Raw genomic sequence first — 49,821 nt, 5'->3', positions numbered from 1 at the left:
CTTTCGCCGTCCCGCCGCAGTTCCCAGCGCTCCAGGAATTCCGAGGCCAGGCCGGGCAGATCGGTGATCCACTTCCTCCCCTCCTCGCCGCTGCTTCTGGCGTACGACGCGGCCAGGGCGTCGGGGACCTCGACACTTTTTGACGTGCTCATTCAGAATTCCTTCAACGGATCCGCGTTTCCCCCTGCAACGTACGTGCGCTCCACGCCGTGCCGCCGTGTACGAACGATCTGAGCCGACATCACCGACGGACCGACCGACCCGCCCCGGGTGAGGGGGCGAGGCCGACGTCCCGTGCCGCCCGTTCCACGCGAACCGCCCCCCGGCCGATCACGATTGGCCGAAAGGCGAGCCGCGCCGGAACCGGTGTGGCGCCCCGCACAGCACGAGCGATCCGCCCCGAACAGAGGTCGCGGCGCCAGGATGCGTCGTCGAAATTCAGCCAGCGAGATCGGCCGCATTGCACACACTCGGGAATCTGAAATCCAGATTCCCGTACTCCGCGCCCGGGAAGCGCGGCGCGCCAGAGGATTGCAGCTCCAGCGCGATCAAGCCGCCGCCGCAGCAACCCCTCGGCCGGTTCCGCTTTTTGAGAGGCCATCCGGGGCGCAAGCTCCCCGACATCTTGCCGTCATATTCGGCCGCCCCTTTTCGGTCATCACGCACGGCGCCCCCCTGTGAGCGTCGAGTGTCGATCATCACAGGCCAGGAGCGCCAAACCCCCCTGAGCCGTGCGCTAACGTCGTGGAGCGCGCCCGGCGTCCGGGGTCCCGTGGAGCGGGACCAGGCCGGACCGGCGGTGAAACCAGAATGTATTGGGGCCTTCACCGCAGAAGAACACGACGCAGATAGACATCGCCTGACGTCTATTCATCATTCGCTGCGTCAGCGCGCCGCGTGAACGATAAACCACCAGGAGAGGCTTGTGTACAACAGTCGTTTGGAGTCCATCGGGGCGTATCTCCCCTCGGCGGTCATGAGTACTCCGGAACTCCTCGCCCATATGGAGAAAGCCCCGGAATTCGACCTCTTCAAGATTACCGGCATGGCCGAGCGCCGCGTCGCCGACGACACCGCCGAGGTCCCTGAGAACTCCCTCACGATGGCGGTCTCGGCCGCCCGCGACTGCCTGGACCGCTCGCGCTACGCCCCCGAGGAGATCGACATCGTGATCTCCTGCTCCATCAGCCGTACGACGGACGGCCGGCGCCTGCAGTTCGAGCCGTCCTTCGCCTACCGCATCGCCCAGGAGCTCGGCGCGACCAGCGCGATCCACTTCGACGTCTCCAACGCCTGCGCGGGCATGATGACCGGCGTCTATCTGCTGGAGCGAATGATCCGCTCCGGCGAGGTGCGCAACGGCCTCGTGCTCAGCGGGGAGCACATCACCCCGATCGCCTTCACCGCCGCACGCGAGATGGAGGACAGCCGGGACCCCCAGTTCGCGTCCCTCTCCGTCGGGGACTCCGCCGTCGCCGTCGTCGTCGACCGCGCCGTCGACGACGCGGACGTCATCCACGACGTCGAGCTGATGACCTGCTCGGAGTACTCGCATCTGTGCCTGGGCATGCCCAGCGACGACACCGGCGATCTGGCCATGTACACCAACAACAAGGTGATGCACGCCGAGGACCGCCTCTCGCTGTGGCCGACCTTCCACCGCGACAAGCTGGCCGACGACGGCCGCAGCTTCGCCGACGAGGGATACGACTTCGTCGTACAGCACCAAGTCGGCAGCAGGTTCGTCGACTTCATGAACCAGGTGGGCGAGAGCATCTTCGACACTCCGATGCCCGAGTCGCTCTCGGTCGTCGAGAAGTTCGCCAACACCGCGACCACCTCCCACTATCTGGTGCTGCACCAGGCGCTGGCGGAGCGCCGCATACCCAAGGGCTCCAAGATCCTCCTGGTGCCCGCCGCCTCGGGTGTGGTGACCGGCTTCCTGTCCGCGACCGTCTCCTCTCTGGAGGTCTGACATGGCCACCGTCATCACATCCACCGCGCTCTGCCCTGCCGACGACACCGGCAGCGCCATCGCCTACGCCGCGTCGGCCGGCAGCGCCTGCCTCCAGCAGGCCGGGCTCGCGCCCGCGGACGTCGACGTCCTGATCAACGTCGGCGTCTACCGCGACTCCAACATCTCCGAGCCGTCCATCGCCGCGCTCATCCAGAAGCGCATCGGCATCAACCTGGACTATCTGCACGCCGCCGACCGGCGATCCGCGTTCTCGTTCGACCTGATGAACGGCGCCTGCGGGGTGCTCAACGCCGTCCAGGCCGGCGGCGCGCTGCTGGCGGCGGGCAACGCGCACCGGGTGCTGGTGGTCTCCGCCGACACGCACCCCTCGATGAACACGGCGAAGGCGGGCACCGCCGAGTTCCCGTACGCGAGCACCGGCGCGGCGCTGCTGCTGGAGCGCACGGACGACGCCGGCGGCTTCGGCCGGGTCCACCACCGCTCGCTGCCGGGCTCGCCCGGCGTCAACGGCTATGTGCCGCTGGACGAGGTCGGCGCCGAGGGCCGCAACAGCATCGCCGTCGACCGCGACGGGGACGTACTGGAGCGGATGCTCGACCTGGCCGTCGACTCGGTGCGCGACTGCCTGACCGCCGAGCACGGCGCGGACGCCGCCGCGTCGCCGGCGAGCCTGGACCGCACGCTGCTCGTCACCTCCCAGCCGTCGCCGGACTTCGCCTCCCGTCTTGCCAAGCGCCTCGGGCTCGCGTCCGACGCCGCCGTCACCGTCGAGGGCCTCGACGGCGATCCGCACACCTCGGCGCTCGCCTACGGCTTCCGCCAGGCGCAGGACGCGGGCCGGCTCGCGGGCCACGACCGGGTCCTCTTCCTCGCCGTCGGCGCGGGCCTGACCTCGGCGGCCTCGCTCTACCGTCTGACCGGCGAGCAGACCGGGGACATGAGCGGCGCGGCGGCCAGGGCCCTGAGCGGCGACGCGGAAGGGGCCGCTCGCTGATGCCCGCAGCCGCAACCGGACTGCGCCAGGACGCGTTCTTGGCCGAACTGCTCGCCTGGCACGCCATCCGCACACCGGACAGGGCCGCCGTCGTCCACCCCGACGGCCGCCTGGAGCCAGACGGCCGGCCCGCCTACGCCTCGGTCGGCTACGCCGAACTCGCCGCCCAGGTCAGCGTCTGCGCCGCCGCGCTGGAGGCGAAGGGCATCGGCCGCGGCACGCGCACCGCGCTGCTGGTGACCCCGGGCGCGGACCTGTTCACCCTGGTCTTCGCGCTGATGCACCTCGGCGCGGTGCCCGTGGTGGTCGACCCCGGCATGGGGCTCAGCCGCATGCTGGACTGCATCCACCGGGTCGGCGTCCAGGCCTTCATCGGCGTGCCGGCCGCGCACATCGTGCGGCGTCTGCGCCCCCGCGCCTTCGCCGGGGTCAAGAGCGTGATCACGGTGGGCAAGGGCAGGAACGGCGGCGGACTCGCGGAGCTGACCGCCCTCGGCGCCGGTCTGCCGCAGCTTCCGCCGCTGGAGTGCGACCCGGACGATCTCGCGCTGATCGGCTACACGACCGGCAGCACCGGGCCGGCCAAGCCGGTCGAGGTCACGGTCGGCATGCTGCTGGGCATGGCGTACGGAGTCGAGCGCGGCCACTACGACGCCGAGATGACCGCCTCCCTGGTCACCCTGCCGCTGATGGGCGTGTTCGACCTCGCGGCGGGCCGCACGGTGGTGGTGCCGACGATGGACATGGGCCGGGTCGGCGCCGCCGACCCCGCGCTGCTGACCGACGCGATCCAACGCTTCGACGTCAACGCCATGTTCGCCTCCCCCGCGGTCCTCGGCCCGCTCTCGGCGCACCTCGCGCAGGCCCGCGCCCAGGTGCCGTCGCTGCGCATGATCGTCTCCGGCGGCGCACCGGTGAGCCCCGAGCTGATGGGCGCGCTGCGCGCCGTGCTGCCTCGCGAGGCCCGGGTGTTCAGCACCTACGGGTCGACCGAGGCGCTGCCGATGGCGCTCATCGAGAGCCGCGAGGCGCTGGCCGGGCCGGCCGACGGCCCCGCCGAGGGCATGGGCGTGTGCGTCGGCCGGCCCGCGCCCGGCATGACGGTGCGCGCCATCGAGGTCAGCGACGGGCCGGTCCCCCGCTGGACGCCCGGCCTGCCGCTGGCGCCCGGCGAGATGGGCGAGATCGTGGTCAGCGGGCAGGCCGTCAGCCCGCGCTACTTCCAGGCGGCCCAGGCCGACGCCGAGCACAAGATCCAGGACGGCGAGCGCCGTTGGCACCGCACCGGCGACGTCGGATGGATCGACGGCGAGGGCCGGATCTGGTTCTGCGGGCGCAAGAGCCACCGCGTCCGCACCGCCGACGGCGATCTGCACACCGTCCGCTGCGAAGGCGTCTTCAACGCCCATCCTCAGGTCGCGCGCACCGCGCTGGTGGGCTTCGGCCCCGACGGCGGGCAGCGGCCCGTGCTGTGCGTGGAGCTCGCGCCGGGCGTCGAGCGCGAGCAGTGGCCGCGTATCGAGGGCGAGTTGCGCGCGCTGGGCGCGAACAACACGGTGACCAAGACGATCGAGAAGTTCCTGCCGCATCCGGCGTTCCCCGTGGACGTCCGGCACAACGCCAAGATCCGCCGGGAGCTGCTGGCCGGCTGGGCCGAGGACCGGCTCACCGGCAGCCGCCGGCCGTCCGCCGCCGACCAGGCGCTGCGCGCCGTCCCGCTCGCCGGGTGGGCGTATCTGGCGGCCTGGCCGCTGCTGCCCTGGGACCATGCGACGCTGACCTGGCTGTGGTGGATCGACGCGTTCTTGAGCGTCGTCGTCCACGCGGCCCAGATACCGGCCGCGCTCCGCGCGGAGCAGGAGCTCGCCACCGGGCGCAGGCCCTGGGCCACGATCGCGCTCACGATGGTGTTCGGGGCGACGTGGTGGCGTCGACGCAGCAGCAAGCAGAAAGGCGCCGCCGCGTGAGGGCACTGGTGACAGGCGCGTCCGGGTTCCTGGGCAGCCATATCGTCGACGCCTGCGCACGCGCCGGCGACGAGGTGCGCGTCCTGGTGCGCGAGCAGAGCGATCTGAGCTATCTGCGGACCGTTCCCGGCGTCGAGTTCGCGTACGGGGACCTGCGCGACGCCGCCTCGGTCCGCCGCGCGATGGACGGCGTCGACGTCGTGCACCACAGCGCGGCGCGGGTCACCGACAGGGGGACCCGCGCCCAGTTCTGGGACGAGAACGTGGCGGGCACCGAGCGCCTGATGTCGGCGGCCCAGGAGGCCGGCGCGCGTCGCTTCGTGTTCATCAGCAGCCCCAGCGCGCTGATGGGCGTCCGCGGCGGCGACCAGGTCGACATCGACGAGAGCGAGCCCTTCCCGGCCCGCCACCTCAATCTGTACTCGGAGACCAAGGCCGCCGCCGAGCAGCGGGTCCTGGCCGCGAACCGTACGGACTTCACGACCGTGGCGCTGCGCCCGCGGGCGGTCTGGGGGCCGCGCGACCACTCCGGCTTCATGCCGCGGCTGATCGCGAAGATGATGACGGGCAGCCTGCCCGACCTCTCCGGCGGCAGGCGGGTGTACGCCTCGCTGTGCTACTGCGAGAACGCCGCCGACGCCTGTGTGCGGGCGGCGCGCGCCGACGGCGTGGGCGGCCGGGCGTACTTCATAGCCGACGAGCAGCCGGTGGAGACCTGGAGCATGCTCGCCCAGCTCGCGGAGCGGTTCGGCGGCAGGCCGCCGACCCGGCGGGTCAACCAGCGGGTGCTGCGCGCGGTCGCCTTCACGGCGGACATGCTCTGGAAGCTGCCGCCGCTGGCCGAGCGCTCCTCGCCGCCGATCTCCCGGTACACGCTGGCTCTGCTGACGCGTTCGGCGACGTACGACACGTCGGCGGCGCAGCGGGACCTGGCCCCGCCGCGGGTCGGCCACGAGGCCGGGATGGCCCGGCTGGAGGCCTGGATCGACCGCATCGGCGGCGTCGAAGAGTTCGTCAGGAAGGTGAAGTAGCCATGACCGCGCAGGATGCCGCCACGGCGGGCGGCGCAGGGACCGCTCCGCGGGGACCGGCCGCCTTCTACCGTCCCGTCTCGCCGACCGAGTGGTCGTATCTGGCCGCCACCCGGCTGGGCGAGCTGCTGACGCTCCAACTGGTGGTCGAGGGGACCGGGTCGATCGACGCCGCGGCCCTGAGCCGGGCCGTGGCCGAGGCCTCGGCGGCCTGCCCGGGCTCGCGGCTGGTGCGCCGGGGCAGGATGTGGATCGACAGCGGACGTCCGGCGCGGGTCGTGGTCGCCGAGAGCGGGGCCCTCGACCGCTCGACGCTCACCGGTCTGCCGGAGCTCGCCGGCCCGCTGGCCGAGGCGGAGGGCCGCCCGAGCTGCGAAGTGCTCCTGCTCACCGGCTCGCCCGGCGCCGTGGTCTTCCGTGCGTCGCACGCCGTGATGGACCTCAAGGGCGCGGCGATCTGGGCCGCCGAGGTGTTCCGGGCGCTGCGCGGCGAGCCGCTGCACGGCGCCCGCGACGCGCTGGCCGACTACGCGCTGCTGGACGCGGTGGGCCGCACCGGGCAGCGGCCCCGCCTCGGCGTCGACCGGCGCTCTCCGCTGGGGGGCCGCTCGGGGAACGTCACGATATGGCGGCGGCGTACGGTCGCGGGCCGGCACGCGGCGCTGGCCGCGAAGGTCTCGGCGGCGGTCGCCGGGTCCGGCGGCGGCGCGGCGCGCATCATGGTCCCGGTGGACCTGCGGCGCCACGCGAGGGGGGTGACGTCGACGGCGAACCTGGCGCTGCCGGTGTTCCTCGACGTGCCCGCCGGCCAGCGCCCGGACGCGGTCCACCGGCGGCTGCTCGGCGCGCTGGCCTCCCGGCAGGAGCTGGCGGCCGGCGCGGAGGCGACGCTGGCCCGCCTGCCGCTGGCGGCGGCCGCGGCGCTGCTCGGCGCCTCGCGCGCCGCCACCGCGGCACGGCACCGGTATCTGGCGTCGGCGATCGTGTCGAACGCCGGACGCCTCGCGCCGGCGGACTTCAGCGCGGGCGGCTTCACGGCGCAGACCGTGTACGCCCTGCCCGTGCACGCTCCGCTGATCCCGGTCAGCATCGCGCTGCTGGAACTGCCCGAGCACACCGAGGTGGTGGTCTCCGCCCGGGGGACGGCAGACGTCGGCGAGCGCTGTGAGGAGCTGCTGGACCGCGTCGAGTCCGCCTTGGGGGCGCCGGCTCCGCACGCGCGGCCCGCGCTACGGCTTGCGGAGCCCGGCGCGGCCTCGCTGCTGCTCGCCCCCGGGCCCGGCGGGCTTCCCCCGCTGGACGCCACGGTGGTGCAGCTGTTCAGGGAGCAGGTCGCCCGTCGTCCTCACGCGCCCGCCGTGCTCGGCGACGGTCTGCGCTGGTCGTACGCGGAGCTGGACCGCCGGTCGGACGCCGTCGCGGCCGAGCTGCTCGCCCATGGCGTCGGGCGCGGCGAGGTCGTCGGCGTCCTGGCGGACCGCTCGGCGCTGGGCCTGGCCGGGGTGTGGGGCGTCCTGAAGGCCGGCGCGGCCTTCCTGCCGGTCGACGTACGCAATCCGGCGCGCCGGGTCGAGGAGCTGCTGCGCGACGCGGGGGCCCGTCTCTGTCTCGCGGAGAAGGACGCGTCCGTCAAGGCGGAGGACGGCGACTGCACCACGCTCCTGCTCGAAGAGGTCGCGGGCGAGGGGGCGAGCGTCGAGGACGAGGGCCGCCGCACGGCTCTGGCGGCCGCGGCTCCCGGCCCGGACGACCTGGCGTACGTCATCTACACCTCGGGTTCGACCGGCAAGCCCAAGGGTGTGCAGATCGAGCACCGCAGCGTGGTCAACGTCGTCGGTTGGCTGTCCCCCGTCATGCGGTGCGACGAGGAGACCCGGGCGGCGTACTCCTTCTCCCCCGGCTTCGATCTGTCCGTGATGCAGATCTTCCCGCCGCTGCTGCACGGCGGCGCCGTCGTGCCGGTGCCCGGCGAGCTCGACCACGTCAAGCTGCGCGAGATGTTCTCCGGGCGGCAGGCCAACACCCTCGGTCTGACGCCGACTCATCTCGACCTCGCCGCCCGTCTCGGCATCCGCCCGACGGGAATCCGCGCCCTCCAGCTCGGCGGCGAGAACCTCACGGCCACCGCGGCCGACCGGGCGCGCGCGTCCTTCGGGCCCGAGTGTCTGATCGCCAACGTCTACGGCCCCACCGAGGCGACGGTGGCCTGCACGGTCGCCGTCCTCGACCAGGACGTCCAGCGCGGGTCCGCGCCGATCGGAGTGCCGGTGCACCGCACGTCCGTGGCCGTGCTCGACGAGCGGGGCAACGAGGTCCCGGACGGCGAGCTGGGCGAACTCCATGTGACGGGCGTCCAACTGGCCCGCGGCTACCTCGGCCGCCCCGACCTGACGGCCGACCGCTTCGTCTATCTGCCGGACGGCCGGCGCGCCTACCGCACCGGGGACCTGGTGCTCCGGCTGCCCGACGGGCAGTTGGAGTACGCGGGCCGGATCGACTCCCAGGTGAAGATCCGCGGGCACCGGGTCGAGCCGGGCGAGGTGGAGGCGGCGCTCACGGCGCTGCCCTCCGTCGCACAGGCCGCGGTGGTCGCCCGCAGCAGACCGGACACGGGTGCGCTGGCGCTGTGCGCCTTCGTGGTGCCGGCCGAGGGCGCCGCCTCCTTCGACGAGAGCGCCGTACGCGCCGACTTGGAGCGGTCGCTGCCGTCGCATCTGGTGCCGTCGGCGGTGTCTGCCGTGCTCCGGCTTCCGGAGACGTCGAGCGGCAAGACGGACCGCAACGCGCTGCCGAACCCCTTCGCCGACACGGCGGCAGAGGCCCTGGCGGAGGTGACGGCGACCGGTCCCGTGGCCGAGCAGGCATCCGGTCCTGGGCGGGAGCAGAGCGCCGCGGAGGCGACGGCCGAGATATGGGCCCGCGTCCTGCGGTGCGACGCCGCCGACCTCGACGCGTCGTCCGACTTCCTCGCGCTGGGCGGCGACTCGCTCGCGGTCCTGGAGATGCTCTCCGCGCTCGGTGCGGAGCTGCTGGGAGGGGCGGCGGAGCAGCAGTTCCTGGCTCGGCTCGGCTCGTTGAGCGAGAACTTGACGCTCGGCCGGGTCGTCGCGGCCGTCGAGTCGACGAGGAGCGCGTCGTGATCTTCGTGGGAGAGGGCGCGCTGCTCTGGCGCGCCGTCCAGCACACCGTGGACAGCGGCCTGCCGGTCGACCTGGTCTGCGGGCCTGCCCCGGCCGCGCGGGCCGCCCGGCCGGACGTTGACTTCCGGGCCGTCGAGGACATCGACTCCGTCGCCGCCGAGCTGGTCGCCGCCAGCTCGGACGGCGTCGTCTGGTCGATCAACAACCGGATGATCTTCGGCGCTCCGGTGCTCTCCACCGGCCTGCGCGTCCTCAACATCCACCACGGCCCGCTGCCCGGGTACCGGGGTCTGCCCGAAGTGGCCCTGGTCTACGCGATGCTGAACGGCGAGCGCGCGTTCGCCGCCACGCTGCACCAGGTCGACGAGGGCATCGACACGGGCCCGACCCTGACGTCCGACTCCTACCCGATCGGCCCGGACGAGCCGTACCACGTGGTGCTGCGCCGCGGCCTGGCGACCTGCCACGGCCTCTTCGAGCGCTGCCTGCCGATCGTGGCCGCGGACCCGTCCTGGCCCGGAGACCCCACCCAAGCTCCGGCACCCGACGCCGGCGCCTACTTCGGCCGCAAGGCCCTGGCCCGCCTCCCCCAACACCGCGACCACCCCGCCTTCGCCCGCGCGACCGACCTGGGCTTCCTTGCGGGCTACTTCCCGGAACTGGCGGCGGCCTTGGGCTGAGGCGAGGGGGGCGGGGGGCAGCCCGGCGGCCCGGGCTGTCAGCCTTCCGCCTTCGTGCTCACGCCCGCCCGTCCCGACGTCGTCGTCTGGGATCACGAGACCGACAGTCGGCTGTGGGCTGCCCGGGACCTCGAGGACTACCTGCGTCGGTCCCTCGCCGGTGACGGCGACTGGTGGCGCTAGCCACGCGCGGCTTTCGCGCGTGCTCTCAGCAGCGGCGGGCCTGGTAGGGCACGGGGGTGGGCGCCGGTTCCGTCGGGGTCGGGCAGCGGGTCAGGGCGATCAGGAGCGTCAGCGCGATCCCGCCCGCGACGACGAACATGGTCGTGCTGATCCCTTCGGCGGTCGCCGTGCGGAGCTGTTCGCCGGAGAGGTCGTCGAGGCCGGCCGTCGCGACCAGGACCAGGACGGCGAGTCCGACCGCGGCGCCCACGCCCGAGCCCGTGGACGCGATGCCCGAGGCGATCCCCTGTTCGCGGTCGGGGACTCCCGTGGCTGCGGCGATGAACATCGCGGTGAAGACGATGCCGTCGCCGATGCTGAGCGCCACGAGGCCGGGGATCAACTCGGCGTACGCGCCGTGCGGCGAGATCGCAAGGCCGAGCCCCACCGCGCCGAGCGCGCCGACGGCCAGTGCGGCGGCCAGCGTGCGCCGCAGGCCGAACCGGGTCGCCAGCTGGCCCGCCGTCGTCGAGCCGGCGACCACCACCGCCGTGGGGACGAGGAAGCCGGCGCCGGTCTGCAAGGCGTCGTAGCCCAGGATCTCCTGGAAGTAGAGGGACAGGAAGTACAGGACGGAGCCGAAGGTCGCCATGAACATGAACGCGATGGCGACGCCGGTGACGAGGTTGCGGTTGGCGAGGAGCCGGGGCGGCATCAGCGGGTCGTCGCTGCGCCGCTCGACGACGGCGAAGACTCCGATCAGCAGGACGCCCACGACCGCGCTGACGAGGATGCCGGGCGAGAGCCAGCCCCAGCCGGGGCCCTGCACCAGAGCGAAGACGATCAAGGTGACGCCCAACGTGACGCTGAGGGCGCCGGGCAGATCGAAGGCGCGGCCCGGCTCCCGCTCGCCGTCCGGGGGGATCAGCACGAAGGCGAGCAGCAGCGCGGGTCCCGCCAGGACGACGTTGACCAGGAACACCGCCTCCCAGCCGAACGCGCGCGTCAGAACGCCGCCGAGCAGCACGCCGATCACGAGTCCCGCAGCGCCGGCGCCGCCCCAGATCCCCAGAGCGCGATTGCGCATCCGGCCTTCCGCGAAGGTGGTGTTGACGAGCGCCAAGGTGGTGGGGAAGACGAGGGCTCCGCCGAGCCCCTGGACGGCCCGGGCGGCGAGCAGCATCTCGGGCCCGGTCGCGAGTCCGCCCGCGAGCGCCGCGCCCGCGTAGAGGCCGAGGCCGGCGGCCAGGATGCGGCGGCGGCCGAGCAGATCGCCCGCACGGCCGCCGAAGAGCAGGAAGCCGGCGGAGACGACGGCGTAGGCGATGATGACCGACTGGAGCGTCTGCGCCGAGTACCCGAGGTCGCGTGCGATGTCGGGCAGCGCCACGACCACGATGTACTGGTCGAGCGAGACGATCAGCATGGCGAAGGACAGCAGCGCCAGCGTCGCGGTGTCGCGGTTCCACCCCAGACCCTCTGGCGCGGACGACGTCTCGATGGGGCGCAACGGCAGCACTCCTGATGATCGGTCAGATCTGCGCATACGGCCTGCGGGGCGTTCATCCGGGGGAGGTCCTCGCCGGGAGCAGACACTCGCCACGACCCTATACAGCCGCATTTCGCCGCTTCGTGATCGACACCCGGGATTCACGGAGGCCGCATACGCGCCCCGCCTGCGATGAAATCCATTTCCGTCAGAGGCGTTCGGCGCTTTCAGTACTGTCTGAAAACTCTATTGCCCGGCGCTCGCTCGTGTCAGCAGACTCGCACTGTCGCACGACAGCACCGCAGCTCAGCACCGCAGTTGAGCACCACAGCTCGGCACCGCAGTTCAGCACCACAGTTCCTGCCGGACCAGGGCACGAGGAGTAGTTGTTGAGCACTGGCAACACATGGGCGTACGACGGCCGGCGTTACCGGATGTACCGATTCCCTTCCGATGTCCAGCAAGAACTCAACGAACTCAACCGGGCTGACAACTGGCATGTATTCGTCGCCTGGGCCGAGGACGTGTTCTGGATGGCGCTCTGCGTCGTCCTGTGCGTCTACGGCTCCTACTGGCTGTATCCGCTCGCCGTCCTCGTCATCGGGGCGCGGCAGCGAGGGCTGTCCACCCTGCTGCACGACTGCGCGCACGGTGTGGGCGTCGCCGACAAGCGGCTGCAGATGTTCGCCGGGACGCTGCTGACCGCGTATCCGATCTTCCAGCAGCACTACGCGTACAAGGTCTCCCACGTCTTCACCCATCACCCCAAGCTCGGCAGCCCGGACGGCGACCCCGATCTGCGCTTCTTCATCGAGCAGGGGGCCTACCGGAAGTCGGCCACGGCCGACTACGTCCGGCGGGTCGTCGTCTTCCCGCTGCTAGGCACGCAGACCTGGGCCTATCTGCGCTATCTCGTGCGCAACCGCTACCGCGTTCTCAAGGGCGTCGAGAAGCGAGCCGAGGCCTCCTCGCCCGTGCAGCGGCGCAAGCGGGCCCTGGACCGGGCCGGGTTCTGGCTGTTCTGGGGTCTCGTCGTCGGGCTCGCCTGGTACGGCGGGTGGCTGCTGGGGCTCGTGCTGTTCTGGGTCGTTCCGTACCTCACGAGCTTCCAGATCCTCGGCTGGTACATCGAGCTCTCCGAGCACACACCGCTGGTGCGCGACTCGAACATCGATCTGTATATGACGCGCAATCGCAAGAGCCGCAGCTGGGAGAAGTTCCTGACCGGCATCCACAACGACAACTACCACCTGGAGCACCACCTCGACCCCCGCACCCCGTTCTGGAATCTGCACAAGACGCGCAAGATCCGGCTGCGGGACCCGAACTACGCCGCCGTCGACCAGGCGCTCGGCGGGCTGTTCCACCGCGGGCCCGAGGGGCAGCCCAGCACCATGTCGGCGATCGTCCGCTCCATGACGCCCGGCGCCGAACGATCCACGCCCGAGAACCAGATCGAAGAGGGGCGCGATGTCGCAGCCTGACCACAAGGCTCTCGCAGCCAAGGAGTTCACCAGGCCCGAGTCGGCCGCCGTACACGGCGGCTCGCAGTCACGGCTGGGCATCACCCCGCCCATGGTGACCCCGATCTTCCAGACCGCCGCGTACGAACTGCCCAGCACCGCCGTCGCCGCGGGCATCTTCGACCTGATCCAGGACGGGCAGGCCTACACCCGGCTCAACAACCCGACCTGCGACGTGCTCGAAGAGCGCATGGCGGCGGTCGACGGCGCGGCCGCCGCGCTGGCCGTCGCCTCCGGGCAGGCCGCCGTCAGCCTCGCCCTGCTCAACATCTGCCAGGCCGGCGACAACATCGTCAGCTCCAACGAGCTCTACGGCGGCACCTGGAACCTGCTGGCGAACACGTTCGCCCGGTTCGGGATCGAGACGCGGTTCGTCAGCCCCGAGGACCCGGCGAACTTCGCCGCCGCCACCGACGAGCGCACCCGCTGCTACTTCGGCGAGACCCTGCCCAACCCCCGACTGCGGCTCTTCCCCATCGAGGAGGTCGCCCGGGCCGCCGAGTCCCACGGTCTGCCGCTGGTCCTCGACAACACGATGCTGCCGTACGTCCTGCGCCCCATCGAGCTCGGCGCGCACATCCTGGTGTACTCCGCCACCAAGTACATCGGCGGGCACGGCTCCACCCTCGGCGGGCTGATCGTCGACGGCGGAACCTTCGACTGGGAGCGGCACGCCGCGCGCCATCCGCTGATGACCACGCCCGACCCGGCGCACGGCGACGTCGTGTGGACGCGCACCGGCAAGGAGCTCAGCGGGGCGCTCGGCCGCAGCAGCTATCTGCTGAAGGCCCGGGAGACGCTGCTGCGCGACCTCGGGCCCTGTCTGAGCCCGTTCAACGCCTTCCTGCTGCTCCAGGGGCTGGAGACGCTTCCGCTGCGCATGCGGGTGCACGGCGAGAACTCCGCCAAGGTGGCCGCCTTCCTGCACGGCCATCCGCTCGTCGACCAGGTCATCCACCCCGCCCTCGCCGACGGCGAGGAGGGCGAGCGGGTGCGCCGCTATCTGCGCGGCAACACCGGGCCGCTGGTGCAGTTCGAGGTCAAGGGCGGCCGGGAGGCCGGCAGCCGGTTCATCGAGGCGCTCCGGCTGATCTCGCACGTCACCAACATCGGGGACGTGCGGTCCATGGCCACCCACCCCGCCTCCACCACGCACGCCCAGCTCCCCGAGGCGGAGCAGATCGCCGCCGGCGTCACCCAGGGGTCGATCCGGCTCGCGGTCGGCGTCGAGCACATCGACGACCTGCTGGCCGACCTCGACCAGGCGCTGAAGGCGCTATGAGCGCACCGGACACCAGCACGCCCCTGGTCGCGCTCGCCTGTGTGACCGAGGACCTGGACGGCGTGCCGCACGCGGCGGTCCGTCAGGTCTACGTATCGGCGCTGGAGGACGTCGCCGGCTGCGCGGTCGCCCTGGTGCAGGGGCCCGCCGCCTGGCTGCCGTCGGTGCTCGACCGCTTCGACGGGATCGTGCTGGGCGGCCACGAGTCCAATGTGGCGCCGGAGCGGTACGGCGGTACGCCCGCGCCGGGCGCGCGCGTGCCGGAGCGGGACGAGCTGGCCCTGTCGCTGCTCCCCCTGGCGATCGGCGCCGGCCTGCCCGTCCTCGGGATCTGCCGCGGGCTCCAGGAGCTGAACGTGGCGTACGGCGGGACGCTGCGGGACATCGGCGCGCTCCCGATCGGCGCGGGGCACCGCGAGGATCTGAGCCTGCCCCGGGACGAGCAGTACCTCCCGGCGCACGACATCGCGGTGACCGCCGACGGTCTGCTGCGCGAGATCGTCGGACAGGACACCGTACGGGTCAACTCGCTGCACCAGCAGGCGATCGACCGGCTCGCGCCGGGGCTCAGGCTCGAGGCGGCGACCGCCGACGGCGTCGTCGAGGCGGTCTCGGTGGCGGACGCCCCCGCCTTCGCCCTGGCCGTGCAGTGGCATCCCGAGTGGTACGCCTCCAGCGACCCGGTCTCCAAGCCGCTGTTCGCCGCCTTCGGTGCGGCCGCCGCCGAACGCGCCCGGAGGCGCAGGTGACGGACGCAACTCGCCGCCCAGAGCGCCCAGCGCGCCCGGAGCGCCTGGTGCTCTTCGGCGCGGACCGGCCGCTGCGCCTGGCGTCCGGCCGGACGCTCACCGATGTGCCGGTCGCCTTCGAGCGGTACGGCCCGCCCGACCCCACGGGCGCGGACACGGTGTTCGTCTGCCACGCCCTGACCGGCGACGCGCATGTGACCCGCCATCGGCCGGACGACGCTCCGGGCTGGTGGGAGTCGATGGTGGGGCCGGGCCGGCCGATCGACACCGACCGCTTCCAGGTGATCTGCGCCAATGTGCTCGGCGGCTGCTCGGGCACGCTGGGACCGGCGCCGCTCGCCGAGGGCGCCGCCTGGGCGCCGTTCCCGCAGATCACCGTCGCCGACATGGTCGCCGTCCACCGCGAGCTGCTGCGGCGGCTCGGCGTCGGCCGGCTGCACGCGGTCGTCGGCGGCTCGCTGGGCGGCATGCAGGTGCTGGAGTGGCTGCTGCGCCATCCGCGGGACGCGCAGCGGTACGGACTGATCGCGACCTCCGCCCAACTGTCCACGGAGAACCTCGCGTTCAACGCGATCGGACGCGCCGCGATCCGCAGCGACCCTCGGTTCCAGGGGGGCGCCTACCGGGTGGGCGAGGGGCCGGACGCGGGGCTGGGCATCGCCCGGATGATCGGTCATCTCACCTATATGTCCGGGGAGTCCTTACAGGCGAAGTTCGACCGCGACCTCGCGCCGCCGCCGGAGACCACCCGCACGGAGGGAGTTCCCGCGTGGGGCCCGTTCTCCGTGGAGCGCTATCTGGAGCATCAGGCGGACAAGCTCGTCGCGCGCTTCGACGCGAACAGCTACCTCTGTCTGACCAGCGCGATGGACCTGTTCGACGCCTTCGCCACCCCCGACGAGCAAGTCGCCGAGGCGGAGCCGGACGTGCACCTCTTCAGCTTCGCGTCGGACCGGCTGTACGGCGTCGAGCACAGCCGCCACATCATGGAGCAGCTGGCCAAGGCGGGCGTCGACTGCGCGCACTTCCACGAGGAGACCTCCCGGGGAGGCCATGACGCGTTCCTGATGGACGTGCCCGGGTATCTGGACGCGGTGGCACGATGGATCACCGCACCCTCGCGCCGGCGGGCCGCCCGTCCGCTCGCCCAGCGTTCCCCCCGCACCCAGCAGCCCAGGAGCTCCCATGACGTCGATGCGTGACAGCCCCGGCGCCGCGGTAGGCGGCAAGCCCGGCCGGACATCACGCGGGATCGGCGCGATCGTCCAGCGGCCGCTGGTCCCCGACCGGCCCGCGCGCCGGCTGTCGCAGCTGGTCTTCGGACTCGCCCTGTACGGCGTGAGCGACGCGATGGTGATCCAGTCCGGGCTCGGCGTGGAGCCGTGGGACGCGCTGAGCCAGGGCCTGTCCCGGACCGTCGGTCTGGGCATCGGCATGTGGACCAACATCATCGGCGCGCTGGTGCTGCTGCTGTGGATCCCGCTGCGCAACAAGCCCGGTCTGGGCACCGTGCTCAATGTGCTGCTGGTCGGCACGGTCATGGACCTCTTCATGGCCTGGACGCCCGTGCCCGAGGCGATGTGGCTGCGCTGGACCGTATTGATCGCCGGCGTCGTGCTCAACGGCGTCGCCACGGGCATGTACATCGGCGCGGGCCTCGGGCCCGGGCCCCGCGACGGGCTGATGACCGGGTGGGCGGCCCGCGGCCACTCCATCCGGGGCGTCCGCTGGGTCATCGAACTGACCGTGCTGGTCATCGGATTCCTGCTCGGCGCGACGCTCGGCATCGGCACGCTCATCTACGCCGTCGCCATCGGGCCGCTCGCGCAGATCTTCATCCCGATGTTCGACGTGAAGAGCCCGGCGCCGGACGAGGACGCCGCGGGCGAGGACGCCGCAACGTAGTCGCAACGGGCGAGGTGGTCCCCTGGGCCGCGTCAGGCGCCTCGGCCTCTTCCAGGAGTCGACCATGTCAAAGGCCCCCCGTGTGGAGCTCACCCCCGCAGCCGCCGCGATGGTGCGGCGGCTGCGGGAGGTCCACGGCCCGCTGATGTTCCACCAGTCGGGCGGCTGCTGCGACGGCAGCGCGCCCATGTGCTACCAGGACGGCGAGTTCCGTACGGGCGCCTCCGACGTGCTCCTCGCGTCCCTGCGGGTGGCGGGCGTCGAGGAGCCGGTCTCGTTCTGGATGTCGGTCAGCCAGTACGAGGCGTGGTCGCACACCCGGCTGATCGTGGACCTGGTGGAGGGTCGGGGCAGCGGGTTCTCGCTGGAGGCGCCCGAGGGCGTGCGCTTTCTGATCCGGTCCCGGCTGGTCGACGACTCCGGTTGAGCTCGCGGGCTCGTGGGGCGGGCGCCTGCTCAGTCCCGGTCGCGTACCGCGACCAGACCGTTGAAGACGCCCGCGTACGCCGTGCCGTCCGGGCCGATGGTGAGGGGCGCCCAGTTGTTGTCGTACGCCGGTCCTGTGCCGGTCAGCCGGCGCCAGCGGCGCTCGCCGGTGCGGAAGTCGACGGCCGTCAGATACCAGGCGTCGACGCCGAGCCTGTTCGGCTCCTTCTCGTAGAGGTAGAGCAGGCCGTTGGCCGTGGAGAGTTTGGGGACGACGGACGGCGAGCGGACGTCGCTGTGCCAGACGGTGTCGCAGCCGCTGCCGTCCTCGCGTACGTCGATTCTGCTCACGCCGCCGACGACGCTGCGGCCGAAGACGAGCGACGAGGGGTTCTCGTAGCCGTAGTTGTTCTCGACGACGATGCTGTCTCCCCAGGTGATCAGGGAGTTGTCGGTGGTGGAGGCGCCGGAGGCGAAGACCGGGACCTTGCACACCAGTCGGCGGTCGGCGGGCACGTCGGCACCGCGGCGGTAGACGAGCACGTTCATGCGGTCGTCGGCGTTGTCGGTGATGGCGACGTAGTCCTCGCCGAAGAGGTCGGGGGTGGTGCCCGAGCCCTGGTTCACCGAGCCGGGCTTGGCGCCGGTCCCCCGGTCGTACGTCTGGCGCCACTGGATCCTCGGCGTGCCGTCGGCGTCCGCGCGGAAGCTGTAGAGGGCGTGGTCGGAGACGATCGAGACGCCGTCCTGGGCGACGGAGAAGGAGTTCTGGATCTCCTCGCCGGCCAGCCGCACGGCACGGATCTGGGAGGTCCGCGGGTCGAGCGTGCCGACGCGGCCGAGCCGGGTCACCCACCAGACGCGGCCCTGCCAGTCGGGCATCACCGAGGTGACGGGGTCGCAGACGCCGCTGGGGAAGAGGTTCGTCCAGCTCACGCAGTCGTGCGGGACGTGGGCGGTGAGGTCCCAGTCGTCCTCGACGACGAAGCGCCAGTCGCCGTCGGGCTCCTGACGGTGGGCGATGCGCAGAACGTGCTGGCGCGAGTCGGCGAGCACCACGCGGTCCTGGTCGTCGAGGTAGAAGTACGCGCCGCCCGAGGTGTCCTTGAAGATCTTCGAGAAGTCGAGGCGGGTGATGGCCTCGACGGTCGAGGAGCGCTGGGGCAGCCGGTACTCGGCGAGCGTGTCGAGGGTGCGCGGGTCGAGCAGCTTGAGCAGGAAGCCGGTGAAGGTCCCGCAGACGGTGATCAGCCGGCCGGCCGCGTCGAACGTGGCGGTGGCGCACTCTCCGCCGATCGGCGCGATCTTCTCGCTGGTGACCTGCGGATCGCGGCCCAGGGGACCCGAGTAGGGGTGCGTGCCGCTGCCTGCGGCGTCCGCGTGCATGCCGCTGCGCCCGTTGGGCGCGAGGAAGGGATGCTGCGGGGGCGCCTGGCCGGGTACGGGCCGCGCGGCGGCGGGCGCTCCGTCGTACTGGCTGACGAGGCGGTGCCCGGGGGCCTTGGGTATCTCCTCTGCCTGGGCGGCGGGCGGGCCCGTGAACGTGGCGGCTCCGACGGCGAGGGTCAGGACGAGTGCGCGGGTGAGCGCTCTGGGGGACATGCGGCTCCTCGGTTGCGTGCCGTGCGTACGGGGTACGGGTCGCGCCGCCGACCGAGGCTAGAGCCGGGTTCCGGAGGAGTCCATGGAAGGGCCATGGGTTTCATGGGCACTTCATGATCGCGCAATGTCCCGGGGAGGCCCGGGCGGTCGCGGGGCCGGGAGCGTCCACGCAGCCGCGCGACCACGCAGCCGCTCAGCCGCGCGGCCTCATGGCTGGAGGCTGCCGACCACGTTGGCCGTCGCCGCGATGCCCTCCTGGATGGACGGCGCCATGCTCGTGCCCGCGAGGAGGAACCCGAGCAGGCCGCAGACCAGCGCGTGGGAGAACTTCAGCCCTCCGTTCCGTACGAAGATCACCGCGAGAATCACCAGCAGCAGCACGACTGACATCGAAATGGCCATCGCCAACCTCCTCCGCCGCGTCTGAATTGCGGCATTCGGCGGCCAGTGTGGCGTAGCCAGAGGCCCGTACGGCCGACTGGCATGCCCGCCGTACGGGTGATCCAAGGCAACCGGTGGTGACCTCCGGCTATGGGCGGCGGGTGCGCAGGAAGCGCTCCAAGCCGGCCAGGTCGTCGGTGTTGAGGTGGTCCACGCCGGCGGCGAGCAGCTCGCTCCAGACCGCGTCCCGCGCCGGACCTGCGAGGTCGGGGGTGGCCCAGAAGCGGACGCGCTGCCCCCGGCCGTGGGCGGCGGCGACGAGGGAGCGCAGCTTCTCCCGTTCCGCGGCGGGGAACGGGCCGGCGCCGAGCCAGCTGAAGCTCTGCGTCCAGTTGCTGGAGATCAGCGGAATGAAGGAGGCGGGCGCGGCGCTGCCGAGGTCGTCGAGGCGGCCGTCGTAGAAGGCGTGGCGCACTCGCTGCGCCTCCATCGGGGCGCGGGCGGCGCGGTCGCCGGAGACGACCGGGGTGACGGCGCCGAGGCGGACGCGGCCGTGGGCGTAGCCGCTGAGCATCCGGCGGTAGCGGTGGAGCTGGCGGTCGAGTTCGAGGTAGGCGGCGACGCCGTCGGTCTTGATGTCGACGAGAAGCTGCACGGGCCTGCGGTAGCCGCGGTAGACGGAGCCGTGGTTGGCCTTCACACGGGCGAGCAGCGGGTCGAGGTAGAGCGAGCGCAGGGTGCGGGCGGGGTCGAGCTCGGCGGGCTCGTGGGCGACGAGGAGCTCGCCGTCGACGAGGAAGACGTCGGCCTCCACGCTGGTGAAGCCGTGCGACAGGGCGTCGTGGAGGGGGCGTGGGTGGAGATAGTCGTTGTGGGCGTGGGCGTGGCGGAGCGGCTGGGGACCGGTGCGCCGGTCGCCGGCGGGCGTGGCGCCATGGGCGGACGTGGACGCGGGCGCGTCGTCGTGCGCGTAGGCACGCGCGGCGACGGAGCCGGCGAGTGCGGCGGCGAGGGTGGTGACGACTCTGCGACGGGTGGTCAGCACGGCGTGCGCCTCCGGGGTTTGGGATCGGGAGGGACGTCGTGAGTATGGGCGGCCGGGGGCGGGATGGGGAGAGGGGCGCGAAGAGTTCGGCCATCTGTCGTCTGGAGGCCGCGTCTTGGTCGCGATCGGGCTCAACTCGCCCGGCGAGTCGGTGACTTGGGTGGTGAGCGTGGGGTCACCCAGGTGAGGCTCCGCCCAGATCCCGCCCACATCGGACGCCGCGGCTGAAGCCGTCCGCGGGTCTGCTGGCAGCCGGCGGCGCGGTCGTTTCCGTCGGCGCGTGGCCTGAAGCCGCCGCACCGGGGGCGGGCTGCTCGTCCTCGGCACCGCCACGCCCGTCGGCAGACTGCCGACCGGGTGCACGCACCCGCGCTCCCGGTGGCCATCGCTTCCCATGGCGCCTTCGGCGGGCGCGGTCCGGCTCCGCCCCACGTCCCGCCGGGCTGTACGCGCCTCTCGCCTCCGGCGGGTCGGTGCCCGCCTCCCCCGGTTCGCCCCCGCGTCGTATCGACGCGGGGACCGTTCGTCGTTGCGGCGATCAGCGACCGCGAGGTTCTCGCGCAGCGTCCCCGCCGGCACCGGCTTCCCGCACGCCGGCCGCACCCCGAGCCACCCGCTGCGGATCGTGGGGGTGCTGCGCGACCTCGCCCAGCGGAAGCCGTCCCCACAGCCCAGCGGAAGGCTGCGGTAAGGCTGCGGTCCCCTCAGTCGCTGAAGGGGACCTCGACCGTCCGGTCGCACCAGCGGTTCAGCAGGACCGCGTCGTGGCTCACGGCCAGCAGGCCTGCGCTCTCCTGCGCACGGTAGGCCTCGACCACGCCCACCAGGGCCGCTGTGGTCGACGCGTCGAGCATGGCCGTCATCTCGTCGCAGATCAGCCAGCGCGGGCGCAGCACCAGCGCCCGTGCGAGGCAGGCGCGCTGGAGTTGGCCGTCGCTGACCTCGTGGGGGCGGCGGGCGAGGAGGTCGTCGGTGAGGCCGACCGCCGTCGCCAGCTCCTGCGTCCGCTCTGCCGTCTCCGTCCGGCGCCGGCCGTTCGCCCGCAGGGGCTCCGCGATCAGGTCGCGCAGCGACAGGCGCGGGTCGGCGGAGAGCCGGGGCTGCTGGAAGACGACGCCGATCGCGGTGCGCTGGGAGCGCGGCGCGCCGTGGCGCCAGCCGCCGGCCGGCTCGCCGTCGACGAGGACGCGGCCCGCGTCGGGCCGGTGCAGCAGCGCCGCCACCCTCGCGAGGGTGGACTTGCCGCAGCCGCTGGGGCCGAGCAGTCCGACCGCCTCGCCGGGGGCGAGGCTGAGCGAGACGTCCCGTACGACGGGACGTCGGCGGTCGTAGCCCGCGGTGACGGCTTCGAGCTCAAGCACGGGCGGTCTCCTGGGCGCTGGGGTGGTGGCAGGCGAGGGCGTCCTCGAACGCGGGGCGCGTGTCGCACGCGGGCGTGGCGACGGCGCAGCGTGCCGCGAAGGCGCAGCCGTCCGGGAGGGCGCCGAGCTCGGGCGGCAGCCCCGGAATCGGCGTGAAGTCGCGCTCCGGGAGGGCGCTGAGCAGGCCGCGGGCGTACGGGTGGCGGGGCCCCGGCTCGCCGAAGAAGCGCTTCGCGTCGGCGAGTTCGACGATCCGGCCCGCGTACATCACGGCGACGCGGTCGGCGATCCGCTCGGCGGCCGCGAGGTCGTGCGTGATCATCAGCAGCGCCCGGCCCTCGTCGACGTGGCGGCGCAGTTCGTCCGTGGTGCGGCCCACGAGTTCGCGGTCGAGTCCGGTGGTCGGCTCGTCGGCGAGCAGCAGGGGCGCGTCGCCGACGAGGGCGAGCGCGGTCGCGGCGCGCTGGGCGAGACCGCCGGAGAGCTCGTGGGGGTGGCGGTCGAGATGGTCGGCGGGGAACGCGGCCCGCTCGGCGGCGGCGACGGCGCCGTCGCGCAGCTCCCGTCCGCGGGCGGAGGTCAGCTCGCGCAGCGTCTCCTCGAGCTGCGATCTGACGGTCCGTACGGGGGTCAGATGCGCGGCCGGGCTCTGCGGGATCAGCCCGATGCGGCGGCCGCGGACCGTGCGGGCCAGGGTCCGCTCGCTCGCGCCGAGCAGTTCCACGCCGTCGGCGTGCGCGGTCCCGGCGGTCTGCGCGTTGCCGGGCAGCAGCCCGAGCAGGGCGGAGGCGAGGACGGACTTGCCGCAGCCGCTCTCGCCGACGAGGACGAGGCACTCTCCTGCGGCGAGGTCGAAGCTCGCGCCGCTGACGGCGGCGATATGCCTGCCGCCGCGCATCCGGAAGCGGACGGAGAGGTCGCGCACGGACAGGACGGGGGCCGGGGCGAGCTTGCCGGTCGACGTGGTCACAGCATCAGCTCCGATCTGCGGCGCGGGTTGAGCCGTTCCCGCCAGGCGCCTGCCAGGCCCGCTATGGCCAGCGTGGGGACGATCAGGAGGAGGCCGGGGAACAGCGTCGGCCACCAGTCCCCCGCAAGCAGCGAGCCCCGCGCCGTCTGGACCAGGCTGCCGAGGCTGGCCTGGTGGCTCGGCAGACCCAGACCGAGGAAGGAGAGCGCCGACTCGTGCCACATGGCGTGCGGCACCATGAGGACCGCCGCGAGCCCCGCCTGCGGGAGCACCGCGGGCAGCAGGTGGCGCGTCGTGACGCGCCACCGTGAGGCGCCGCCCGAGATCGCCGCGTCGATGTAGGGGCGCGAGCGCAGCGAGAGGACCTCGGAGCGAACGATGCGGGCCGTGGACAGCCAGTGGGTCAGCGCCACGGACACGATGACCGGCCCGACTCCGGGGCGGAACATCGCCACGATGAAGATGCCCAGCAGCAGGTGCGGCACGGACGAGAAGGCGTCGACGAGCCGCATCACGAGCCGGTCGGTCCAGCCGCCGAAGGCGGCCGCCGCCGCGCCCACCGCCGTGCCGACGACCGTGGCCGCCAGCGCCGCGACGAGGCCGACCAGCAGCGAGACGCGCAGCCCGTAGACGCAGCGCAGCAGCAGGTCGCGGCCGACGTCGTCGGTGCCGAAGGGGTGGGCGAGCGACGGCGGCTGGAGCTTCATCGACAAGTCGACGGCCTGCTGGTCGAGTTGGACGATCGGCGGCACGAGCAGCACCGCCGCCGCCACGGCGGCGACGATGACGGCGGAGACCCAGACGCGCACGGCGAAGGTGGAGCGGCGGGCGCGTCCGTGCGAGCGCCAGACGACGTCAGCCATCGAAGCCCACTCTCGGGTCGGCGAGTCCGTACAGCAGGTCCGACAGCAGGTTCCCCAGCAGCACGGCCGCCGTCGCCAGCACGGTGAGCGCGGCGAGCAGCGGGAAGTCCACGGAGGTGGCGGCCTGGACGGTCGCGGCGGCGATGCCGGGCCAGCTGAAGACCGTCTCGACGAGCAGCGCGCCGGTGATCAGCTCGGGCACCCGCGACCCGACGAGGGTGAGCATCGGCAGCATGCCGGAGCGCAGCGCGTGTCCCAGCAGCACGGTCCGCTCGCTCAGTCCGCGGGCGCGGGCCCCGCGCACCGGGTCCTCGTCGAGGGCGTCGGCGACGCCCTGGCGTACGTACAGGAAGAACCAGGGCAGCTGCGAGATCCCCAGGACCGTGGCGGGCAGCACCAGGTGGGCGGCGACCTGGTCGAAGGCGACGGTGTCGCTGGAGGCGTCGGTGAGTCCGCCGGCCGGCAGCACGTCCAGCTTCAGCGCGAAGACCCAGATGGCCAGCAGGCCCAGCCAGAAGGCGGGCGCGGCTTCGAGCGTGTACGCGGCCGAGCTGACGCAGCGGTCGAGCCAGCCGCCGCGGCGGCGGGCCGCGAGCACGCCGAGCGCCGTGCCCAGCAGGACGGCGACGGCGAACGCGGTGGCGGCCAGGAGCGCCGACCAGCCGATGCGCTCGGCGACGACGTCGGCGACGGGCTGGCGCATCACGCTGGAGTCGCCGAAGTCTCCGCGGACGGCGGCGGTCAGCCAGTTCCACCAGCGAGCCGTCAGCGGCTGGTCGACGCCGAGGTTGGCGCGGATCTGGTCGAGGTTCTCCTGCGAGGCGGTCAGGCCGGCGGTGCCGGTGTACGCCTTGACGGGGTCGGACGGCGAGGCCGCGGCGACGGCGAAGACGCCGAAGGTCACCGCGAGCAGGACGGGGGCGGCGAGCAGCGCCCGCCGCCCCGTCATCCGTGCCATCGCCCCCCAGGGGAGGCGGCGGCTCACTTCTTGGGCGTCCAGTCCTCGACGTTCCACCAGGGGCCGGAGGCCAGTCCGTGGTCGTGCGGCTCGATCTGCGTGGAGAGCCCGTCCCAGCGGTCGGATACGACGTAGAGGTGGTCGATGTGGGTGAGGAAGGTGTAGCCGGGGTTCTTCACGAGCTCGCGCTGCACGGTGTCGTAGGCGGCCTTGCGGACCCTCTTGTCGCCGCTCTTGCGGCCCTCTTCCAGGGCCTTGTCGACGGCCTTGTTGTCGTACCAGGCCATGTTGTTGAAGCCGTCGCCGGCGAGGGAGGACTTCAGCAGCAGGTACTGGTCGAAGTCGGGGTCGGCCGGCGCGCCGCCGCCCGCGAGGACGGCGTCGGTCTTCATCCGCGGCTCGATGACCTCCCAAGTGCCCGCCTGGGTCTTGACGTCGATGCCGGCCTTCTTGGCGTCGGAGGCGTAGGCGAGGGCGTGGTCCTGGCGGAGCTTGTCGCCGGAGACGTACCAGAGGGGGAACGCGGCGCGCACGCCGTCCTTCTCGCGGATCCCGTCCTCGCCGGGCTTCCAGCCCGCGTCGTCGAGGATCTTCTTGGCCTTGGCGAGGTCGTGGACGCGCTCGGTGCCCTTGGCGAACCACTCGCTGTCGGTGGGGACGGGCCCGTAGGCGGCCTTGCCGGCGCCTTCGAGGATCTGGTCGACCATGGTGTCGCGGTCGACGGCGACGTCGAGGGCCTGGCGTACGGCGGTGTCGCCGGCGGCCTTGTTGTTCGTCGGCAGGGTCACGGTGCGGTAGTCGTACGTCGTCGCGGCGTACGTCTTCTTCCCCCTCTCGCCCTTGAAGGTCTTGGCGAGGTTCGGCGGCAGGATCGCTCCGTCGAGCTCGCCGGAGCGCAGCCGGGTCGCGCGGACGTCGTCGTCCTTGACGATCGCCATGGTGAACTTCTCCACCTTGGGCGCGCCGCCCCAGTAGTCGGGGTTGGCCTTGAAGCTGATCTTCTCGCCCTTGGACCAGCCGGCGAGCACATAGGGGCCGGTGCCGATCGGCTTGGTGGTGAAGTCGCCGGTGTTGACGTCCTGGCGCGCCGCGACGTGCTCGGGCGCGATGGGCAGGACGGTGCGCTCGGCGAAGGGCGCGTAGGGGTACTTGAGGGTGAAGACGACGGTGTCGTCGCCGGTCGCCTTGACGTCCTCGACGGCGTCCAGCTCGGTCTTGGAGGCGTTGTTGGTCTTCTCGTCCAAGATGGTGCGGTAGGTGAAGACGACGTCCTTGGCGCTGAACGGCTTGCCGTCGCTGAACTTCACGCCCTTGCGGAGCTTGTACGTGTACGTCAGCCCGTCGTCGCTCACCTCGGGCAGCGCGGCGGCGAGCGCGGGCTTGAGGCGCATCTCGGCGTCGAGGGCGAGCAGCCCGTCGAAGATCTTGGAGTTGCCGTCCTTGCCGTACCCGAGCAGCGGGCTGAGGCTCTCGGGCTCGTAGGCGATGCCCACCACCACGGCGGTTCCGTCGGCGCCCTTGCCGCCTGCGGTGCCGCCGCCCGGGTTCGAGCAGGCCGCCGCACTGGCTGTCAGCGCGGCGGCCAGTGTCGCGGCCGCCAGCCCTCGTATCGATCGGGCCGTCATGCTCTGTGCACCCCTATTGAAGATCATCGGTTGTTGCCAAGTGGAGGCAATTAAACCGTATGTAAAGAGTGCAGCGGCCCAGGACCCCCTACGGGGCCTGGAGGTCGACCAGTTCGGCCAGCGCCTCCTTGTGCCGTCCCGCGCTGCCCAGGGCGATCTCGTCGGACTTGGCGCGCTTGAGGTACAGGTGCACGGGGTGCTCCCACGTCATGCCGATGCCGGCGTGCAGCTGGAGGCACTCCTCGGCGGCGTGGACGGCGACCTTGGCGCAGTACGCCTGGGCGACCGCGACGGCGAGCGGGGCCTCCGGGCTGTCCACGGCCAGCGCGTCCGCCGCGTTGCGGGCGGCGGCGCGGGCCGAGACGACCTCCAGCCACAGCTGCGCCATCCGGTGCTTGAGCGCCTGGAAGGAGCCGACCGGCCGGTTGAACTGGTGGCGTTCGCGGGTGTGCCGGACCGTCTCCTCCAGGCACCACTCGGCGAGGCCGAGCTGCTCGGAGGCGAGCAGTCCCGCCCCGGCGAGCAGCCCGCGCCGGACGGCCGCCCGCCCTGCGTCCCCGTCCGCGAGGCGCGTGCCGGCGCCGCCGTCGACGGCGACCTGGGCCAGCGGCCGGGTCAGGTCGAGCGGGGTCTGCGGCTCGACGGTCGCCTCGCCGCGGTCCACGGCGTACAGGCCGTCGGGCCGCAGCGCGAGGAACACGTCGGCGATCGCGGCGTCGGCCACGCCGGCGACCGGTCCCTGCGGGAGCTCGGCGTCCGGGGCGGTCGACAGGGGCACGGCGAGCACGGCGACCCTGCGGCCCGCGGCGAGTTCGGACAGCAGCCCGGCGACCGCGTCCCTCCCGGCGTCGAGCGAGAGCAGCGTCTGGGTCGCGATCACGGAGCTGGTGAGGAACGGAGCGGGGGCGACGGTCCGGCCCAGCTCCTCCAGCACCACGGCGGCCTCGCGATGGCCGGCGCCCTGCCCGCCGAGGCTCTCCGGCACGAGCAGCCCGGCCGCGCCGACCTCCCCGGCGAGCGCCTTCCACAGCTCGGGGTCGTACGGCGTGCCGGACTCGGCGCGCACCAGGACGGAGGCGGTGTCGGTGCGGTCGGCGAGCAGGGAGCGCACGGCGGCCCGCAGGTCGTCCTCGGCCTCGGAGTACAGCAGATCGGGCGTCGTGCTCATCGGGTCAGGTCCTTCCAGGCGACGTCCTTGTCGTTGCGCGGCTCGGAGGGCAGTCCGAGGACGCGCTCGGCGACGATGTTCAGCAGCACCTCGCTGGTGCCGCCCTCGATGGAGTTGCCCTTGGAGCGCAGGTAGCGGTAGCCGGCGTCGCGCCCGGTGAAGTCCACCAGGTCGGGGCGGCGCATGGTCCAGTCGTCGTACAGCAGCCCTTCCTCGCCGCGGAGTTCGACCTCGAGGCCGCTGATCTCCTGGTTGAGGCGGGCGAAGGCGAGCTTCATCCCGCTGCCCTCGGGGCCGGGCTGGCCCGCGACGAGCTGCTGGCGCAGCCGTTCGCCGGCGAGGCGGGCGACCTCCGACTCCACCCAGAGGGTCAGCATCCGCTGGTGCAGATCGTGGGTGCGCAGCTCGGGGCGCTCGCGCCAGGTCTGCGCGAGGGGGCCGATCATGCCGCCCTCGCGCGGCAGGCGCATGCCGCCGATGGACACGCGCTCGTTCATCAGGGTGGTCTGGGCGACCTTCCACCCCTCGCCGACCTCGCCGAGGCGGTGGGCGTCGGGGATGCGCACATCGGTCAGGAAGACCTCGTTGAACTCCGCCTCGCCCGTGATCTGGCGCAGCGGCCGCACCTCGACGCCCGGGTCGCTCATATCGCAGACGAAGTAGGTGATGCCCTGGTGCTTGGGCAGCTCCGGGTCGGTGCGGGCGATGAGGATGGCCCAGCGGGCCGCATGGGCGCTGGAGGTCCACACCTTCTGCCCGTTGACCACCCACGCGTCGCCGTCGCGGACCGCGCGGGTGCCGAGCGCGGCGAGGTCGGAGCCCGCGCCGGGCTCGCTGAAGAGCTGGCACCAGACCTCCTCGCCGACCCACAGGGGCCTCAGGAAGCGCTGCTTCAGCTCCTCGGAGCCGTATTTCAGGATCGTCGGCGCCGCCATGCCGAGGCCGATGCCGATGCGGCGGGGGTCGTTGTCGGGCGCGCCGGCGGCGGCGAGCTCGGCGTCGACGACGGCCTGCAGCGAGCGCGGCGCGTCCAGACCGCCGAGGCCCTTGGGGTAGTGCACCCAGGCGAGCCCCGCGTCGAAGCGGGCCTTGAGGAAGTCGGTGCGCTCGGTGGCGGCCGGGGGGTGGGCGGCCAGCAGCTTCTGGGCGAGGTCGCGCAGTTCGTCGGCCCGCGTCATCGGCCCTCCCCCTCCGGGACGACGACCAGACGGCCGGTGGTGGCGCCGTCGGCGACCCGCTGGACCGCGCCGGCGGCGTCCTTCATGGCGACGCGTCCGCTGATCAGCGGGCGTACGACGCCCTGTTCGGCGAGCTTGGTCAGCTCTTCGTGGCAGCCGCGGACGGCGGCCGGGTCCAGCTGGTTGTACAGGCCCCAGTGGAGTCCGACGATCGAGTAGTTCTTCACCAGGGCGTGGTTGAGGGCGGGGCTGGGGATCGAGCCGCTGGCGAAGCCGACGATCACGATCCGGCCCTCGAAGGCGACGCACTTGGCGGACTTCGCGTACGCGTCGCCGCCGACGGGGTCGTAGACCACGTCCGCGCCTCGGCCTCCGGTCGCCTCCTTCACCGCGGCCACGATGTCGTCCTCGCGCCGGTCGACGACGAGGTCGCAGCCGAGCTCCTGCGCGGTGCGGACCTTGTCGGCGCCGCCGACGACTCCGATGACGCGCGCGCCGGCCGCCTTGCCGAGCTGGACGGCCGCGCTGCCGACGCCGCCGGCCGCCGCGTGGACCAGGAGCGTCTCGCCCGCCTGGAGGCGCGCACGGCGGTGCAGCCCGAACCAGCCCGTCTGATAGCCGATGTGCAGTGCGGCCGCCTCGGCGTCGTCCAGGGCTTCGGGAGCGGGCAGCACCGCCGCGGCGTCGGCGACGACGTACTCGGCGAGTCCGCCGTGGGGCAGTGCGGGGTTGGCGATGACGCGGCGGCCGTCCTCGGTCTCGCCGCAGATCTCCACGCCCGGGGTGAAGGGCAGCGGCGGCCGGATCTGGTAGTGGCCGCGGCAGAGCAGGGCGTCGGGGAAGTTGATGTTCGCGGCGCGGACCTTCAGCAGCAGCTGCCCCTCGCCCGGCGTGGGCCGGTCCACCTCTTCGAGCCGCATCACCTCGCCCGGCTCGCCGTTCTGGTGCACTCGCCATGCCTGCATCTCGGGGCCTCCACAAACCGTAGGCAGTACCACGCTCCCGACGCATACTAAGCGGTCGCTTGCCTCGACGGAAGAGCCCCTCGGCCCTTTCAGCCGCGCTTGGGCCTGGCCCGGACGTGCATCCGCTCCCCCTGCGGACCGAACAGGCTCAAGAACTCCACCGGCCCGTCCTCCGTCGGCCCGAACCAGTGCGGCACCCGGGTGTCGAACTCCGCCGCCTCCCCCGCGCCCAGCACCACATCGTGCTCGCCCAGCACCAGCCGCAGCCGACCGGACAGGACGTACAGCCACTCGTATCCCTCGTGCGTCCGCGGATCGGGCGCGGCGCCCCCGGACTCCTGCACCACCTTGTACGCCTGGAGCCCGCCCGGCTGGCGGGTCAGCGGGAACATCGTCCTGCCGTGCCGGACGATGGGCTTCGAACGCACCCGGGGATCGCCGACCGGCGGCGCGCCGACCAGCTCGTCCAGCGGGACCTGGTGGGCGCGGGCGATCGGGAGCAGCAGCTCGAGGCTGGGCTTGCGCCCCCCGGACTCCAGCCGCGACAGGGTGCTCACCGAGATCCCGGTCGCGGCGGAGAGCGCCCCGAGGGTGGCGCCGCGCTCCTGTCGGAGCTTGCGCAGCCGGGGGCCCACCTCGCTCAGTACGGCGTCGAGCTGGGTGTCGTCGTCCATGTGCGGATCCTGTTCCATGCCCCCTATTGCAAAAACAGCAACGGCGTTTGTCAATCCGGTGGATCGAGGAGACCGTGGAGACATGAACATGGACATGGACATCGACGAGAGCGCGCGGAGCGCGTACGACGCAGTGGTCGTCGGCGGGGGAGCGGCGGGCCTGAGCGCCGCCCTGGCCCTGGGGCGGGCGCGCAGAAGCGTCCTGGTGGTCGACGCGGGCGAGCCCCGCAACGCCCCGGCGGCGCATATGCACGGCTATCTGTCGCGGGACGGGATGAGCCCGGCCGACTTCCTGGCGACGGGACGGCGCGAGGTGGCGGCGTACGGAGTGGAGCTGGCCGAGGACCGGGTGACGGAGGCGGTCGCGGACGCGTCGGAGGGCTTCGGCGTACGGCTGGCGAGCGGCCGGGCCGTCCACGCGCGCCGCCTGATCGTGACGACCGGGCTCGTGGACGAGCTGCCCGCCGTCGAGGGGGTCGCCGAGCGCTGGGGCCGCGATGTGCTGCACTGCCCGTACTGCCACGGCTGGGAGGTGCGGGACCAGCCCTTCGGGGTGATCGCCACGTCGGCGCTGAGCACGCACCAGGCGCTGATGGTGTCGCAGTGGTCGAACGACGTGACGTTCTTCCTGCACACCGTGGACACGCTCCCCGACGAGGACTGGCGCCGGCTGGCCGCCGCGGGAGTCTCGGTGGTCGTCGGCGAGGTGGCGGGCGTCGTCGTCGAGGACGACCGACTGACGGGCGTACGGCTGACGGACGGTCGGGTCCACCCGAGATCGGCGGTATTCGTCGCACCGCGCTTCAGGCCGCGGGACGGGCTGTTGACGGCGCTCGGGGCGCGGACGGACGAGACGCCCTACGGCCCCTTCGTGGCGGTGGACGAGACGGGCCGCACGAGCGTGCCCGGCGTCTGGGCGGCGGGCAACGCGACAGGACCGGCGGAGCAGGTCGTCAACGCGGCGAGCGCTGGGTACCGCGCGGGAGTGACGGTCAACGCCGACCTGCTCTTCGCGGACGTAGACGCCAAGGCGACCGCTTGATGGTCCGCGTGGAGTGACGGTCCGCGCGATGCGCCGCCAGGGCCGGGGCCGGGGCCGTACGATCGGACGACGGCAGACCGCCGGACGGGGAGGGGCGGGGTGGGGGCAGTCGGATGGTTCCGGCCGGAGGCGAGCACTCCCCCGCGGGACGTCGACGGTGTGTTCGTGCAGGTTCTGGCCCAGGACGGATCGGTCGTGGGCGCCGGTACCCATCTATCCTCGGGACGCGTGCTGACGTGCGCACACGTAGTCAAGCGGGCGCTGGGGCGACCGGACTGGGTGGGGCCGGGCGGGGACACCGTGGACGTGACGTTCCCTCTGCTGCCCTCCTCCCCGCGGCGCCTCACAGCGCAGGTCACGGCCTGGGCAGCGATCCGCAATGTGCGACAGTACAGCGCTCAGCAGCCGAGAGCCCGGGGATGGGACGGCGACCTCGCCGTACTGCAGCTGACGGAAGATCCGCCGCTCGGGGCGGTTCGGGCGCGCTGGAGAGACCTGCCGTCCCCGTCCCAGGCGCCGGAGCCCTTGGACGGCCCTGGCGGGAGCCGTCTCATCCCCGAGATGAGCGGTGCGCCCGCGTGGTGGGCAGTCGACGGGTCGGTCGTCGGCATCATCGTGGCGCCGCCATCCGACGCCTTCGCGGGTCGCTCATGGATCGCCGACACCCAGAGCGTGCGGGCGGAGTTCGAGCGGCACGGCATCGGAGGGTGGCTGTGGTCCGGCGACGAGGAGCCTCTCATCGAGCTGACCCGTCGGCTCAGCTCCCTCCTGTACGACGACTTAACCCGGAGGGCCGCCGCGCGCAATCTTGCAGCGCAGTTCAACGTGGCTCATCCCGACGACGATTCAGCTCCCGGCTGCGCCGAGCTGGCCGTCTTCATCATGATGGAGCAGCGCGCGCTGGCGACGCTGACCCAATGGGCAGCGGCAGGAGAGCTCAAGGGGCATTTCGAGGAATCGCTGCGTCAGCTGATCGATCTGGGCCGGTCGTCCGGCTCGCACCGGCTGCTCGCACTCTCCGAGCATCGGCGACTGCTCGCCCAGTTGAGCCCCCTGGCAGACAAGGACCCGACGCTCCTGCCCAGGGCGGCTCGGTCGGCCCTTCCCCACACGCTGCTGCCTCCCCCGCTGAGCGGGGACGAGGTGCCAGACAGGGCGCTCGACGCCGCGGTGCAGGCACTGGAGGATCTCGACATCTCCTCCCTCCCCGGCGTTCCCGCCCTGCTGCGCGTCGTCGAAGGCGTGGCAGCGCGCAGCGACGCCCAGTCGCGTGAATCGCTGCGCGAATGGAACGACCAAGTGTCTCGACGGCTCGGCCTGCCCTATTCAGCACTCGCCGAGCGGCGTGCGGACGCCGACGCTCAGCAGAATGCCATGGCTCGCTCCCAGGCCCCGGCGCGTGATCCGCGCCCCTCCCGGCGGCTCCGCGTCTACACCTGGGACGCGGACTCGGGACTGACGGAGACCGAAGCAGGGGTCGCAGAGGTCACGACACCCGCCGCCCTGGCCGCGCTGGAAGGCGACGCCGACGTGCACGAGCTCGCCTGCCGCGGATCGCTGCCGGACCTGCGACCGCTCAAGGCGCTCCCCGCGCTGCGGACGCTGGCCATCGAGGACAACACCACCCTGGAGGACCTCGACGCCCTGGTCGGATGCGAGCGGCTGCGATCGCTCAGAGTGCACCGGTGTCCGCGGGTCACGGACCTGGCCGCGCTCGCGCGGACAGGTGTGGTGTTCCTGGAGGTGTCGCCGTCGATCAACGTACGCGTCCTGGAGACGCTCGCTCCCGCCCGCTGGCTGCGGGTGCTGCGCGTCGGCGGGCTGCCCGCCGACGCGGATCCGGCCGACCTGAGCGCGAAGCTGCCCCAAGTGAGCATCGAGATCTGGGACTGAGTCCCGTCGGACACAGCCAGAGGCCGGGCCCGCCCGGCCTCACCTGCGGAACTTGCGGTGTGTCATCACCATGTCGGCTTCCTGCTCCGACGTCAGCGTCTCCAGGCAGGTCGCCGAGCCGACCAGCTGGGGCACGGCCGTCGCCTGCTGGTGCGCGAAGATGTACAGCAGACGCGGGAACACCGCCAGAAGGCGGTGGACCAGGTCGGTGTCGGGCAGCTCGTGGAGCACGACGGTGAACGGCCCGGACTCCGCCTCGTGCCGGACGAGCAGCCCCCGCAGCTGCTCGTCGTCGTACGCGAATCCCATGCCGACCTCCTCGACGAGGAGGGCGCGGACCTCCTCGACCACGCCGTCGATGTAGCTCGACCCGTCGTTCCGGGGAACCGCCTTGCGGAGCACCCATGACGCGGGCGTCTCGCTCGCCCGGCGGACGTACATCTCCGGGGTCTCGCTCTGCCCCGACTGCAACAGGGCCAACCGCGTCCCCTCCCCCTGCCCGAGGTCGCGGAGCTGGTCGGCCGCCTTCTTCGGGACCCGGGCGAACGGGACCACGAGGTCGACGATCTCGTCCCGGTGCTCCTTGCTCTTCACCTGCGGGAGGAAGTGCTGCAGCGCCTGCCTCATGGCGCAGCTGCCGCCGAGTTCTTGCACCGGCCGTTCCGCCAGCAGGCCCTGGGCGACGACATAGCGCGAGTGGTCGCACGCGTAGGCGATCGTCGCGACTCCGAGGATCTGGGCCGTCTCCTCCAGCGCGGCATCGGAGACGTCGGATATGCGGCCTGCGATGAAGTCGGTCACGGCGGGGTACGGCAGCGATCCCATCCGCTCGATCAGGGGGCGCAGGCTTCTGGCGATCTTCTCGGGAGGCTCGCCCGGGCCGGCTCCCTCCGGCCAGTCCACCATGTCCAACCGGCCCAGATTCAGCTTCTTGAGCGTGCTGTCGGGCAGGCTACTGCGGCGTACCCCCGGCAGTGTGATGGGCAGGATCAGAAAGACGCCGTCGCTCGCCGCGTGCTCCGCGGAGGCGACGATCCCCTCTTCCATCACGGGGTACGACTTCAGCGCGTGCGGCGACAGCAGCATCACCATACCGTGGCAGGTCTTGATCTCGCGCAGGATCTTCCTGTTCCACTCGTTGCCGCCGCTGAGCACACCCTTGTCGACGACCGGATCGCATCCGAGGTCGTCGAGGTGCTGATCCAAGGCGAGCAGATAGTCCCTGCACCGGCAGCCCTCTTCGGGCGTGCACTGGGAGCTGTGACTGACGAAGATCCGCGGACGTACCATGGCCGCTACTCCTCGGGGCCGAAGGTACTCGGCGCCGGCAGCACCCGGAGCCAACGGACGCCGCCGCCTGCGACCGTGAGCGTCGCGGGGGCGTCCATCGCGCAGATGACCGCCGTGCCGTCGAACAGGTCCAGCAGGCGCACGGACTGCTGCCCTGCCACGAGGGACTCCGGGTGCACGGCCACAGACTCTGTGCCCGTACCCGAGTTCACCAGGCACAGGACCGTCTCGTCGCCGTGGGTGCGCACGATGCCCAGCAGTTGACGCTGCGCATAGCGCTGGACTCGGCACCTTCCCCGGGACAGTGCGAGGTGGCCGCGGCGCAGTTCCAGCAGGCGGGTCATGCCCTCCTGCTGGAGCAGGGAGAGAGGGAGCACGGGAGCGCCCGGGATGCTGAGGAGGACCGCCGCGGCCAGTCTCTGCTGCGACGAGTCAAGGCTCACCGGCAGTTGGTGGCTCCACTGGGAGCCGGGCCGGGCCAGCTCCAGGACCGCTTCGAGCGTGCTCAGTTCCATGCCGAAGGATCCACGGTAGTAGTCGCCGAGGCGCCGGTCGCGGATCGCGTCGCCGAGCGAGCGGTCCAGCGAGCGGGTCACCACATGGCAGGCCGCCTCGGAGTCGTCCGGCCTCTGGAAGTCGTCCGCCGCCTCGGCGGCCGGCGCCGCCGGGCGTCTGCTCATCAGCACCCGCCCGTCGTAGCCCTCCATGAGGTGCCGCAGATCGCTGAGCACGCCTCGTGCGAGGTGTCCGGGAGCGAGGACGCGCACGCCGTCGACGTCCCGGTCGAGCCACTGGCGCACGGAGTTGAGCATTCTGGCGACCGGCACGGGTGCGGCGCCGCTGTCCTGGTCGGCCATGAGGTCGACGTCGACGACGACGCGCACGCCGTGGTGGTGCGCGGCCATGAGCAGCGTCATGAACTCCCCGAAGTCGCCGAGGGAGTGCGGCATCTCCTCGTCGAGCGGGATTCCGTCGAGTCCGTCGCCCCTCGCCGAGGGGGTGACCGGGCCGACGACCAGGCACCGGACCCCGGCCGCCCGGATGCTCTCCATGGAGGCGGCGAGTCCCGGGAAGCCGGAGGGCGCGCCGGGGTGGCCGACGTCCGCCAGGACGCATCCGCGAATCCATGCGGGCACCTCGTCGTCGGCGTCGAGAGCCTGCGTCTCCGGGGTGACGACATAGCGTCTGCCGTCCTCGGTGCTCAGCTCGACGGGACCGCCGGCGCCCGACACGGCCCAGTCTCCGTCGGCGAGCGCGAAGACGCGGTCGGCGCAGAAGTCCAGGCGCACCTCACGCCGGAGGGAGGCGGGCAGCCCCAGACCCCAGAGCATCAGCCGCGAGTCTCCTCCGGCGGCCGCGACCCGGCCGCCGTTCACACTGACCGCGAGGCTGGTCACCTGCCAGGGCGCGCTGCCCACGGCAGTGGACTCGTCCCGCCCCCACGGGCCCCGGCACACCACGCTGCCGTCGGCGCGCGCCCAGACGAGCACCCGGCCGTCCAGCGAACCGGTGACCGCGGTGACCTCGCGGCCCAGAAGCTCTCTGGCGGCATGGGAGTCCTCGTCGAGGCGGCCGTCGAGCAGCCAGAGGTCGCCCGACCCGTCGATGACGGCGAGGTGACTTCCGTGCCAGGACCACCACAGGCTCTGCGCGGTCGCGGCCGCGGCGTTGGTGAAGCCGGTCATCGCCACGGCGGAGCTTCTCCCCTCCGAGCCCTCCACGGTGAGCGTCGATCCCGAGGTGTAAGCCCGCACCAGACCCGCCCTGGCCTCGAGGGAGAAGTAGACGCAACAGGCCTCTTCGCCGTCCGGCGACTCCAGAATCCGCGCCTGCCCGGTCGTCGACTCGTACTGTCCCACCGCGCCGTCCTCGATCCAGGCGAGCTGCGTGCCGTCCGCCGACATCGTCAGACAGCGACGCACGGCCCCCTCCGCGGGCGGCGGCACCCGCCCCGCGGGCCGCCCGTCCACCCCGTGCAGCGCGATGGCGCCGTCCGGGAGCAGCACCGCGTACTGTGCGCCCTCGGTCGCCGTCGAGGCCACCGCGGCCTCCGCCGCGCCGCCCGCGTGCGCGATGCTCAGCTTCGGCTGGCCGTCCGTGTCCAGGCGCTGGACCGCCGCGAAGGGCAGCCGGACGCTCTGGTCGCGCCGCAGTTCCAGCCGTACGGGATTCGACGCGGGCAGGGGGGTGAGGATGCTGGCCGCGTCCAGCCGTACCGTGCGCACGCCGACCGCGCGGACGGTGAGGGAGTCCTCGGCGGGCGGCCAGCTCAGCACCAGGCCGTCGGAGCGGACGCTCACCCCGATCGGCACGTCCCGCTGGACCAGCGCGCGGGCCGTGGCGGCCACCGAGGCGGGCCGGCCGAAGGGGTCGTGCGGCGGTTCCAGGCCGAGCCGTTCGGAGGAGGCCACCTGGATGCGCCAGGCGTCGTCGTGGCGCCGTACGCCGGCCGGCAGCCGTGGCAGGTAGTGCAGCGCCCACCGCCCGAGGTCGTCCGCCGCCTCGCCGACGGACGTCACCGCGTCCAGGACCTTGCGCAGCTTGTCCCCCACCAGCCGGCTCGTCGCGGTGGACGGCGAGAGATCCGCCCAGAGCAGCTCCTCGAACCAGCGGGTCAGCGGCTGGGCGTGCCGGTGGGCGTCCTCGGTGAACTGCCGTACCGCCTCGATGTGTTCGAGAGACCGGCGCGCGAGCCTGCGCCGCAGGACCCCGCCCGCCTCGGGGTCGATCAGCAGCGTCTGGTCGCCCGCCGCCTCCACCAGAGGCGAGAACCACAGCTCCGCCTCGATGCCCGCGGTCGACTGCGGCAGGAACCGCAGACGCGCCCGGCGCAGGAAGGAGCGCTCCACGCCTGCCGCGAGGGAGAGGCACTCGGCGAGCCTGACGAGGTCGGGCCGTGCTTTGGCGAGGTCGGCGATGTACTCCGCCATGCCCGCACTCGGCTCCCCGTGGCCCGCCGCGCCCGAGGTCACAGCCGCTCCAGCCATCGGCGCACGCCTGCAGTCGCCTCCTGGGCATGTCGAAGGGAGATACGCCGGTCGAAGGGGATGAACGCCACCATCTTCCGTAAGGCCGCCGGGTATTCGGCGCTCGCGTACGGCGTCACGCAGACGAGGGGGCAGCCGGAGTGCACCACGGCGTCGATGAACAGCCGCCACTCCTCGCTCCCCGCGATCGACCGGCCGGCGAAGGGCGGGCGGGTGAGGCCGAGGTCGGAGAAGAGGATCACGGGCGTTCCCGGCAGCGGCGGCTGGTAGGCCTCCCGGTCCAGCGGGTCGCGGCGTACGACGCCCCGGCTCGGGGAGCCGCGGAAGCGCAGCGCCTCCACGCGGTCCCGGCCGGCGATGGATCCGACCAGCTCGTGCAGCCAAGTGCGGTCGTCCTGGAAGGGGGCCATGCCCGCGCCGTGGTCCAGCAGGAGCTGGGCGCCGCGGCGGGTGCTGAACCGCTGGCGGCGCGGGACGGTCCGCAGCGCCTCCTGGCGGGCGACCTTGCGCAGCAGAGTCCGCTGGTCGAGCTCCCGGCTCTCGACGAGGGTGGAGACCGCGGCGAACATGACGCCTCTGGCCCAGTCCTGCTTCCACGGCGGCTCGTGCGACGGTTGGGGTGTGGCCGTCCTGCTTCCGAGCAGCTCCGCGTCGCCGGGCCCCTGGTCGACGGGCCGCCGGCCGACGTCCTCCTGGAAGCCGTCGAGCGCGGTGAGGGAGAAGTCGACGGGCCGCTCGGCGAGCCTGACCGCGCGCGCCGTGGGCGGTGGCCCGGGGGCGGCCGGCTCGTCCTCGTCCGTCGTGCGGGCCTCTCGCCGGGGCGGCGCCACGACGACGGGCACGGCTCTGGGCGTCTGGGCGAGAGGCTCGGGAGCGGCGGTGCGCGTCGACGCGTCGACGACCGCGGCACGGGGGTGAGGCACGCTGCCGGTGCGCCCGGCGGACGGACTTCCGTGCTCCCGCAGCGCGTTGACGGGCAGGCCCTTGTCGAGTCCCAGCAGCTTGGCCGTGCGCGCGGCGGTCTCCAGGTCGCGCGGCCGCAGTTCGGCGAGCGCCCGGACGAGGTCCCCGAGGAACACCTCACCGCGTGCGCTCACCTGGCGGGCTCCAGCCCCTCGCGCCGCTTGCGCAGGGTGACCCTTTCGAGCGTCTTCCACTCCGCGGTGCCGGGACGGACGCCCAGCTGCTGGCTGGCTTTGAGCGCGTCCAGGTACTCGGCGGTGCTGGGGCCCGCGGCGGAGTCCTCCAGCCTGCTGCGGACGGTGATCAGGTGCTCGGCGACCTGTTCGGCCAGCTCTGGTTCGTACCGCTCCCCCAGGTGGGACTCGGCCACCTTCAGCAGGTGCTCCCTGCCGGGCGCGGCCAGCTCGAAGACGATGCAGCGGCGCAGGAAGGGCTTGGGCAGCTCACGCTCGTCGTTGGTCGTGATCACGACCAGGGGGGCCAGTTCGGGCTTGACGGAGACGGCCGTCTCCTCGTCCCAGGGGTTGGGGAAGGACAGCGAGCCCAGGGGCCCCAGCAGGCTGTTGGGCAGATCGGGGTCCGCCTTGTCGATCTCGTCGATCAGTACGACGGAGCGCTTGGTCTCGGCGGTCGCGAAGGCCCGCCAGAGCGGACCCTCCGTGTAGTAGTACGAGATCTTCGGGTTCAAGACCTTGGCCGTCGCGTCGTTCAGGCGCTTGAGCGCGTCGAAGCGCCACAGCAGGTCCTCGGGCTCGGTCCGGGCGGTCACCACGTGCGCGTGGTATTCCCAACCCAGTATCCGGGCGACGTTGGGCGCCAGCGAGGACTTGCCGGAGCCGGGCGGACCGAACAGCAGCAGGGGACGACCGGTCTTGAGGGCGACGTTGACGGCGAGCACGACCTCGTCGTCGTCGAATACGTACACCTCGTCGTCCGCCGCGTACCGCGCGGAGCCCTCGGCCGCCTCGTCCCGCTCGCCGTCCCCCTGGCGGTCGGCCGCCGGGTCGAACTCCATGTCGTACTGCAGCACACGACCCTCCCAGACGGCGCCGGCATCCCCGACGCCTATTCTGCCCTGCTGCCGCCGATCTCAGGCGGGGATGCCGACACCCGTCAGAACGGTCACCCTCGGCAGCCTTCTGCCCAGCTCGGAGGGGTCGAACTCCTGCTCGACCAGGGGGAGATAGAGCATGCGCAGCCGTCGCACGGAGGCGAGCGCGGAGAGGACGGCCGCCCGGGGGCTGGGCGAGAGTTCGAGGAACATCACTCCGGAGCCCGCCAGCGCCGTCAGGTCGCCGAGGGCAGGGCAGCCGGACACCGTGAGCGTACGGAGCCGGCGCAGGGCTGCCAGGTCCCGGAGGTGGGTCAGGGAGGGATTGTCGGCGATCATCAGCGTGTGCACGAGCGGCAGCAGCCGCAGGACGGAGAGGTCCGGGATGTCGCCGCGGCAGACCACGTGCCGCACGCTGCCCGCCAGCGGAGCGATCTGGCTGGGGTCTTCGCCTCCGACGAGGTTCAGCACACGCGAGGCGGGCGTCCGCACAGCGCCCTCGGTCGTCCAGGATTCGACGAGGAGGGGCGATGCGACGGGGCGGTCGGGCAGTCGGCCGGGGCCGTCCCGCTGGGGGGACGGCGAGGGGAAGCGCTTGAGGTACATCTCCGCCGCCTCGCCGCCGATCAGCTCGGCGGTGCGCCGGGTGAGCCGAGTGCGCGGGTCGGCGGGGTCGAGCTCCTCGGGGTTCGGCAGCAGCTCCAGGACCATCGGCCCGGCCTCGGCCAGGGCGAGCGCCACGTCGGCGGTCGGCGGCGGGATGATCTCCGCGACCCGTTCTGCGACCTCGAGACGCACATCGGGGGCGAGCTCCAGCGACTCCGCCAGGCCCGCCGCCGCCAAGAGGCACAGACGCGTCCGGTGCTCCGGCTCCTTCTCCATGCGGTTCATCAGGCCCCGGAAGAGCATGACGCGCTCGGCGCGCCGGGCATGCCCGAACGCCAGCAGCACGACGTCCTGCCACTGGTCCTCGTGCGCCCTGACCAGCAGCTCTGCGAACGCGTCGGTCTCGACCGCTTCCTTGGCCGCCAGATACGCCTGAAACACGCGGTGTACGAACTCGACTCTGCCCGGTGCGGGCTCCCTCAGCAGGCCGCTGCGGCTGAGCAGATGCCGGTAGACGTCCACGGCTTGTGCGCCGGCGGCGCTCTGGGGCAGCGAGGGCAGCATCCGCTCGATGAGCCGCACGGCCCGGTCGGCGTCGATCGCGGTCTGACCGTTGCGCTGGAGCCACAAGGCGATTGCCTGCAGCACCTGGATCTGCGGCCCTTCGGCGAGGGTGATCCCTTCCGGGGAGACGATCCGCCGCTCCGTGTCCCTGCGGTTGAGCAGCATCGACAGGGCGGTGTCGTAGAGCTCTTTGCGCCGATGCGGCAGCACTCCACGCCTGTCGTAGTTGACGGCGCAGACCAGCGCGCACATCAACGGGTTGGTGACCAGGTCCCTCAGCCCCGGGTTCGTGGCGACGGCGGCCAGCAGCCCATCCAGGTGGCTGTCGATCACCGCGCCGTCCTTGTGCTCCGAGGCCACCGCCTCGTGCCATTTGACGATGTGCGACCGGACGTCGTCCATCGTCATCGGGGCGAGAGCGAACTCGGTGAAGCCCAGGTTGGCGAGCCATGACTCGGCGACGGCCGAGGGACGGGAGGTCGCCACGCACACATTGGCGGGATAGGCGGCGAGGAGGTCGGCCAGCCACCGGCGCACGTACTCCCGCTCCGCGGGGGCGACCTCGTCGATGCCGTCGACCAGCAGGAGGCCCCGCCCTGCGGCGAGCACCCTGCCCGTCCACCCGGCCGGCTGAGGGTGTGCGAGGCCTGGAGCGCTGATGCCGACGAGCTGACTCACGCCTGGCTGTTCTCGAACGAAGTGCGCGAGGTGGCGCACCCTAAGCAGAAAGGGCACCCGCCCCTGGTCGGGAGCGGTGACGCTCAGCCACTGGAGCAGTGTGGTCTTCCCGGAGCCCGCGTGACCGCGTATCAGGACGCGTCGGTCCGCGTCGAGGATCTGATCCGCGCGGACGCGGACGCCTCCTTCATCGCGGCCGACGGCCGGCAGCACGGTGTAGAGGGGGCTGAACGGCCAGCCGTTTCGCAGCCTGACGTCGGCGCCGAAGATGCCGATCCTGTCGTTGGCGGCGACGAGCGAGGCGAGATAGGCGGTCTCGAACGCCTCGTCCGCACTGGGCTTCTGCGGACCCGGGGACTGCGACTTCGCGGCGTGTCTCAGACGCAGCAGCTCGTGGGAGTCCAACGGCAGCACCGTGGCCAAGGCGCGAACGGCCCCATTGCTCGGAATCCGGTGCCCTTGTTCGTACGCCGACACCGAGCTCGACGACACGCCGACCCGAGCCGCCAGGTCGCGCTGTGTGAGGCCGGCCATGAGGCGTGCGTTCGTCAGGACCTCCGCCAGCGCCGTGCGCGTCGCGTCCTCCTCCATCAGCCCACGGTCCAGCGGATCATCCATGCCTCGTTCTGGATGGAGATGACGTGCTCGCACTCCGCGACGAACGCTTCGGCCCGCTCCGGAGTGTGGGCGGATTCACTGGTCCAACGGTCCAGCAGCCGTTCCAGTTCCTCAGCCGTGCGCAGGAACTCCAGGTGCTGGTAGGCGTACCGCTGCGCGACCGCGTGCGCGGTCACCGCGACCGAGACCGACGCGGCGACCGCCACCCAGGCGGCCAGTGCGCCCATGGCGAAGGCGCCCGCCGCCGCGGCCAGGACCGCGCCGAGGCCGCCGAGCACGGCCTCGATCCGGCCGACCCTCTGGAGGTTGCGGTGCATCCGCTCGGCCTTGGGGCGGTAGTACGTCTCGATCTGGCGGCGGAGGCGGTGGTCGACGTAGGAGTCGATGTCCTTCACGGCGGGCAGCTGCCTGGCCACGGGGGCGACCCCGGTCGTGTAGCGGACCAGGTCTCCCCCGTCGGTGCGGTAGGAGCGGCAGCGCTCGGCGAGGAGGGCCGAGGCGTCGGCAGCCTGCTGGTACGGGCCGACGCGGGCGAGGCAGGTGTACACCTCGGCCTTGAGCGCCTCGGACACGGCGCGCAGCCGGGTCCAGTCGCTGAGCCGGCCGGGTCCGCCCCGCTGGGCGGCGATCGGCGCGGCGCCCGCGGCCGCCGCGGCGGCGAAGGCGAGCACCGTGCCCACCGTCGAGTTCCAGTCCATGGTCTGCGCCGCCGCCGTGCCTAACGCGGCGGCGGCGATCCCGAGCACGAGAGCGAGGGTGCGCGCGCCTTCGACCGTCGCCTTGAGCTTGTTGGCGCTCTGCGACCAGACGCTCTGCTGGTCCCAGACCTTCGCTATGGCCGCGGGCTGCTCCTGGGTCTCTGTCACAGGGGAATTTTGACGGATCCAGCGGCCAATCCACCAGCGGGACAGCGGAGTTCAGCGATCGAACACGTTGTTCGCCATGGCCCGGCGGATGCCCTCGTAGCAGCGTGGGTGCGCTCGGCGGGCGAGCGCCCGGTGATCGCGCCGCCGGGCGCGGTGACGTCGAGGCGTATCCGCTCCTCGCCCTCGGCGATCTCCCGGCCCAGTGCGTCGATCATCGCCGCCCCCGTCCGAACGTCACCGTCTCATCTGACGATCCATCAGAACGGGGGCGGCGTACCGTCCGGCCTCAGCGGCCGAACACCTCGAAGGCGACGGCGGGCTTCCCGCCGAAGCGAGGGGCGAGGGACTCGGCGAACCCGGTGAGGAAGGAGCGGCAGTATTCCTCCGGGTCCTGCTCCGTCAGGGCCTCGATGTACGAGCGGTGGGCGAGCAGGGACTGCACGGAGCGCTCCAGGCCCGCCGTGGCGTCGACCGCGTGGGTGGGCGAGGTGGAGCCCGCGACGGCGACCCAGCGGACCCCGTTCCACGGTTCGAGGCCCTGCTCGGAGATGAGCTCGGGGAAGATCCAGCGGTTGCCGGCGTCCGCCGCCGCGTCCAGCGTCGCCCGGCCGACGGCCCGGTGGTCGGGCGTGTTCCAGGCCGTGCCGCCCCAGGTGTCGCGGTGGTTGAGGGTGATGACCAGCTCGGGGCGGTGGCGGCGGACGGCCGCGGCGATGTCCCGGCGCAGCCGGGTCCCGTACTCGATCACCCCGTCCTGGTGGTCCAGGAACTCCACGGCCCGCACGCCCACGACCGCCGCGCTCTCGCGCTGCTCCCGCTCGCGCAGCGGGGCGCACTCCTCGGGCGCGATGGTGTCTATCCCCGCCTCGCCCCGGGTGGCGAGGAGGTAGGCGACCTCGCGGCCGCCGTCGGTCCAGCCTGCGATGGCCGCGGCGCAGCCGTACTCGAGGTCGTCTGGATGGGCGACGACGGCCAGTGCGCGCTGCCAGTCGTCGGGCATGGGCTCCAGTTGATCGGTCATGGCGGCAGGATACGGCGGTGATCACCCGTCAGGCCCGCGACCGCCCGCGCGAGGGGGCGCTCAGGCCTCGCCTCTGGCCAGCGCCAGCAGCCGGTCCAGCACCCGTGTCCCGCTCGCCCGGACCCCGTCGTGCTCGTACTCGTCGGTGACCCAGGTGCGCAGCGAGCGGATGGTGCGCGCGGTGCGCAGCGAGTGCTCGGTGTCGACGTACATGTCGTCGTGGTAGACGGCGGCGGCGACGGGCACCTCGTTGGCGGTGAGCCGCGCGGGGTCGTACAGCACGGGCCAGTCGGTGCGGACGGCGAGGAGTTCGGCGGTCGCGCGCAGCGGGCGCAGCGCGGGGTCCACCTCGAAGTGCCAGGGGTGGATGGTCTCCCCCGTGAAGAGCAGCGGTCCGCGGCCTTCGAGCGCGGCGGCCGCGTCGAACTGCGGGAACTCGGCGCGGACGCGCTCGGCCGCCCAGCCGGTCGGCTCCTTGCCCTGGGCGTAGATGGCCTCGTGCAGGACGGCGTACAGCGGATGCGCAGCGTACGAGAGGACGGCGAGGACGCTCTCCTGGAAGGCGTCGGAGAGCTCGTGGCCGTCTCCCGTGCGGACGAAGGCGTCCTCCAGCAGATAGTGCAGCTGGTGGCTGCCGTCTGCGCTGCCGAGCAGGATGCCGAGCGACTGGAAGGCCTCGGGGGTCAGCGTGTAGCCGCCGGGGAGCACGGGGCGGTGCTCGGCGATGTGCTGGGCGACGCGGCGGGCGCGCTCCACGTCCTGCGGGTAGCGGGCGTAGTGGGCCTCGGTCTTGCGCCGGATGCGGGGGTAGGCGGCGCGGTAGACGTCGTCGGCGTGGGCGTCGAGCGAGGGCAGGCCCCCGGTGACGAGCGCGGTGCGCAGCCCTTCGGGCGCGGTGCTCAGATAGTGGGTGGCGCAGAATCCGCCGAAGCTCTGCCCGAGGACGGTCCAGGGGGCGCCCCCGGTGAGCTGCGGCCTGATGGTCTCGCAGTCGCGCACGATGCTGTCCGCCCGGAAGAGGGCGAGATGGTCGGCCTGGGCCTGGGGTCCGCCGCGCAGCGGCAGGGTCTGGCGGTTCAGGGGCGTGGACTGGCCGGTGCCGCGCTGGTCGAGGAGGAGTACGCGGTACTCCTGGACGGCCCGGGCGAGCCAGGCCTGTTTGCCGACGAAGCGGCGCGCGCCGAAGCCGGGGCCGCCCTCCAGGTACAGCAGCCAGGGCAGTTCGGCGCCGGCGCGTGCGCTCGCGACGACCTCGCGGCCGTAGAGCTCGATCTGCTCCCCGGCTGGGTCGGCGTGGTCGAGCGGGACGGTGAAGCGGCGGTCGGTGAGGACGACTCCCGGCTGGCGGTAGCTGGTCAATGCGGCTCCTGTGTGTCTGTCGGGGCGCAGGTGTGTGTCCGTGCGCGCGGATACGCCCCCGCCCGCCCAGTGCATCACACGGGGCGCGCGGGGAGGCGCGGTCGCCGGATCGGCCGGTCGTCGACTCGTACGGTCCCGGCCCGTGTGCGGCACGGCCCCCGCGCTCCTAGCGTGAGTGCATGATCCGGTTCGAGCAGGTCGGCAAGGTGTACCCGGACGGCACGACCGCCGTCGACGACCTGTCCTTCGAGGTCGCGGAGGGCGAGCTGGTCACCCTCGTCGGCCCCTCCGGCTGCGGCAAGACGACCACGATGATGATGGTCAACCGCCTCATCGAGCCGACCTCGGGCCGCATCCTCGTCGACGGCGAGGACGTCTCCTTTGTCGACCCGGTCAAGCTGCGCCGCCGGATCGGCTACGTCATCCAGCAGGTCGGCCTCTTCCCGCACCGCACGGTCCTCGACAACACGGCGACCGTCCCGTCTCTGATGGGCTGGAAGAAGGGCAAGGCGCGCGAGCGCGCCGCCGAACTGCTCGACCTGGTGGGGCTGGACCCGGCGGTGTACGGCGCGCGCTACCCGGCGCAGCTCTCCGGCGGCCAGCGCCAGCGCGTCGGCGTGGCCCGGGCGCTGGCCGCCGATCCGCCGGTGCTGCTGATGGACGAGCCGTTCGGCGCTGTCGACCCGGTGGTGCGCGAGCACCTGCAGAACGAGTTCCTCAGCCTCCAGGCCACGGTCCGCAAGACGGTGCTGCTGGTCACGCACGACATCGAGGAGGCCGTGCGGATGGGCGACCGCATCGCGGTGTACGGACAGGGGCGCATCGAGCAGTTCGACACCCCGGGCGCGGTGCTGGGCGCGCCCGCGACGCCGTATGTCGCGCAGTTCGTCGGCGCGGACCGCGGGCTCAAGCGGCTGTCGGTCACCGTCATCGAGGCCGACGACCTGGAGCAGCCGTCGGTCGCGCGTCTGGAGGAGACGGCCAGGTCCGCGGCGGCGCGGCTGCGGGAGGACGGCGCGCGCTGGGCGGTGGTGCTCGGCGCCGGCGGCGAGCTGCACGGCTGGGTCTCCGCGGACGCGCTCTCGATCGCCGGGGAGCAGGGCGCCGTGGGCGATCTGGCGCGGCGCATGGAGGCGTGGGTGCCGCTCGGCGCGCCGCTCAAGCAGGCGTTCAGCGAGATGCTCCAGCACGACGCGGGCTGGGTCGCGGTGGTGGACGGGGACCGCTTCGCCGGCGTGCTGACCCCGGCGAAGCTCCACGAGGCGCTGCGCCGTTCGGTGGACGCGGACGCGCAGGGCGTCGGGCGCGACGAGGTGGAGTTCGACTCGGTCGCGGACGCGTGAAAGACGGCCCGCCCCCGGCGGCTGCCGAGATAGCGTGGACAGATGAGCGAGAGATGGGACCCGAACGCCGCGGGTGTGCTGCGGCTGCCGTCCGGACGCCTGGTGCGCGGCCGCGGCCTGCGCCGCCCGCTGCCGCCCGGGCAGCGTCCGACGTACGCCGTCCATCTGCTGGGCAAGCCGCCCGCCGACGTGCCGTGGGAGTCGCGCTGGCTGCGCTGGCCCGACTTCCGGCTGCCCAGCGACCCCGGCGAGGCCCGCGAGGTCCTCGGCGAGGCGTGGCAGCGGGCCGGGGAGGACCGGGTGGAGGTCGCCTGCGGCGGCGGCCGCGGCCGGACCGGGACGGCGCTCGCCTGCCTGGCCGTTCTCGACGGCGTCCCGGCCGCCGAGGCGGTGGCCTATGTACGCCGGCACTACGACCGGCACGCCGTGGAGACGCCTTGGCAGAAGCGGTACGTGCGCCGCTTCGGCTCCTGAGACTCAGCCGCCCTCCTCTTCGAGCAGCTTCTTGCTCTCGAGGTACTCGCGGGCCACGTCCTGCGGCAGCCGCCGCCAGCTGTCCACCTGCTGGTTGAGCGCGGCCAGGTCCTTGGTGGTCAGCACGGTGTTGAGCCGGTCCAGGACGTCGGTCACCCCGGTGCTGCCCGCCCTGGCCCGGTTGACGACCGGCACGATGTAGTCGGCGTTCTGCAGACGCTTGTCGTCGGCGAGCAGCACCAGCCCGAACTCGTCGAGCGTGGCGTCGGTGGTCGTGGTCAGGACCATCTGGTCCTGACCGCTCTGGACGGCCTGCTTGGCCTGGGTGGTGCCGACGCCCTTGGGGTCGACGCCGGTGACGTCGATTCCGTACGTCTTCCTCAGCCCGGGCTCGCAGTACGGGCGTTGAACGCACTCGTCCCCGGCGGCGAGACGGACCGGCAGCCTGGATCTGCCGAGGTCGCTCAGGGTCTTCAGGCGGTGCTTCGCGGCGAACGCCGTGGCGACGGCGAAGGCGTTCTGGTCGACGGCCTTGCCCGGGTCGAGGACGGCGAGGCCGCGGGGGCCGGCGAGTCGGCGCAGCGCGCTCATCGTGGCGGTCAGATCGGGCGAGCCGACGGTGGCGGCCTTGGGGCCGTTCTCCTTCGCGTTGAGCCAGTCGGCGAAGGTGGCGGCGTACTCGGGCACCACGTCGATCTGGCCGTTCTCCAGCGCCGGCTCGTAGATCTCGCGGTTGGTGACGGACAGGATCTCGGCGCCGTATCCGGCCTGGCGGAGCAGAAGGGCGTACATCTGGGCGAGCAGATCGCTCTCGGTGAAGCCGGCCGAGCCGATCGTCAGATGCCTGCTGTCGCCGGGCGGCTCGGTGACGGCGCCCTGGTTCTCCAGCGACGGGCCGGTCGTGCAGGCGGCGACCGCGCAGAGCGCGAGGACCGCCGGCGCGCGGCGCAGGGCCCTCATCCGCCGCTGCCTCTCGCCCACGCGGGGGCAGCGCGCTGCGCCCCCACGAAGATCGTCTCGACGATCAGGGCGAAGGCGGCGACGAGGACGGCGCCGGCGACGACCTGCGGGGTGGAGGCGAGGTTGAAGCCGGCGGTGATGATGCGGCCGAGCCCGCCGCCGCCGGCGAGCGCGGCGATCGTCGCGGTGGCCACGAGCTGGACGGCGGCGATCCGCACGCCCGTGAGGATCAGCGGCGTCGCGAGGGGCGCCTCGACCCGGAAGAGCATCTGCGAGCCGGTCATGCCCATGCCCCGAGCGGCGCGTACGACGTCCTGGTCGACGCCGCGCATCCCGACGTAGGCGTTCGTGAGCAGCGGCGGCACGGCGAAGAGCACCAGCGCGATGATCGTCGGCCAGGATCCCCACGTCCCGATCGGACTGAGCAGCAGCAGCACGAGGACGGCGAAGGTGGGCACCGCGCGGCCGACGTTGGAGACGTTGACGGCGAGCGCGCCGCCCTTGCCGAGGTGTCCGAGGACCAGGGCGACCGGCAGGGCGACGGCGCAGCTCAGCGCGAGGCAGACGACGGTGAGATAGAGATGCTCGGCGAGGCGGTTCCAGACGCCGTTGTCGCCCTGCCAGTTGGCGGACGTGGTGAGCCAGTCCCAGGAGGCGGCGAGGGTGTTCATGCCGGCTGTCCTCGCGCCCAGGGCGTGAGGAGCCGCTGGACCAGCAGCAGCGCCAGGTCGGCGACGACCGCGATGATCACGCAGAGCACGGAGGCGGTGAGCACCTGGGCTTTGAAGTAGGTGTTCATGCCGGAGTAGACGAGGTTGCCGAGTCCGCCGTAGCCGACGATCGCGCCGATGGTGACGAGCGAGATCGCGGAGACGGTGGCGATGCGCAGTCCGGCCATCGCGGCGGGCAGCGCGAGCGGCAGCTCGACGGCGAGCAGCAGCCGGACCGGCCCGTACCCCATGCCGCGGGCGGCCTGCCGGGTCTCCTCGGGCACGGCTCGCAGCCCGGCGAGGATGTTCCGTACGAGCAGGGTGAGCGAGTACAGCACGAGTCCGGCGATCACCAGCGAGGCGGAGAGTCCGTACACCGGCAGGAGCAGGGAGAACATCGCGAGCGAGGGGATCGTGTAGAGGATGGTCGTCGCCCCGAGGACGGGTCCGGCGGCCCAGTTCCAGCGGCGGGCGGCGACGGCGAGGGGGACGGCGAGCAGGAGCCCGACGGCGACGGCCACGAGCGTGAGGTGGAGGTGCTGGAGCACCGCGTCCCAGAGGATCTCGCTGCGGGTGGAGAGGTACTCGCCGCAGATCCAGTCGTTGTGCGCGAGGCAGTCGTCGGGGGGCGCGGTCACCCGTCCATTGCAGCCCGCTCGCCTGGGGCGCGCCCGTTCTGCGCGGCTGATCGAGGGGGCTCGCGGCGCCTCGGCGGGCCCGTGGCGATCGGCGCCGTGGAGCCGCGCGCCGCGACGCGCGCATCAGCGCGCTCTCCCTGTGCCGCACCGGACGCCGTCCAGGTCACGGCCTCGGTCGGCGGCGCGCCCGCGCGGGGCTGGACGCGCAGGGCTGCCCGCGCGGGGCTAGACGACGAGGCGCTCCGGCATCAGATGCTCCACACCGTCCAGTTCGAGCGTGCACCGGGGAGGCAGGGGCGCGAAGTGCGCTTGACGCACCCGGACGACGAAGGGGCGGACGGGCTTCTCCGGCAGCTGACCGGAGAGCAGCGTGGTCCCGGCGTCATGGCTGGCTTGGTAGGCGATCACCTCGCCGTCGAGGAGGACCTCGACCTCGCCGCTCCTGCCCGGCCCTACGTTGACCGTGATCGAGTGGCTGTCCTGGTCGAGGTGGAAGTGGTGGCTCCGCCCCATGACACACCTCCACAGTGCTGGTGGTAAGTACAGGCTAGGTCCGTTGCCCCGCCTGTGCCCGGCCGCGCTCCCGCCGCCTTTTGGCAGGGGCCCGCAGGGCGCCCGGCGAGGCCCGCCGCCCGGTCCCGG

At 72.6% G+C, this 49,821-nt stretch carries 43 protein-coding genes and 1 pseudogene; 18 read left to right on the top strand and 26 right to left on the bottom strand.

Annotation, left to right across the window (positions count from 1 at the left end):
• A pseudogene (locus AB0M39_RS28720) lies at positions 1-152 on the bottom strand (hydroxyurea phosphotransferase); the annotation flags it as partial.
• Between the two features lie 773 nt (positions 153-925).
• Here AB0M39_RS28720 and AB0M39_RS28715 point away from each other — a divergent pair.
• From AB0M39_RS28715 to AB0M39_RS28685, 7 genes are read left to right on the top strand one after another with little or no spacing between them, the layout of a single operon-like run.
• Positions 926-1,975, top strand: coding sequence for a 3-oxoacyl-[acyl-carrier-protein] synthase III C-terminal domain-containing protein (locus tag AB0M39_RS28715; protein ID WP_365368846.1), 1,050 nt, complete (start codon positions 926-928; stop codon positions 1,973-1,975).
• A 1-nt stretch (position 1,976) separates the two neighbouring features.
• Positions 1,977-2,972, top strand: a complete 996-nt coding sequence (locus AB0M39_RS28710; RefSeq protein ID WP_365368845.1) for a hypothetical protein — start codon at positions 1,977-1,979, stop codon at positions 2,970-2,972.
• On the top strand, positions 2,972-4,939 hold the full coding sequence (locus tag AB0M39_RS28705; protein WP_365368844.1) for a fatty acid CoA ligase family protein: 1,968 nt from the start codon (positions 2,972-2,974) through the stop codon (positions 4,937-4,939). Before AB0M39_RS28710 ends, AB0M39_RS28705 begins: the two co-directional genes overlap by 1 nt.
• Positions 4,936-5,970 (top strand): NAD-dependent epimerase/dehydratase family protein, encoded by a 1,035-nt coding sequence (locus AB0M39_RS28700; RefSeq protein WP_365368843.1) that lies wholly within the window; start codon positions 4,936-4,938, stop codon positions 5,968-5,970. The genes AB0M39_RS28705 and AB0M39_RS28700 overlap by 4 nt, the downstream gene beginning before the upstream one ends.
• A gap of 2 nt (positions 5,971-5,972) precedes the next feature.
• Positions 5,973-9,110: a non-ribosomal peptide synthetase gene (locus tag AB0M39_RS28695; RefSeq protein WP_365368842.1), complete on the top strand. Its 3,138-nt coding sequence runs from the start codon at positions 5,973-5,975 to the stop codon at positions 9,108-9,110.
• Positions 9,107-9,790: a formyltransferase family protein gene (locus tag AB0M39_RS28690; RefSeq protein WP_365368841.1), complete on the top strand. Its 684-nt coding sequence runs from the start codon at positions 9,107-9,109 to the stop codon at positions 9,788-9,790. Before AB0M39_RS28695 ends, AB0M39_RS28690 begins: the two co-directional genes overlap by 4 nt.
• Positions 9,791-9,844: 54 nt before the next feature.
• Positions 9,845-9,973 (top strand): hypothetical protein, encoded by a 129-nt coding sequence (locus AB0M39_RS28685; protein ID WP_365368840.1) that lies wholly within the window; start codon positions 9,845-9,847, stop codon positions 9,971-9,973.
• A gap of 25 nt (positions 9,974-9,998) precedes the next feature.
• On the opposite strand, the gene AB0M39_RS28680 is transcribed toward AB0M39_RS28685, so the two are convergent.
• The gene (locus AB0M39_RS28680) at positions 9,999-11,462 is read right to left on the bottom strand and encodes an MFS transporter (RefSeq protein WP_365368839.1); all 1,464 of its coding nucleotides are present in this window, start codon (positions 11,460-11,462) and stop codon (positions 9,999-10,001) included.
• A 368-nt stretch (positions 11,463-11,830) separates the two neighbouring features.
• On the opposite strand from AB0M39_RS28680, the gene AB0M39_RS28675 reads away from it, so the two are divergent.
• The 6 genes from AB0M39_RS28675 (at position 11,831) to AB0M39_RS28650 (ending at position 17,327) form a co-directional block, all read left to right on the top strand.
• Positions 11,831-12,925 (top strand): fatty acid desaturase family protein, encoded by a 1,095-nt coding sequence (locus tag AB0M39_RS28675; RefSeq protein ID WP_365368838.1) that lies wholly within the window; start codon positions 11,831-11,833, stop codon positions 12,923-12,925.
• Entirely contained in the window at positions 12,912-14,246 is a 1,335-nt protein-coding gene (locus AB0M39_RS28670; protein ID WP_365368837.1) for a PLP-dependent transferase, read from the top strand. Before AB0M39_RS28675 ends, AB0M39_RS28670 begins: the two co-directional genes overlap by 14 nt.
• Complete coding sequence (locus AB0M39_RS28665) at positions 14,243-14,995, top strand: gamma-glutamyl-gamma-aminobutyrate hydrolase family protein (protein ID WP_365368835.1); 753 nt, start codon at positions 14,243-14,245, stop codon at positions 14,993-14,995. The genes AB0M39_RS28670 and AB0M39_RS28665 overlap by 4 nt, the downstream gene beginning before the upstream one ends.
• Positions 14,992-16,197, top strand: coding sequence for a homoserine O-acetyltransferase (locus AB0M39_RS28660; RefSeq protein WP_365368834.1), 1,206 nt, complete (start codon positions 14,992-14,994; stop codon positions 16,195-16,197). The genes AB0M39_RS28665 and AB0M39_RS28660 overlap by 4 nt, the downstream gene beginning before the upstream one ends.
• The gene (locus AB0M39_RS28655) at positions 16,181-16,900 is read left to right on the top strand and encodes a hypothetical protein (protein WP_365368833.1); all 720 of its coding nucleotides are present in this window, start codon (positions 16,181-16,183) and stop codon (positions 16,898-16,900) included. Before AB0M39_RS28660 ends, AB0M39_RS28655 begins: the two co-directional genes overlap by 17 nt.
• Positions 16,901-16,964: 64 nt before the next feature.
• Positions 16,965-17,327, top strand: a complete 363-nt coding sequence (locus AB0M39_RS28650) for a DUF779 domain-containing protein (RefSeq protein ID WP_365368832.1) — start codon at positions 16,965-16,967, stop codon at positions 17,325-17,327.
• 29 nt (positions 17,328-17,356) lie between these two features.
• Here the strand turns inward: AB0M39_RS28650 and AB0M39_RS28645 are convergent, their stop codons facing one another.
• The 3 genes from AB0M39_RS28645 to AB0M39_RS28635 all read right to left on the bottom strand — a co-directional run bounded on the left by AB0M39_RS28645 (position 17,357) and on the right by AB0M39_RS28635 (position 20,354).
• On the bottom strand, positions 17,357-18,928 hold the full coding sequence (locus AB0M39_RS28645; RefSeq protein ID WP_365368831.1) for a hypothetical protein: 1,572 nt from the start codon (positions 18,926-18,928) through the stop codon (positions 17,357-17,359).
• Positions 18,929-19,135: 207 nt separating this feature from the next.
• Entirely contained in the window at positions 19,136-19,330 is a 195-nt protein-coding gene (locus tag AB0M39_RS28640; RefSeq protein WP_365368830.1) for a hypothetical protein, read from the bottom strand.
• 127 nt (positions 19,331-19,457) lie between these two features.
• Complete coding sequence (locus AB0M39_RS28635) at positions 19,458-20,354, bottom strand: phosphatidylinositol-specific phospholipase C/glycerophosphodiester phosphodiesterase family protein (protein WP_365368829.1); 897 nt, start codon at positions 20,352-20,354, stop codon at positions 19,458-19,460.
• A 529-nt stretch (positions 20,355-20,883) separates the two neighbouring features.
• Here AB0M39_RS28635 and AB0M39_RS28630 point away from each other — a divergent pair.
• The gene (locus AB0M39_RS28630) at positions 20,884-21,045 is read left to right on the top strand and encodes a hypothetical protein (protein WP_365368828.1); all 162 of its coding nucleotides are present in this window, start codon (positions 20,884-20,886) and stop codon (positions 21,043-21,045) included.
• A 13-nt stretch (positions 21,046-21,058) separates the two neighbouring features.
• On the opposite strand, the gene AB0M39_RS28625 is transcribed toward AB0M39_RS28630, so the two are convergent.
• From AB0M39_RS28625 to AB0M39_RS28585, 9 genes are all read right to left on the bottom strand, one after another.
• Complete coding sequence (locus AB0M39_RS28625; protein WP_365368827.1) at positions 21,059-21,715, bottom strand: ATP-binding cassette domain-containing protein; 657 nt, start codon at positions 21,713-21,715, stop codon at positions 21,059-21,061.
• Positions 21,708-22,613: an ABC transporter ATP-binding protein gene (locus tag AB0M39_RS28620; RefSeq protein WP_365368850.1), complete on the bottom strand. Its 906-nt coding sequence runs from the start codon at positions 22,611-22,613 to the stop codon at positions 21,708-21,710. The genes AB0M39_RS28625 and AB0M39_RS28620 overlap by 8 nt, the downstream gene beginning before the upstream one ends.
• Positions 22,614-22,681: 68 nt before the next feature.
• On the bottom strand, positions 22,682-23,548 hold the full coding sequence (locus tag AB0M39_RS28615; protein ID WP_365368825.1) for an ABC transporter permease: 867 nt from the start codon (positions 23,546-23,548) through the stop codon (positions 22,682-22,684).
• Positions 23,541-24,506, bottom strand: a complete 966-nt coding sequence (locus AB0M39_RS28610) for an ABC transporter permease (protein ID WP_365368824.1) — start codon at positions 24,504-24,506, stop codon at positions 23,541-23,543. Before AB0M39_RS28610 ends, AB0M39_RS28615 begins: the two co-directional genes overlap by 8 nt.
• A 23-nt stretch (positions 24,507-24,529) precedes the next feature.
• The gene (locus AB0M39_RS28605) at positions 24,530-26,131 is read right to left on the bottom strand and encodes an ABC transporter substrate-binding protein (protein ID WP_365368823.1); all 1,602 of its coding nucleotides are present in this window, start codon (positions 26,129-26,131) and stop codon (positions 24,530-24,532) included.
• 88 nt (positions 26,132-26,219) lie between these two features.
• Positions 26,220-27,299, bottom strand: coding sequence for an acyl-CoA dehydrogenase family protein (locus AB0M39_RS28600; RefSeq protein WP_365368822.1), 1,080 nt, complete (start codon positions 27,297-27,299; stop codon positions 26,220-26,222).
• Positions 27,296-28,477: an acyl-CoA dehydrogenase family protein gene (locus AB0M39_RS28595; RefSeq protein WP_365368821.1), complete on the bottom strand. Its 1,182-nt coding sequence runs from the start codon at positions 28,475-28,477 to the stop codon at positions 27,296-27,298. The genes AB0M39_RS28600 and AB0M39_RS28595 overlap by 4 nt, the downstream gene beginning before the upstream one ends.
• Positions 28,474-29,442, bottom strand: coding sequence for an NADPH:quinone oxidoreductase family protein (locus AB0M39_RS28590; RefSeq protein WP_365368820.1), 969 nt, complete (start codon positions 29,440-29,442; stop codon positions 28,474-28,476). Before AB0M39_RS28590 ends, AB0M39_RS28595 begins: the two co-directional genes overlap by 4 nt.
• 89 nt (positions 29,443-29,531) lie before the next feature.
• Complete coding sequence (locus AB0M39_RS28585) at positions 29,532-30,116, bottom strand: XRE family transcriptional regulator (RefSeq protein WP_365368849.1); 585 nt, start codon at positions 30,114-30,116, stop codon at positions 29,532-29,534.
• 88 nt (positions 30,117-30,204) lie between these two features.
• On the opposite strand from AB0M39_RS28585, the gene AB0M39_RS28580 reads away from it, so the two are divergent.
• On the top strand, positions 30,205-31,158 hold the full coding sequence (locus AB0M39_RS28580) for an NAD(P)/FAD-dependent oxidoreductase (protein WP_365368847.1): 954 nt from the start codon (positions 30,205-30,207) through the stop codon (positions 31,156-31,158).
• Positions 31,159-31,719: 561 nt separating this feature from the next.
• Complete coding sequence (locus tag AB0M39_RS28575; protein ID WP_365368818.1) at positions 31,720-33,051, top strand: hypothetical protein; 1,332 nt, start codon at positions 31,720-31,722, stop codon at positions 33,049-33,051.
• A 39-nt stretch (positions 33,052-33,090) separates the two neighbouring features.
• On the opposite strand, the gene AB0M39_RS28570 is transcribed toward AB0M39_RS28575, so the two are convergent.
• The 8 genes from AB0M39_RS28570 to AB0M39_RS28535 form a co-directional block, all read right to left on the bottom strand.
• Positions 33,091-34,341 carry a toll/interleukin-1 receptor domain-containing protein gene (locus tag AB0M39_RS28570; RefSeq protein WP_365368817.1) on the bottom strand — a complete coding sequence of 417 codons (1,251 nt, stop codon included), beginning with the start codon at positions 34,339-34,341 and terminating at the stop codon, positions 33,091-33,093.
• Positions 34,342-34,346: 5 nt separating this feature from the next.
• Positions 34,347-37,328, bottom strand: a complete 2,982-nt coding sequence (locus AB0M39_RS28565; RefSeq protein WP_365368816.1) for an alpha-amylase family protein — start codon at positions 37,326-37,328, stop codon at positions 34,347-34,349.
• A complete protein-coding gene (locus AB0M39_RS28560) occupies positions 37,310-38,425 on the bottom strand; it encodes a hypothetical protein (RefSeq protein ID WP_365368815.1) in 1,116 nt (371 codons plus the stop codon). Before AB0M39_RS28560 ends, AB0M39_RS28565 begins: the two co-directional genes overlap by 19 nt.
• Positions 38,422-39,321: a MoxR family ATPase gene (locus AB0M39_RS28555; RefSeq protein WP_365368814.1), complete on the bottom strand. Its 900-nt coding sequence runs from the start codon at positions 39,319-39,321 to the stop codon at positions 38,422-38,424. The genes AB0M39_RS28560 and AB0M39_RS28555 overlap by 4 nt, the downstream gene beginning before the upstream one ends.
• A 60-nt stretch (positions 39,322-39,381) precedes the next feature.
• Positions 39,382-41,808 (bottom strand): NACHT domain-containing protein, encoded by a 2,427-nt coding sequence (locus tag AB0M39_RS28550; protein WP_365368813.1) that lies wholly within the window; start codon positions 41,806-41,808, stop codon positions 39,382-39,384.
• The gene (locus tag AB0M39_RS28545; RefSeq protein WP_365368812.1) at positions 41,781-42,674 is read right to left on the bottom strand and encodes a DUF4231 domain-containing protein; all 894 of its coding nucleotides are present in this window, start codon (positions 42,672-42,674) and stop codon (positions 41,781-41,783) included. The genes AB0M39_RS28550 and AB0M39_RS28545 overlap by 28 nt, the downstream gene beginning before the upstream one ends.
• A 286-nt stretch (positions 42,675-42,960) precedes the next feature.
• The gene (locus tag AB0M39_RS28540) at positions 42,961-43,695 is read right to left on the bottom strand and encodes a PIG-L deacetylase family protein (protein ID WP_365368811.1); all 735 of its coding nucleotides are present in this window, start codon (positions 43,693-43,695) and stop codon (positions 42,961-42,963) included.
• Between the two features lie 60 nt (positions 43,696-43,755).
• Positions 43,756-45,054, bottom strand: coding sequence for an alpha/beta fold hydrolase (locus AB0M39_RS28535; protein WP_365368810.1), 1,299 nt, complete (start codon positions 45,052-45,054; stop codon positions 43,756-43,758).
• A gap of 179 nt (positions 45,055-45,233) precedes the next feature.
• Here AB0M39_RS28535 and AB0M39_RS28530 point away from each other — a divergent pair, with 179 nt between their 5' ends.
• Positions 45,234-46,397, top strand: a complete 1,164-nt coding sequence (locus AB0M39_RS28530) for a betaine/proline/choline family ABC transporter ATP-binding protein (protein WP_365368808.1) — start codon at positions 45,234-45,236, stop codon at positions 46,395-46,397.
• Between the two features lie 42 nt (positions 46,398-46,439).
• A complete protein-coding gene (locus AB0M39_RS28525; protein WP_365368807.1) occupies positions 46,440-46,871 on the top strand; it encodes a protein-tyrosine phosphatase family protein in 432 nt (143 codons plus the stop codon).
• 3 nt (positions 46,872-46,874) lie between these two features.
• On the opposite strand, the gene AB0M39_RS28520 is transcribed toward AB0M39_RS28525, so the two are convergent.
• The 4 genes from AB0M39_RS28520 to AB0M39_RS28505 form a co-directional block, all read right to left on the bottom strand.
• A complete protein-coding gene (locus AB0M39_RS28520; RefSeq protein ID WP_365368806.1) occupies positions 46,875-47,831 on the bottom strand; it encodes an ABC transporter substrate-binding protein in 957 nt (318 codons plus the stop codon).
• Positions 47,828-48,502, bottom strand: coding sequence for an ABC transporter permease subunit (locus AB0M39_RS28515; RefSeq protein WP_365368805.1), 675 nt, complete (start codon positions 48,500-48,502; stop codon positions 47,828-47,830). The genes AB0M39_RS28520 and AB0M39_RS28515 overlap by 4 nt, the downstream gene beginning before the upstream one ends.
• Complete coding sequence (locus tag AB0M39_RS28510) at positions 48,499-49,179, bottom strand: ABC transporter permease (RefSeq protein ID WP_365368804.1); 681 nt, start codon at positions 49,177-49,179, stop codon at positions 48,499-48,501. The genes AB0M39_RS28515 and AB0M39_RS28510 overlap by 4 nt, the downstream gene beginning before the upstream one ends.
• Positions 49,180-49,404: 225 nt before the next feature.
• A complete protein-coding gene (locus AB0M39_RS28505; RefSeq protein ID WP_365368803.1) occupies positions 49,405-49,692 on the bottom strand; it encodes a hypothetical protein in 288 nt (95 codons plus the stop codon).
• Positions 49,693-49,821: the final 129 nt, after the last annotated feature.

Origin of the sequence: Streptomyces sp. NPDC051907, assembly GCF_040681075.1 — a bacterium.
Taxonomy (GTDB): domain Bacteria; phylum Actinomycetota; class Actinomycetes; order Streptomycetales; family Streptomycetaceae; genus Streptomyces.
This window is presented reverse-complemented; position numbering and strand designations above follow the sequence as displayed.

Coding starts and splice junctions, on each gene's coding strand:
- AB0M39_RS28620 (WP_365368850.1), bottom strand. CDS start 22,613: ATGCGCGGCGGCAGGCATATCGCCGCCGTCAGCGGCGCGAGCTTCGAC.
- AB0M39_RS28645 (WP_365368831.1), bottom strand. CDS start 18,928: ATGTCCCCCAGAGCGCTCACCCGCGCACTCGTCCTGACCCTCGCCGTC.
- AB0M39_RS28550 (WP_365368813.1), bottom strand. CDS start 41,808: ATGGATGATCCGCTGGACCGTGGGCTGATGGAGGAGGACGCGACGCGC.
- AB0M39_RS28505 (WP_365368803.1), bottom strand. CDS start 49,692: ATGGGGCGGAGCCACCACTTCCACCTCGACCAGGACAGCCACTCGATC.
- AB0M39_RS28570 (WP_365368817.1), bottom strand. CDS start 34,341: ATGGTACGTCCGCGGATCTTCGTCAGTCACAGCTCCCAGTGCACGCCC.
- AB0M39_RS28650 (WP_365368832.1), top strand. CDS start 16,965: ATGTCAAAGGCCCCCCGTGTGGAGCTCACCCCCGCAGCCGCCGCGATG.
- AB0M39_RS28605 (WP_365368823.1), bottom strand. CDS start 26,131: ATGACGGCCCGATCGATACGAGGGCTGGCGGCCGCGACACTGGCCGCC.
- AB0M39_RS28615 (WP_365368825.1), bottom strand. CDS start 23,548: ATGGCTGACGTCGTCTGGCGCTCGCACGGACGCGCCCGCCGCTCCACC.
- AB0M39_RS28565 (WP_365368816.1), bottom strand. CDS start 37,328: ATGGCTGGAGCGGCTGTGACCTCGGGCGCGGCGGGCCACGGGGAGCCG.
- AB0M39_RS28515 (WP_365368805.1), bottom strand. CDS start 48,502: ATGAACACCCTCGCCGCCTCCTGGGACTGGCTCACCACGTCCGCCAAC.
- AB0M39_RS28580 (WP_365368847.1), top strand. CDS start 30,205: ATGGACATGGACATCGACGAGAGCGCGCGGAGCGCGTACGACGCAGTG.
- AB0M39_RS28655 (WP_365368833.1), top strand. CDS start 16,181: ATGACGTCGATGCGTGACAGCCCCGGCGCCGCGGTAGGCGGCAAGCCC.
- AB0M39_RS28705 (WP_365368844.1), top strand. CDS start 2,972: ATGCCCGCAGCCGCAACCGGACTGCGCCAGGACGCGTTCTTGGCCGAA.
- AB0M39_RS28670 (WP_365368837.1), top strand. CDS start 12,912: ATGTCGCAGCCTGACCACAAGGCTCTCGCAGCCAAGGAGTTCACCAGG.
- AB0M39_RS28585 (WP_365368849.1), bottom strand. CDS start 30,116: ATGGACGACGACACCCAGCTCGACGCCGTACTGAGCGAGGTGGGCCCC.
- AB0M39_RS28525 (WP_365368807.1), top strand. CDS start 46,440: ATGAGCGAGAGATGGGACCCGAACGCCGCGGGTGTGCTGCGGCTGCCG.
- AB0M39_RS28520 (WP_365368806.1), bottom strand. CDS start 47,831: ATGAGGGCCCTGCGCCGCGCGCCGGCGGTCCTCGCGCTCTGCGCGGTC.
- AB0M39_RS28575 (WP_365368818.1), top strand. CDS start 31,720: ATGAGCGGTGCGCCCGCGTGGTGGGCAGTCGACGGGTCGGTCGTCGGC.
- AB0M39_RS28600 (WP_365368822.1), bottom strand. CDS start 27,299: ATGAGCACGACGCCCGATCTGCTGTACTCCGAGGCCGAGGACGACCTG.
- AB0M39_RS28530 (WP_365368808.1), top strand. CDS start 45,234: ATGATCCGGTTCGAGCAGGTCGGCAAGGTGTACCCGGACGGCACGACC.
- AB0M39_RS28695 (WP_365368842.1), top strand. CDS start 5,973: ATGACCGCGCAGGATGCCGCCACGGCGGGCGGCGCAGGGACCGCTCCG.
- AB0M39_RS28595 (WP_365368821.1), bottom strand. CDS start 28,477: ATGACGCGGGCCGACGAACTGCGCGACCTCGCCCAGAAGCTGCTGGCC.
- AB0M39_RS28665 (WP_365368835.1), top strand. CDS start 14,243: ATGAGCGCACCGGACACCAGCACGCCCCTGGTCGCGCTCGCCTGTGTG.
- AB0M39_RS28610 (WP_365368824.1), bottom strand. CDS start 24,506: ATGGCACGGATGACGGGGCGGCGGGCGCTGCTCGCCGCCCCCGTCCTG.
- AB0M39_RS28590 (WP_365368820.1), bottom strand. CDS start 29,442: ATGCAGGCATGGCGAGTGCACCAGAACGGCGAGCCGGGCGAGGTGATG.
- AB0M39_RS28640 (WP_365368830.1), bottom strand. CDS start 19,330: ATGGCCATTTCGATGTCAGTCGTGCTGCTGCTGGTGATTCTCGCGGTG.
- AB0M39_RS28710 (WP_365368845.1), top strand. CDS start 1,977: ATGGCCACCGTCATCACATCCACCGCGCTCTGCCCTGCCGACGACACC.
- AB0M39_RS28540 (WP_365368811.1), bottom strand. CDS start 43,695: ATGACCGATCAACTGGAGCCCATGCCCGACGACTGGCAGCGCGCACTG.